Origin of the sequence: Micromonospora sp. NPDC049101 (assembly GCF_040648675.1) — a bacterium.
Taxonomy (GTDB): Bacteria; Actinomycetota; Actinomycetes; order Mycobacteriales; family Micromonosporaceae; genus Micromonospora.
Map to the genome: position 1 here is coordinate 1 of NZ_JBEZED010000040.1, position 57,671 is coordinate 57,671.

Annotated in this window: 44 protein-coding genes, 1 pseudogene and 1 riboswitch (1 of these 46 running past the window's edge); of the genes and pseudogenes, 28 read left to right on the forward strand and 17 right to left on the reverse strand. The window is 73.9% G+C overall.

The annotated features are described in order from the left end of the window. Positions 1-308 precede the first annotated feature (308 nt). Positions 309-438, forward strand: a riboswitch (cobalamin riboswitch). A gap of 330 nt (positions 439-768) precedes the next feature. Genes cobN through cobA form a run of 12 tightly spaced genes read left to right on the forward strand, consistent with a single transcriptional unit; the run spans position 769 to position 17,392 of the window. After that, positions 769-4,437, forward strand: a complete 3,669-nt coding sequence (gene cobN, locus AB0B57_RS34255; RefSeq protein WP_357079678.1) for a cobaltochelatase subunit CobN — start codon at positions 769-771, stop codon at positions 4,435-4,437. Next, positions 4,434-6,896, forward strand: coding sequence for a VWA domain-containing protein (locus AB0B57_RS34260; RefSeq protein WP_357079681.1), 2,463 nt, complete (start codon positions 4,434-4,436; stop codon positions 6,894-6,896). The genes cobN and AB0B57_RS34260 overlap by 4 nt, the downstream gene beginning before the upstream one ends. After that, a complete protein-coding gene (gene cobO / locus AB0B57_RS34265) occupies positions 6,896-7,507 on the forward strand; it encodes a cob(I)yrinic acid a,c-diamide adenosyltransferase (RefSeq protein ID WP_357079684.1) in 612 nt (203 codons plus the stop codon). The genes AB0B57_RS34260 and cobO overlap by 1 nt, the downstream gene beginning before the upstream one ends. Continuing rightward, on the forward strand, positions 7,501-8,856 hold the full coding sequence (locus AB0B57_RS34270) for a cobyrinate a,c-diamide synthase (protein ID WP_357079687.1): 1,356 nt from the start codon (positions 7,501-7,503) through the stop codon (positions 8,854-8,856). The genes cobO and AB0B57_RS34270 overlap by 7 nt, the downstream gene beginning before the upstream one ends. Continuing rightward, entirely contained in the window at positions 8,853-9,659 is an 807-nt protein-coding gene (cobI, locus tag AB0B57_RS34275; protein WP_357079690.1) for a precorrin-2 C(20)-methyltransferase, read from the forward strand. The genes AB0B57_RS34270 and cobI overlap by 4 nt, the downstream gene beginning before the upstream one ends. After that, complete coding sequence (gene cobM, locus AB0B57_RS34280) at positions 9,656-10,501, forward strand: precorrin-4 C(11)-methyltransferase (protein ID WP_357079693.1); 846 nt, start codon at positions 9,656-9,658, stop codon at positions 10,499-10,501. The genes cobI and cobM overlap by 4 nt, the downstream gene beginning before the upstream one ends. Next, complete coding sequence (locus tag AB0B57_RS34285) at positions 10,498-11,649, forward strand: cobalt-precorrin-5B (C(1))-methyltransferase (RefSeq protein WP_357079696.1); 1,152 nt, start codon at positions 10,498-10,500, stop codon at positions 11,647-11,649. The genes cobM and AB0B57_RS34285 overlap by 4 nt, the downstream gene beginning before the upstream one ends. After that, positions 11,646-13,076: a precorrin-6y C5,15-methyltransferase (decarboxylating) subunit CbiE gene (gene cbiE / locus AB0B57_RS34290; protein WP_357079699.1), complete on the forward strand. Its 1,431-nt coding sequence runs from the start codon at positions 11,646-11,648 to the stop codon at positions 13,074-13,076. Before AB0B57_RS34285 ends, cbiE begins: the two co-directional genes overlap by 4 nt. Next, complete coding sequence (cobJ, locus tag AB0B57_RS34295) at positions 13,073-14,920, forward strand: precorrin-3B C(17)-methyltransferase (RefSeq protein WP_357079702.1); 1,848 nt, start codon at positions 13,073-13,075, stop codon at positions 14,918-14,920. Before cbiE ends, cobJ begins: the two co-directional genes overlap by 4 nt. Then, the gene (locus tag AB0B57_RS34300) at positions 14,908-15,105 is read left to right on the forward strand and encodes a 4Fe-4S binding protein (protein WP_357079705.1); all 198 of its coding nucleotides are present in this window, start codon (positions 14,908-14,910) and stop codon (positions 15,103-15,105) included. The genes cobJ and AB0B57_RS34300 overlap by 13 nt, the downstream gene beginning before the upstream one ends. Continuing rightward, complete coding sequence (locus tag AB0B57_RS34305; RefSeq protein WP_357079708.1) at positions 15,102-15,698, forward strand: precorrin-8X methylmutase; 597 nt, start codon at positions 15,102-15,104, stop codon at positions 15,696-15,698. The genes AB0B57_RS34300 and AB0B57_RS34305 overlap by 4 nt, the downstream gene beginning before the upstream one ends. Further along, entirely contained in the window at positions 15,695-17,392 is a 1,698-nt protein-coding gene (gene cobA, locus AB0B57_RS34310; RefSeq protein WP_357079711.1) for a uroporphyrinogen-III C-methyltransferase, read from the forward strand. The genes AB0B57_RS34305 and cobA overlap by 4 nt, the downstream gene beginning before the upstream one ends. A gap of 3 nt (positions 17,393-17,395) precedes the next feature. Here cobA and AB0B57_RS34315 read toward each other — a convergent pair whose 3' ends face one another. The 7 genes from AB0B57_RS34315 to AB0B57_RS34345 form a co-directional block, all read right to left on the reverse strand. Continuing rightward, complete coding sequence (locus AB0B57_RS34315; protein ID WP_357079714.1) at positions 17,396-19,549, reverse strand: FtsX-like permease family protein; 2,154 nt, start codon at positions 19,547-19,549, stop codon at positions 17,396-17,398. Next, positions 19,546-20,226, reverse strand: coding sequence for an ABC transporter ATP-binding protein (locus AB0B57_RS34320; protein WP_357079717.1), 681 nt, complete (start codon positions 20,224-20,226; stop codon positions 19,546-19,548). Before AB0B57_RS34320 ends, AB0B57_RS34315 begins: the two co-directional genes overlap by 4 nt. Further along, positions 20,223-20,747, reverse strand: a complete 525-nt coding sequence (locus tag AB0B57_RS34325) for a PadR family transcriptional regulator (RefSeq protein ID WP_357079720.1) — start codon at positions 20,745-20,747, stop codon at positions 20,223-20,225. Before AB0B57_RS34325 ends, AB0B57_RS34320 begins: the two co-directional genes overlap by 4 nt. Positions 20,748-20,863: 116 nt before the next feature. Then, positions 20,864-21,226: a fluoride efflux transporter CrcB gene (crcB, locus tag AB0B57_RS34330; RefSeq protein WP_357079723.1), complete on the reverse strand. Its 363-nt coding sequence runs from the start codon at positions 21,224-21,226 to the stop codon at positions 20,864-20,866. Continuing rightward, positions 21,223-21,699 (reverse strand): CrcB family protein, encoded by a 477-nt coding sequence (locus AB0B57_RS34335; protein WP_357079726.1) that lies wholly within the window; start codon positions 21,697-21,699, stop codon positions 21,223-21,225. Before AB0B57_RS34335 ends, crcB begins: the two co-directional genes overlap by 4 nt. A 32-nt stretch (positions 21,700-21,731) precedes the next feature. Continuing rightward, complete coding sequence (locus AB0B57_RS34340; protein ID WP_357079729.1) at positions 21,732-22,490, reverse strand: class I SAM-dependent methyltransferase; 759 nt, start codon at positions 22,488-22,490, stop codon at positions 21,732-21,734. A 142-nt stretch (positions 22,491-22,632) separates the two neighbouring features. After that, positions 22,633-23,853, reverse strand: a complete 1,221-nt coding sequence (locus tag AB0B57_RS34345) for an MFS transporter (protein ID WP_357079732.1) — start codon at positions 23,851-23,853, stop codon at positions 22,633-22,635. 137 nt (positions 23,854-23,990) lie between these two features. Between AB0B57_RS34345 and AB0B57_RS34350 the strand changes: the two genes are divergently transcribed. The 5 genes from AB0B57_RS34350 to AB0B57_RS34370 all read left to right on the forward strand — a co-directional run bounded on the left by AB0B57_RS34350 (position 23,991) and on the right by AB0B57_RS34370 (position 28,924). After that, positions 23,991-24,440 carry a MarR family transcriptional regulator gene (locus AB0B57_RS34350; protein ID WP_357079735.1) on the forward strand — a complete coding sequence of 150 codons (450 nt, stop codon included), beginning with the start codon at positions 23,991-23,993 and terminating at the stop codon, positions 24,438-24,440. A gap of 78 nt (positions 24,441-24,518) precedes the next feature. Then, a complete protein-coding gene (gene paaK, locus AB0B57_RS34355; RefSeq protein ID WP_357079739.1) occupies positions 24,519-25,838 on the forward strand; it encodes a phenylacetate--CoA ligase PaaK in 1,320 nt (439 codons plus the stop codon). Positions 25,839-25,896: 58 nt separating this feature from the next. Next, positions 25,897-27,147, forward strand: coding sequence for an FAD-dependent monooxygenase (locus AB0B57_RS34360; protein ID WP_357079742.1), 1,251 nt, complete (start codon positions 25,897-25,899; stop codon positions 27,145-27,147). A 48-nt stretch (positions 27,148-27,195) separates the two neighbouring features. Further along, complete coding sequence (locus tag AB0B57_RS34365) at positions 27,196-28,302, forward strand: nucleotide disphospho-sugar-binding domain-containing protein (RefSeq protein ID WP_357079745.1); 1,107 nt, start codon at positions 27,196-27,198, stop codon at positions 28,300-28,302. Between the two features lie 55 nt (positions 28,303-28,357). Next, positions 28,358-28,924, forward strand: a complete 567-nt coding sequence (locus AB0B57_RS34370) for a dienelactone hydrolase family protein (RefSeq protein WP_357079748.1) — start codon at positions 28,358-28,360, stop codon at positions 28,922-28,924. Positions 28,925-28,963: 39 nt separating this feature from the next. On the opposite strand, the gene AB0B57_RS34375 is transcribed toward AB0B57_RS34370, so the two are convergent. Both AB0B57_RS34375 and AB0B57_RS34380 read right to left on the reverse strand, forming a co-directional pair. Continuing rightward, positions 28,964-29,656 (reverse strand): hemerythrin domain-containing protein, encoded by a 693-nt coding sequence (locus AB0B57_RS34375; protein ID WP_357079752.1) that lies wholly within the window; start codon positions 29,654-29,656, stop codon positions 28,964-28,966. Between the two features lie 88 nt (positions 29,657-29,744). Further along, the gene (locus tag AB0B57_RS34380) at positions 29,745-33,035 is read right to left on the reverse strand and encodes a BTAD domain-containing putative transcriptional regulator (RefSeq protein WP_357079755.1); all 3,291 of its coding nucleotides are present in this window, start codon (positions 33,033-33,035) and stop codon (positions 29,745-29,747) included. A gap of 147 nt (positions 33,036-33,182) precedes the next feature. Between AB0B57_RS34380 and AB0B57_RS34385 the strand changes: the two genes are divergently transcribed. From AB0B57_RS34385 to AB0B57_RS34400, 4 genes are all read left to right on the forward strand, one after another. Then, positions 33,183-33,764 carry a TetR/AcrR family transcriptional regulator gene (locus tag AB0B57_RS34385; protein WP_357079758.1) on the forward strand — a complete coding sequence of 194 codons (582 nt, stop codon included), beginning with the start codon at positions 33,183-33,185 and terminating at the stop codon, positions 33,762-33,764. A gap of 158 nt (positions 33,765-33,922) precedes the next feature. Next, the gene (locus AB0B57_RS34390; protein WP_357079761.1) at positions 33,923-36,268 is read left to right on the forward strand and encodes a glucose 1-dehydrogenase; all 2,346 of its coding nucleotides are present in this window, start codon (positions 33,923-33,925) and stop codon (positions 36,266-36,268) included. Positions 36,269-36,426: 158 nt separating this feature from the next. Next, positions 36,427-37,245, forward strand: coding sequence for a class I SAM-dependent methyltransferase (locus AB0B57_RS34395; protein WP_357079764.1), 819 nt, complete (start codon positions 36,427-36,429; stop codon positions 37,243-37,245). A 97-nt stretch (positions 37,246-37,342) separates the two neighbouring features. Beyond that, positions 37,343-37,861 (forward strand): YciI family protein, encoded by a 519-nt coding sequence (locus AB0B57_RS34400; RefSeq protein ID WP_357079767.1) that lies wholly within the window; start codon positions 37,343-37,345, stop codon positions 37,859-37,861. Between the two features lie 96 nt (positions 37,862-37,957). Here the strand turns inward: AB0B57_RS34400 and AB0B57_RS34405 are convergent, their stop codons facing one another. Further along, positions 37,958-40,192, reverse strand: coding sequence for an adenylate/guanylate cyclase domain-containing protein (locus AB0B57_RS34405; protein ID WP_357079770.1), 2,235 nt, complete (start codon positions 40,190-40,192; stop codon positions 37,958-37,960). Positions 40,193-40,385: 193 nt separating this feature from the next. On the opposite strand from AB0B57_RS34405, the gene AB0B57_RS34410 reads away from it, so the two are divergent. The 5 genes from AB0B57_RS34410 to AB0B57_RS34430 all read left to right on the forward strand — a co-directional run bounded on the left by AB0B57_RS34410 (position 40,386) and on the right by AB0B57_RS34430 (position 48,832). Continuing rightward, positions 40,386-43,283 carry an AAA family ATPase gene (locus AB0B57_RS34410; RefSeq protein WP_357079773.1) on the forward strand — a complete coding sequence of 966 codons (2,898 nt, stop codon included), beginning with the start codon at positions 40,386-40,388 and terminating at the stop codon, positions 43,281-43,283. Between the two features lie 135 nt (positions 43,284-43,418). Further along, a complete protein-coding gene (locus AB0B57_RS34415; RefSeq protein ID WP_357079776.1) occupies positions 43,419-44,189 on the forward strand; it encodes a DUF5995 family protein in 771 nt (256 codons plus the stop codon). Positions 44,190-44,561: 372 nt separating this feature from the next. Further along, complete coding sequence (locus AB0B57_RS34420; protein WP_357079780.1) at positions 44,562-44,963, forward strand: hypothetical protein; 402 nt, start codon at positions 44,562-44,564, stop codon at positions 44,961-44,963. 87 nt (positions 44,964-45,050) lie between these two features. Beyond that, positions 45,051-47,147, forward strand: a complete 2,097-nt coding sequence (locus AB0B57_RS34425) for an amino acid transporter (RefSeq protein WP_357079783.1) — start codon at positions 45,051-45,053, stop codon at positions 47,145-47,147. Between the two features lie 173 nt (positions 47,148-47,320). Further along, positions 47,321-48,832 (forward strand): hypothetical protein, encoded by a 1,512-nt coding sequence (locus AB0B57_RS34430; protein ID WP_357079787.1) that lies wholly within the window; start codon positions 47,321-47,323, stop codon positions 48,830-48,832. Between the two features lie 84 nt (positions 48,833-48,916). Here AB0B57_RS34430 and AB0B57_RS34435 read toward each other — a convergent pair whose 3' ends face one another. Then, a complete protein-coding gene (locus AB0B57_RS34435; protein ID WP_357079790.1) occupies positions 48,917-49,876 on the reverse strand; it encodes a TIGR03557 family F420-dependent LLM class oxidoreductase in 960 nt (319 codons plus the stop codon). A gap of 184 nt (positions 49,877-50,060) precedes the next feature. After that, complete coding sequence (locus AB0B57_RS34440) at positions 50,061-50,267, reverse strand: hypothetical protein (RefSeq protein WP_030327576.1); 207 nt, start codon at positions 50,265-50,267, stop codon at positions 50,061-50,063. 250 nt (positions 50,268-50,517) lie between these two features. On the opposite strand from AB0B57_RS34440, the gene AB0B57_RS34445 reads away from it, so the two are divergent. Next, the gene (locus AB0B57_RS34445; RefSeq protein WP_357079794.1) at positions 50,518-51,345 is read left to right on the forward strand and encodes a hypothetical protein; all 828 of its coding nucleotides are present in this window, start codon (positions 50,518-50,520) and stop codon (positions 51,343-51,345) included. Continuing rightward, a complete protein-coding gene (locus AB0B57_RS34450; protein ID WP_357079797.1) occupies positions 51,342-52,100 on the forward strand; it encodes an Asp/Glu racemase in 759 nt (252 codons plus the stop codon). The genes AB0B57_RS34445 and AB0B57_RS34450 overlap by 4 nt, the downstream gene beginning before the upstream one ends. Before the next feature lie 15 nt (positions 52,101-52,115). On the opposite strand, the gene AB0B57_RS34455 is transcribed toward AB0B57_RS34450, so the two are convergent. The 5 genes and pseudogenes from AB0B57_RS34455 to AB0B57_RS34475 form a co-directional block, all read right to left on the reverse strand. Beyond that, positions 52,116-53,324 (reverse strand): low temperature requirement protein A, encoded by a 1,209-nt coding sequence (locus AB0B57_RS34455; protein WP_357079800.1) that lies wholly within the window; start codon positions 53,322-53,324, stop codon positions 52,116-52,118. Positions 53,325-53,611: 287 nt separating this feature from the next. Then, positions 53,612-54,745, reverse strand: coding sequence for a hypothetical protein (locus tag AB0B57_RS34460; RefSeq protein WP_357079803.1), 1,134 nt, complete (start codon positions 54,743-54,745; stop codon positions 53,612-53,614). A 347-nt stretch (positions 54,746-55,092) separates the two neighbouring features. Next, positions 55,093-56,442 (reverse strand): NAD(P)/FAD-dependent oxidoreductase, encoded by a 1,350-nt coding sequence (locus AB0B57_RS34465; RefSeq protein WP_357079806.1) that lies wholly within the window; start codon positions 56,440-56,442, stop codon positions 55,093-55,095. Positions 56,443-56,548: 106 nt separating this feature from the next. Beyond that, positions 56,549-56,866: pseudogene (locus AB0B57_RS34470) on the reverse strand (TcmI family type II polyketide cyclase); the annotation flags it as partial. A 90-nt stretch (positions 56,867-56,956) separates the two neighbouring features. Then, on the reverse strand, positions 56,957-57,671 hold the 3' portion of the coding sequence (locus AB0B57_RS34475; protein ID WP_357079809.1) for a BTAD domain-containing putative transcriptional regulator. The gene runs 83 nt beyond the window's last position; 715 of the gene's 798 nt are visible here — the last part of the coding sequence; the start codon falls outside the window, past its right edge; its stop codon occupies positions 56,957-56,959.

Consider the following 57,671-nt stretch of genomic DNA (forward strand, 5'->3'; position numbering starts at 1 on the left):
CTCAAAACCGGCACCTCCTACAACGAGACCACCGCCTGGTCCCACCACCTCAACGAAGCTGCCGCTTGACAACCAAGCACCTGGGATGTCTTTGCTCTGCATACCTATCTGCACCAGAAACGGAGCGGCACCGGTGCAGATAGGTATGCAGAGCAAAGGACGTCGGCATTGATCTGGGGCACTGCGCCGTGCGGAATCGCGCTCGCGCCAATCGCCGAAGCTCGATGAGTGCCGCCCGCCTGGCGGGGCCGGACCGGCGTTGACCGGCGGCGCGGCGGTGTGGCAGCATTCGCGGCCTGACGGCAGTGAAGGAAGTCGGTGCGATTCCGACGCGGTCCCGCCACTGTCACCGGGGAGCGATCCCCCCTCGTGAGTCACGGCCGTGTGTCTGCGGTTGGAAGGCCGGGGGAGAGCGTCGATCCGGAAGCCAGGATACTTCGGCCGTCGGGACGTACCCCAGGGCGTGGACACCCGAGGAGGACCCGATGACGCACGGCGTCTCATTCATCGACGAGCATCGTCATGACCCGCATCGCGGGCGACACCCCGCATCCGGAACCGGCCGCGCCGGCACGTCTGGCGCCGGTTGCCTCGACGCGCGCCAGGCCGCTGGCTTCCGGTACCGCTGAGCCGAGCGCCCGCCGCTGACCGGCTCCGACGCCCGCGTCGACGAGTCCGGCAGCGCCGTCGTACCGGCTGACGCCGCACCCACCCGCTTCGTCCAGGTCGCCTCCGCAGCGGCCAGGGCGTCACTCTCCGGAGCCCGCCGTGCGCATCCTGCTGCTCTCCACCGCCGACACCGACCTGCTGGCCGCCCGCGCCAGCGGCGCCGACTACCGGCTCGCCAACCCCGCGCGGGTCGCCGCCGACGAGGTGCCCGCCCTGCTCGACGGGGTCGCCCTCGTCGTCGTACGCCTGCTCGGCGGTCGACAGGCGTGGCCGGACGGCCTCGCCGAGGTGCTCGGCACCGGGGTGCCGACGGTCGTGCTCGGTGGCGAGGCGCTGCCCGACGCGGAGCTGATGGCCATCTCCACAGTGCCGTCCGGGGTCGTCACCCAGGCGTTGGCGTACCTGGTGGAGGGCGGCCCGGACAACCTGGGGCAACTGGCCCGGTTCCTCTCCGACACGGTGCTGCTCACCGGCGAGGGGTTCGCCCCGCCCACCCCCACCCCGGCGTACGGCGTGCACGGCGACCACCCGACCGACCCGGACCGGCCCACCGTGGGGATCGTCTTCTATCGGGCGCACGCTCTCGCCGGCAACACCGGGTTCGTCGACGTGCTCGCGGACGCGGTCCAACAGGCCGGCGGCAACCCGCTGCCGATCTTCTGCGGCTCGCTGCGCGGGCTGACCACCGGCGCCGGCCCGCTCGGGCTGTTCGCCCGCTGCGACGCGCTGCTGGTCACCGTGCTCGCCGCCGGCGGTGCGGTCGCCGCGGACGCCTCCGGAGGTGGCGACGAGGACGCCTGGGACGTCGGCGCCCTGGCCGCCCTGGACGTGCCGGTCATCCAGGCGCTCTGCCTGACCAGCACCCGGGCGCAGTGGGAGGCCAGCGACGCCGGGCTGTCCCCGTTGGACGCGGCGATGCAGGTGGCCATCCCCGAGTTCGACGGTCGGATCGTCAGCGTGCCGTTCTCGTTCAAGCAGATCGACGCCGACGGCCTGTCCGTCTACGCCGCCGACCCCGAGCGGGCCGCCCGGGTCGCCGGGATCGCGGTACGCCACGCCCGGCTGCGCTACGTGGCCAACGCCGACAAGCGGGTCGCCGTGGTGCTCAGCTCGTACCCCACCAAGCACTCCCGGGTCGGCAACGCCGTCGGGCTGGACACCCCGGTCTCGGCGGTCCGGCTGCTCGCCGCGCTCGCCGACGCCGGCTACCACCTGGGCGACGCCCCGGTGCCCGACGACGGAGACGCGCTGATCCACGCGCTGATCGCCGCCGGAGGCCACGACGTGGAGTGGCTCACCCCGGAACAACTGGCCGCCGCCGAGGCCCGGATACCGGGGCAGACGTACCGGCGGTGGTTCGACCAGATCCCGGCCGAGCTGCGCGAACGGATGCGGGAGCACTGGGGTGAGCCGCCCGGCGAGCTGTACACCGAGAGCGGGGACATCGTCCTCGCCGGGCTGCGCTTCGGCAACGTGGTGCTGCTGATCCAACCGCCGCGCGGCTTCGGCGAGAACCCGATCGCCATCTACCACGACCCGGACCTCCCGCCGAGCCACCACTACCTGGCCGCGTACCGCTGGTTGGCCGCGCCGAGCGCGGACGGCGGCTTCGGCGCGGACGCCGTGGTGCACCTGGGCAAGCACGGCACCCTGGAGTGGCTGCCCGGCAAGGGCCTCGGCCTGGCCGCCGACTGCGCGCCCGACGCGGTCCTCACCGACCTGCCGCTGGTCTACCCGTTCATCGTCAACGACCCCGGCGAGGGCACCCAGGCCAAGCGGCGGGCGCACGCCGTGGTCATCGACCACCTGGTGCCGCCGATGGCCCGCGCCGAGACCTACGGCGACCTGGCCAAACTGGAGCAACTGCTCGACGAGTACGCCACCGTGCAGGCCCTCGACCCGGCGAAGGTGCCCACCGTGCGGGCGCAGATCTGGGACCTCGTCCGCGCCGCCGAACTGCACCACGACCTGCACGCCGAGGCGATGCCCGACGCGGACGACTTCGACGAGTTCGTGCTGCACCTCGACGGGTACCTGTGCGAGGTCAAGGACGTGCAGATCCGCGACGGGCTGCACATCCTCGCCGACGCGCCCACCGGTGAGCCCCGGGTCAACCTGGTCCTCGCGGTGCTGCGCGCACCGCAGATCTGGGGCGGCGCCCACGCCCTGCCCGGTCTGCGGCAGGCGCTCGCCGTCGCGTACTCCCTCGACGAGCAGGCGCTGCTCGCGGCACCTGGCGAACGCCTGGCGCTGCCCACCGCGCTGACCGACGTGGTGGACGGGCCAGCCGGCACCGCCGCCGACGCCATCGACCTGATCGAGGCCCTGGCCCGACGGTTGGTCCTCGGCATGGAGACCCTGGGCTGGGCCGTGGACGCGGTCGACGCGGTGGTGACCGAGGTGACCGGGCAGCCGATCCCGGACGTCGCCGCCGTGCTGCACTTCGCCGCCACCGAGCTGGTGCCCCGGCTCGGCCGGACCACCGACGAGCTGACCAACACCCTCGGCGCGCTCGACGGCCGGTTCGTGCCGCCCGGCCCGTCCGGCTCACCCACCCGGGGCCTGGTCAACGTGCTGCCGACCGGGCGCAACTTCTACTCCGTCGACCCGAAGGCCATTCCCAGCCGCAACGCCTGGGACGTCGGGGTGGCCCTCGCCGACTCGCTGCTGGCCCGGCACCTCGCCGACACCGGGGCGTACCCCCGCTCGGTGGGTTTGACCGTGTGGGGCACCAGCGCGATGCGCACCCAGGGCGACGACATCGCCGAGGTGCTCGCGCTGCTCGGCTGCCGGCCGGTGTGGGACGAACGGTCCCGGCGGGTCACCGGCATCGAGGTGGTGCCGACCGCCGAGCTGGGCCGACCCCGCGTGGACGTGACAGTGCGCATCTCCGGGTTCTTCCGCGACGCGTTCCCGCACGTGGTGGCGCTGCTCGACGACGCCGTGCGGCAGGTCGCCGCCCTGGACGAGCCGGAGGCGGACAACTACCTGCGGGCGCACGTCGCCGCCGACCTCGCCGAGCACGGCGACGAGCGGCGGGCCACCGCCCGGATCTTCGGCTCCAAGCCCGGGGCGTACGGCGCCGGTCTGCTGCCGCTGATCGACGCCCGGACCTGGCGCAGCGACGCCGACCTGGCCGAGGTGTACGCGGTGTGGGGCGGCTACGCCTACGGCCGGGGCCTGGACGGGCGGGAGGCGCGCGCCGACATGGAACGCTCGTTCGCCCGGATCGCGGTGGCGGTGAAGAACCAGGACACCCGCGAGCACGACATCGTCGACTCCGACGACTACTTCCAGTACCACGGCGGGATGGTGGCGATGGTCCGCCACCTCACCGGCACGTCACCGCAGGCGTACGTGGGTGACTCGGCGATGCCGCACGACGTGCGCACCCGCACGCTGGGCGAGGAGACCCGGCGGGTGTTCCGGGCCCGGGTGGTCAACCCGAAGTGGATCGCCGCGATGCGCCGGCACGGCTACAAGGGCGCGTTCGAGCTGGCCGCCACCGTGGACTACCTGTTCGGTTACGACGCCACCGCCGGTGTGGTCGACGACTGGATGTACGAGCACCTGGCCGCCGCGTACCTCTTCGACGACACCACCCGCGAGTTCCTGGAGAAGTCCAACCCGTGGGCGCTGCGCGGCATCACCGAGCGCCTGTTGGAGGCCGCCGACCGGGGGCTGTGGGCCAAACCCGAGCCGGCCACCCTGGACCGGCTGCGCGACACGTACCTGGCCAGCGAGGGCGACCTGGAGGACCGGGTGTGAGCGCGAGGAGTGAGCCGGTTTTGCGAGCCCCGCAGTCGCGAACGAAAGAAGGCCCCGTGAGCACCACCTATCCCTTCAGTGCGGTGCTCGGCATGGCCGACATGCGGTTGGCGCTGTTGCTCAACGCGGTGTCCCCGGCGATCGGCGGTGTGCTGGTCCGGGGTGAGAAGGGCACCGCCAAGTCCACCGCCGTGCGGGCACTCGCCGCACTCCTGCCACCGGTGCGCCGCGTCGCCGGCTGCCGCTTCGGCTGTGACCCGGCCGAGCCCGACCCGGCCTGCCCGGACGGCCCACACCCCGCCGACGCCGCCGCCGAGACCCGTCCCGCCCGGCTCGTCGAGCTGCCGGTCGGTGCCGCCGAGGACCGGGTGGTCGGCTCGCTGGATTTGGAGAAGGCCCTCGGCGAGGGGGTACGCGCCTTCGAGCCGGGCCTGCTCGCCGCCGCCCACCGGGGCGTCCTCTACGTCGACGAGGTCAACCTGCTGCACGACCACCTCGTGGACCTGCTGCTGGACGCGGCGGCGATGGGCCGCAGCCACGTCGAGCGCGAAGGCGTGTCGGTCAGCCACGCCGCCCGGTTCCTGCTGGTCGGCACCATGAACCCCGAGGAGGGGGAGCTGCGCCCGCAGCTGCTCGACCGGTTCGGGCTCACCGTGGAGGTGGGTGCCAGCCGGGACCCGCAGGTCCGGGTCGAGGTGGTCCGCCGCCGGCTGGCCGCCGACGCCGACCCGGCCGGGTTCGCCGCCCGCTGGGCCGACGCCGACGCGGAGATCGCCGCCCAGGTGGCCGCCGCCCGCCGCCGGCTTCCCGGGGTACGCCTGCCGGACGCCGCGCTGCGGCAGATCGCCGAGGTGTGCGCGGCGTTCGACGTGGACGGGATGCGCGCCGACATCGTCACGGCCCGTACCGCCCTGGCCCACGCCGCCTGGCACGGCCGGGACCGGGTCACCATCGACGACGTCCGGGTGGCCGCCCGGCTGGCTCTGCCGCACCGCCGCCGCCGCGACCCGTTCGACACCCCCGGGCTGGACGAGAAGCGCCTCGACGAGGCGTTGCAACGGGCCCAGGACGCCCACCCCGACGACCCGGACGACAACGGCCCCGAGGACCGTGGCCCGAACGGCCCGAACGGTGGCGGCCCGGCCGGTGGCGGCGGCCCGAACGGTGGCGGCGGCCCGAACGGGGGCGGTCCGCAGGGCGGTGGCGGCAGTGGCCCGGCCGGGCGCACCGATGGCCCGGACGGGGGCGGCTCGAACGGGGGCGGCCCGAGTGGTGGCGGCGCGCAGGGCGGTGACGGCGGCGACCAGGGTGGACCCGGGTCGGCCGGGCACTTGGCGGCGCGGGACGGCAGTGGCCCGGACGGGCGCACCGACGGCCCGGACGGTGCCGACGGTTGGCCACAGCACCAGACGGGCGACCGGGGCGACGACGGGTGGCCGCAGCGTCAGCGGGGCGACGACGACGGGTGGCCGCAGCGCCAGGCGGGCGACCGGGGCGACGACGGCCAGAACTCGCGCCCGCGCGGTGGCCGGGAATCGGCGGTCGGTGACGACGATCCGACCCGGAGCGGCGGGAGGTCTCAGTCGGTGGCCGTACCCCGGGGTGGGTTGCGGGCGCGGGTGCTCACCGCGCCCGGCGTGGGTGACGGGGTGCCGGGCCGGCGCTCGCGGGCCCGCACCGGGCGGGGGCGTACCACCGGGGCGCGGGTGCCGACGGGCCGGGTCGGGGCGTTGCACCTGCCGGCGACGGTCCGTGCCGCCGCGCCGCACCAGGCCGCTCGGGGGCGGTTGACCGGCCCGCTGCGGTTGCGCCCGGACGACGTGCGCGAGGCGGTCCGGGAGGGTCGTGAGGGCAACCTGGTGTTGTTCGTGGTGGACGCCAGCGGCTCGATGGGCGCCCGGCAGCGGATGACCGCCGTGAAGGACGCGGTGCTCGCCCTGCTCACCGACGCGTACCAGCGACGGGACAAGGTCGCGGTGATCGCGTTCCGGGGTGCCGGCGCCCGGACTCTGCTGCCGGCGACGTCGTCGGTGCTGGCCGCCTCGACCCGGTTGGCCGAGTTGCCCACCGGTGGGCGTACGCCGTTGGCCGAGGGCCTGCTCGCCGCCGCCGATCTGCTGCGGGTGGAGCGCCTGCGCGACCCGAAGCGCCGCCCCCTGGTCCTCATCGTCACCGACGGCAGAGCCACCGCGGGGCAACGTCCGCTCGACCGCGCGGCAGCAGCGGCAGCGGCCCTGGCGGCAACCGGTGCCCCCTGCGTGGTCGTCGACTGCGAGTCCGGCCCGGTCCGCCTCAACCTGGCCAATCGCCTGGCAACCCAGCTGCAAGCCCCCCGCCACGAACTGAACGACGTGGCCCAGACCCGAGGAGATCTTGGAAGGAAATGGCCCCTGGAAGGGCGGATTCCTTCCAAGATCTCGACCGGCACCACCAGCACGCCAGCCAGGGGAGATTGCTGATGCCGCAGGGACAGCCGAGTTCCGTGCCTCTTGACGGGTTGACCACCCGGCAGCGCCGGCACCGGCCACTGGTGATCGTGCACACCGGACAGATGAAGGGCAAGTCGACGGCGGCCTTCGGGTTGGCGTTGCGGGCGTGGACGGCCGGCCTGCCGGTGGGCGTGTTCCAGTTCGTCAAGAGCGCCAAGTGGCGGGTGGGGGAGGAGAACGCCTTCCGGGCGCTCGGCGAGGTGCACGAGCGCACCGGCCAGGGCGCACCGGTGGCCTGGCACAAGATGGGCGAGGGCTGGTCGTGGATCCAGCGCGGCGGCGAGGCCGACCACGCCGCCGACGCCCTGGAAGGCTGGCGGCAGATCCAGCGCGACCTGGCCGCCGAGCGGTACGGGCTGTACGTGCTGGACGAGTTCACCTACCCGATGAAGTGGGGCTGGGTGGACGTCGACGAGGTGGTGGCCACCCTGGCTGACCGGCCCGGTTTCCAACACGTGGTGATCACCGGCCGGGACGCCGACCCGCGCCTGGTCGCCGCCGCCGACCTGGTGGCCGAGCTGACCAAGGTCAAGCACCCGATGGACGCCGGCCAGAAGGGCCAGAAGGGCATCGAGTGGTGAGCGGTCACACGGCGCTGCCCCGGCTGGTGGTCGCCGCGCCCGCCAGCGGGCACGGCAAGACCACGGTGGCCACCGGGCTGCTCGCCGCCCTGCGTCGGCGCGGCCTGACGGTCAGCCCGCACAAGGTCGGGCCGGACTACATCGACCCCGGCTACCACGCCCTCGCCGCCGGCCGGCCCGGCCGCAACCTCGACCCGTTCCTGGTCGGGGCCGACCGGATCGCCGCGCTGCTGCGGCACGGCGCGAGCGTCCCGACGCCCGCCGACATTGCCGTGGTGGAGGGCGTCATGGGCCTGCACGACGGGGCGGTGGGCCGCCGCGACTACGCCTCCACCGCACACGTCGCCCGGCTGATCGAGGCACCCGTGCTGCTGGTGCTGGACACCACCGCACAGGGCCGATCCGCCGCCGCGCTCACGCTCGGCATGGCCGCGTTCGACCCGGCGGTACGCATCGGCGGGGTGATCCTCAACCGGGTCGGTTCACCCCGGCACGAGACGCTGCTGCGCGACGCCCTCGCCGAGGTGGGCGTACCGGTGCTCGGTGCCGTCACCCGCGCCGCCGAGGTGGCCGCGCCGGCCCGGCACCTCGGGTTGGTGCCGGTCGCCGAACGGGCACCCGAGTCCCTGGCGATCGTCACCGCCCTCGCCGAGCTGGTCGAGGCCACCGTGGACCTCGACGCCGTGGTGGACCTGGCCCGCACCGCCCCGCCGCTGACCGCACCGGCGTGGGACCCGGTCGCCGCCGTCGGCGGGCCGGCCGGCGTCGAGCGGCCACGGGTCGCCCTCGCCGGTGGTCCGGCCTTCACCTTCTCGTACGCGGAGACCGCCGAACTGCTCACCGCCGCCGGCGCGGACGTGGTCACGGTCGACCCGCTGCGCGATCCGGCGCTGCCCGCCGGCACCCGCGCGGTGGTCATCGGCGGCGGGTTCCCCGAGGCGTACGCCCAGGCGCTGGCCGACAACTCCACGCTGCGCGCCGAGCTGGCCGACTTCGACGGGCCGATCGTGGCCGAGTGCGCCGGGTTGCTCTACCTCGGGCGGTCCCTGGACGGCGTGCCGATGTGCGGCCGGCTGGACCTGACCGCCCGGATGACCGGCCGGCTCACCCTCGGCTACCGCGAGGCGGTGGCCGCCGCCGACTCCCCGGTGGCCCGGGTCGGCGAGGGCGTACGCGGCCACGAGTTCCACCGCACCACCACCGACCCGGGGCACGGTGACCGGCCGGCGTGGCGCTGGGACGACACCGCGCACGGCTTCGTCGCCGGCCGGGTGCACGCCTCCTACCTGCACACCCACTGGGCCGGTCACCCCGACGCGGCCCGCCGCCTGGTCGAGGCGTGCCGGTGAGCGCCGACGACAGTCGGGCCGGCGGATCGGCCGACGCCACGCTGACCGGGGTCGGGGTCGGCCCCGGTGACCCGGAACTGCTCACCGTCAAGGCGGTGCGGGTGCTGCGCGAGGCCGACCTGGTCTTCGTACCCGTGATGGCGGACCGGGCCGAGCCCACCGCGACCGCCGCGCCGACGCCGGCGGGTGCGGACGCCGGGCGGGCCGAGGCGACGGTACGGTCCCACGTCGCGGCGGACCGGCTGCGCCGGCTGCCGTTCGCCCTGGACGACCGGGGTGGGGTGACCGCCCGCCGGGCGGCGGCCTGGGACGACGCGGCCCGGGTGGTGGTCGACGCGATCGACGCGGGCGCACGGTCGCTGGCGTTCGCCACCATCGGTGACCCGAACGTCTACTCCACCTTCGGCTACCTGGCGCAGAGCGTGCGCGCGTTGTACCCGGCGGTGCGGGTGGCGACAGTGCCCGGCATCACCGCCATGCAGGAACTGGCCGCGCGCAGCGGCACCCCGCTCTGCGAGGGACGCGAACCGCTGACCCTGCTGCCGGCCACCGCCGGCCTGGCGTTGTTCGCCGACGCCCTCGCCGGGCCGGGCACCGTGGTCGCCTACAAGGGCTGGCGGCGGCACCCGGAGTTGCTCGCCGAGCTGCGCCGGCAGGGCCGCCTCGCCGACGCCGTGCTCGGGCGCAACCTGGGCCTGCCCGGCGAACGGATCGGGCCGGTCGACGACACCGCGCACGACCTGCCGTACCTGTCGACGCTGCTGGTCCCGGCCCGCCGCGAGCACCGAGGAGGAAAACTGTGACAAGCGACGGCAAGGTGTGGTTCGTCGGCGCCGGCCCCGGTGCGGCGGACCTGCTGACCCTGCGGGCCGCCCGGGCCATCGCCGAGGCGGACATCGTGATCTGGGCGGCCAGCCTGGTGCACGCCGACGTGCTCGGCCACGCCCGTGCGGGCGCGGAGATCGTCGACTCGTCGCAGCTGCCCATCGAGGGTGTGCTGCCGCTCTATCAGCGCGCCGCCGAGCAGGGGCTGACCGTGGCGCGGATCCACTCCGGCGACCCGGCGCTGTGGGGCGCCGTGCAGGAGCAACTGGACCTGTGCCGGGCGCTCGGCCTGGCCGTCGAGATCGTGCCCGGGGTCTCCTCGTTCACCGCCGTCGCGGCGATCGTCGGGCGGGAGCTGACCGTGCCCGAGGTGGCCCAGTCGGTGATCCTCACCCGCCTCGAAGGCGGCAAGACCCCGATGCCGCCCGGTGAGCGGGTCCGCGACTTCGCCCGGCACGGCACCACGATGGCGCTGTTCCTCTCCGCCGCCCGCTCCGGGCAGGTGCAGGCCGAGTTGCTGGCCGGCGGCTACCCGCAGGACACCCCGGCCGTGGTGGCGTACCAGGCGACCTGGCCGGACGAGCTGGTGGTGCGCTGCACGGTCGGCACCCTGGAGGCGACGGTCAAACAGCACAAGCTGTGGAAGCACACCCTCTTCCTGGTCGGGCCGGCACTGGCCGCCGAGGGCACCCGCTCACACCTGTACCACCCGGGGCACTTCCACACCTTCCGCCGTGCCGAGCCGGCCGCCCGCGCCGAGCTGCGCCGCCAGTCCGGCGCCCGCACCGGGGGGACAGCCACACCGGGGCACACACCGTGACGTACGCCGAGCCGCCGCTGCGCGAGCCGGACCTGCCGCGTACCGCGAAGGTCCGGCCCACCGCGCTGCGCACCGGCTGGACCACCGGCGCCTGCGCGACGGCGGCGGCCAAGGCGGCGCTCACCGCCCTGGTCACCGGGGAGATCCAGCCGGACGTGGAGATCGGTCTGCCCGCCGGTCGGCGGGTGCGCTTCCCGGTCGAACGCTGCGAGCTGACCGGCACCCCGCCGGTGCGGGCCGAGGCGGTCGTCGTCAAGGACGCCGGCGACGACCCGGACGTCACCCACGGAGCCGAGCTGACCGCGACAGTGGACTGGACCGACGTCCCCGGCCTGCGGCTCGCCGGCGGCGCGGGCGTCGGCACGGTCACCAAACCCGGCCTCGGGCTCGCGGTCGGCGGCCCGGCGATCAACGACACCCCCCGCCGGATGATCGGCGAGGCGGTGGCCGAGGTGGTCGACCTCACCGAGGTCGGCGTACGGGTGGTGATCAGCGTGCCCCGGGGCGAGATGATGGCCCGCAAGACCACCAACCGCCGACTGGGCATCCTCGGCGGCATCTCGATTCTCGGCACCACCGGGATCGTCCGCCCGTTCTCCACCGCCTCCTGGCGGGCCAGCGTCGTGCAGGCCGTGCACGTGATGGCCGCCCAGGGTGAGCCGACCGTGGTGCTGTGCACCGGCGGGCGTACCGAGCGGGCCGCCCGCGCGCTCCTGCCCGACCTGCCCGAGGTGTGCTTCGTCGAGGTCGGCGACTTCACCGGGGCCGCCGTCACCGCCGCCGTCGGTGACGAGATGACCGGGGTGGTCTTCGTCGGCATGGCCGGCAAGCTCGCCAAACTCGCGGCGGGCATCCTGATGACCCACTACACCCGCTCCAAGGTGGACCTGTCCCTGCTCGGCGCGGTGACCGCCGAGGCCGGTGGCGACCCGGCGCTTGTCGCCGCGGTGACCGAGGCGAACACCGGCCGGCACGCGTACGAGCTGTGGGAGGCCGCCGGGCTGCTCGGCCCGGCCGGTGACCTGCTCTGCCAACGGGTCCGCCAGGTGCTGCGACGCTTCGCCGGGCCGACGGTCACCGTGGACGTGGCGATGGTCGACTTCGCCGGAGCGCACGTGGTCGCCTCGTCGGGGCGGTGGCCCCGATGAGCCGCACGTCCCCGGATCCGCTGGCGAACCTGGCGGCACCGGACGCGCTGGCGAACCTGGCGGCACCGGACGCGCTGCCGACCGCGGCCGGCCCGGAGGCGCTGGTGACCGTGGTCGGGCTGGACGCGGCCGGGGCGCCACCGCACCCCGCCCTCGCGCCGGTGCTGGCCGCCGCCGGGCTGGTCGTCGGGGCCGCCCGACACCTGGCCGCGGTGCCCGTGCCGGCCGGCGTCGACACCGTCGCCCTCGGGCCGCTCGCCCCGGCCGTCGGGCGGCTGACCGAGGCCGTCGCCGCCGGGGTGCCGGCCGTGGTGCTGGCCAGCGGGGACCCCGGCCTGTTCGGCATCGTCCGACGGCTGCGCGCGGCCGGGCTGCCGCTGCGGGTGGTGCCGGCGGTGTCCAGTGTGGCCGCCGCGTTCGCCCGCGCCGGGCTGCCCTGGGACGGCGCCGTCGTGGTCACCGCGCACGGGCGCGACCCGCGACCGGCCCTGAACGCCTGCCGGGCGCTGCCGCTTGTCGCGGTGCTCACCGCACCCGGCGCCGGTGCCGCCGAGCTGGGTGCGGGCCTGATCGGCTGGTCCCGCCGCCTGCTCGTCGCCGAGCACCTGGGCACCACCGCGGAACGGATCCGCACGGTGACCCCCGAGCAGGCCGCCACCGAGACCTGGTCCGACCCCCACGTTCTGCTCAGCCTCGCCACACCCGACCCCGCGCCAGCCCTCGCCCCCGCCGGCCCGGCCGCCGACCCCGACGAGGCTGCCCCGGGCGGCCCGGCCGCCGATCCCGGCGGCTCGGCGCCCGGCCCGGCCGGCTCGGCGCGCGAGCTGTTCGCGCCCGGTGGGATGCGTGCCGACAACCAGCCGGCCGCCGCGCCGGCCGGCGGGTGGGCGCTGCCGGAGAGCCGGTACGCCCACCGCGACTCCATGATCACCAAGTCGGAGGTGCGCGCCCTGGTCGTCGCCCGACTGCGCCCCCGACTGGGTCGGCTGGTGTGGGACGTCGGAGCGGGCAGCGGTTCGGTCGGCATCGAGTGCGCCCTGCTCGGCGCTGCCGTACTCGCCGTCGAACAGGACCCTGGAGCCGGCGCGACCATCCGGGCCAACGCGACAGCGCACGCGGTGGACGTCCGGCTCGTCACCGGGCGGGCACCGCAGGCGCTGGCCGGCCTGCCCGATCCGGACGCGGTCTTCGTTGGCGGTGGCGGTGTCGACGTGCTCGCCGCCGTGGTGGCCCGCCAGCCCGAGCGGGTGGTGCTCACCCTGGCCGCCCTGGACCGGGTCGCACCGGCCGTTGGCCTGCTGCGCGCCGCCGGCTACACGGTGCAGGGCTGTCAGCTCTCCGCCGCCCGCCTCGCCGACCTGCCCGGCGGGTCGATCCGCCTCGCGGCCACCAACCCGGTGGTCGTCCTCACCGGGGAGCGCCCGTGACCGACCAGAACCCGCCCGCTCGCATCGGTCTGGTGGCGGCCACGGCCGCCGGCCGACGGCACGCGCACACCGTCGCCGCCGCCTGGCCGCACGCCCGCCTGGTCGAGGGGGAGAGCGTCGCCGACGCGCTGCGGACCGCCTGGGTGGACAGTGACGCGGTGGTCGCGTTCCTGGCCACCGGTGCGGTGGTGCGGATCCTCGCGCCGCTGCTCGCCGACAAGCACGGCGACCCGGCCGTGGTGGTCGTCGACGAGGCCGCCCGGCACGCCGTGGCGCTGCTCGGCGGGCACGCCGGCGGCGGCAACGACCTCGCCGAGCGGGTCGCCGCGCTGCTGGACGCCCGACCGGTGATCACCACCGCCACCGACGCGGTCGGGTTACCGGGTCTGGACACCCTCGGCTGGCCGGTCCAGGGCGCGGTCGCCGCGGTGTCCCGGGCCATCCTGGACGGCGAGCCGGTCCAGCTGGTCGCCGACGCCCACTGGCCGTTGCCCGCCCTGCCCCCGAACGTCCGGCCCCAACCCGCCGCCGCACCCTGCCGGACCGCCGCCGACAACGAGGCCGCCGACAACGCCGCCGGCGGCGACAACGGGATCGCCGCCGTCGACGGGGCCGCGGCCGTCGACGGGGCCGCCGTCGACGACGCCGGCGGTGTCGACGCAGGCTACCGACTGTTGGTCACCGACCGGGTGGTGCCGCTCGACGGGCGGACCGCCGTGCTCCGGCCGCCGTCACTGGTCGCCGGCGTGGGCGCGAGCCGGGGCGTACCCGCCGCCGAGGTGGCGGAGCTGCTGCACCGGGTGCTGGCCGAGGCCGGCCTGAGCGCCGCGAGCCTGCGCTGCCTGGCCAGCGCCGACGTGAAAGCCGACGAGGCGGGCATCCGGAGCACCGCCGACGCGCTCGGCGTACCCCTGGTGACCTGGCCGGCGACGCGGCTGGCGGCGGTCGACGTGCCGCACCCCAGCGAGGTGGTCCGTGCCGCGGTCGGCACGCCGAGCGTGGCGGAGGCCGCGGCCCTGCTCGGCCCGGCCGGCCGTCCGGACGACGCCACGCTGTTGGTGGGCAAGACCGCGACGGCGATGGCCACCGTCGCGGTGGCCCGGCACGCGCCACGCGGCCGGCTGGCCGTCGTCGGGCTCGGACCGGGCGCCGCCGACCTGCGCACCCCCCGCGCGGTGGCCGAGCTGCGGCGCGCCGCCGTGGTGGTCGGCCTGGACCAGTACCTCGACCAGGTCCGCGACGTGCTCCGCCCGGGCACGCGGGTGCTGTCCAGCGGGCTCGGCGCGGAGGAGGCACGGGCCCGCGCCGCCGTCGCCGAGGCCGTCGCCGGCCGCGCGGTCGCGCTGATCGGCTCCGGCGACGCCGGGGTGTACGCGATGGCCAGCCCCGCCCTGGAGTACGCCGACGAACGCATCGACGTCATCGGCGTGCCCGGGGTGACCGCCGCACTGGCCGCCGGGGCGCTGCTCGGTGCCCCCCTCGGCCACGACCACGCCTATGTCAGCCTGTCCGACCTGCACACCCCGTGGGAGGTCATCGAGCGACGGGTGACCGCGGCGGCCGAGGGTGACTTCGTGACGCTGTTCTACAACCCGCGCAGCCGGGCCCGGGACTGGCAGCTCGGCAAGGCGCTCGGCATCCTCGCCGGCCACCGCCCACCGGACACCCCGGTCGGTGTGGTGCGCAACGCCAGCCGCCCCGGCGAGCGGCTGCACCTGGCGACCCTGGCCACCCTCGACCCGGCCGTGGTCGACATGTACAGCGTCGTGGTGGTCGGCAACAGCGACACGAGGGTGGTCGCCGGTCGGATGGTCACGCCCCGGGGGTACCGATGGCGATCGTGACGATCGACGCCTGCCAGGGCTGTGGCGCCTGCCTGCTCACCTGCCCCACGCACGCGATCCGACCGGTCGCCGGCGGCCTGACGGTCCGCGCCGACAGGTGCACCGGCTGCCTGGAGTGCCTGGAGATCTGCCCGGTCGACGCGATCCGCGTGCTCGACCCCGACCCTCGCGAAGGAGCCCGATGAGCCGGATGGTGCACCCGATCGAGGTCGAGTCGTACCGCATCCTGCGGGAGCGGGTCGACCTGTCGCACCTGCCGCCGCTGAGCCGCGCGGTGACCGAGCGGGTGGTGCACGCCAGCGCCGACCTCGCGTACGTCGACGAGTTGGTCTGCGACGAGGCGGCGCTGGAGTCGGGGCTGGCGGCGCTGCGCGCCGGGGCACCGGTGGTGACCGACGTGGCGATGGTCGCCGCCGGCATCACCCGGGCGGGCCTGGAGTTGGTCTGCCCGGTCGCCGAGCCGGCCGCCGCCGAGCTGGGCCGCGCGGCCGGGATCACCCGCTCGGCGGCGGCCGTGCGGATCGCCCTCGACCGGGTCGGGCCGGGCGCGGTCTGGGTGGTCGGCTGCGCACCCACCGCACTCGTCGAACTGCTCACCCTGGATGCCGCTCCGGCGCTCGTCGTCGGCCTGCCGGTCGGCTTCGTCGGAGCCGCCGAGTCGAAGGCGGCGCTGCGGGCCAGCGGTCTGCCCGCCGTGTCCAACGTGGGGGAGAAGGGCGGGTCGGCGGTCGCCGCCGCCGCCCTCAACGCCCTGCTCTACATCGAGGAGAAGTCATGACCGGGTTGGTCATCGTCGGGCACGGTACGCGCAGCGCGGCCGGGGTCGACCAGTTCGCCGCACTGGTCGAGCGGGTCCGTCGTCGCGGTGACATCGGCGACGTCGAGGGCGGCTTCATCGAGTTGTCTCGCCCGCCGCTGACCGACGCGGTCGGCGCGCTCGTCGCGCGGGGGCACCGGGCGCTGGTGGCGTTGCCGCTGGTGCTGACCGGCGCCGGGCACGGCAAGGGCGACATCCCCGCCGCGATGGGTCGCGAACAGCAGCGGCACCCCGGGCTGACCTACCGCTACGGTCGCCCGCTCGGCCCACACCCGCTGCTGCACGACGCCCTCGAACAGCGCATCGACGCGGTGTTGGCGGGTGCCGATCGGGCCGGCACGGCGCTGGCGGGTGCCGATCGGGCCGGCACGGCGCTGGCGGGTGCCGATCGGGCCGGCACGTGGGTCGCGTTGATCGGCCGGGGGTCCACCGACCCGGACGCCAACGCCGAGGTGGCCAAGGTGGCCCGGCTGCTCTGGGAGGGGCGCGGCTACGCGGGCGTGGAGCCGGGGTTCGTCTCCCTGGCGCAACCGTCGGTGCCGGCGGTGCTGGAGCGGTTGCGCCGCCTCGGCGCGCGGCGGATCGTCGTGGCACCGTACTTCCTGTTCGCCGGCGTGTTGCCCGACCGCATCGTCGCCCAGTCGGCGGAGTTCGCCGCCGCCCACCCCGACCTCGACGTCCGCGTCGCCGAGGTGATCGGCGACTGCGACGCCCTCGCCGACCTGGTGCGGGAGCGCTACGCCGAGGCGCTGGCCGGGGACATCCGGATGAACTGCGACACCTGCGCGTACCGGGTGTTGATGCCCGGCTTCGCCGACAAGGTGGGCCGCCCGCAACGCCCGCACGACCACCCCGACGACCCGGTCGGCCACCACCACGGGCACCACCAGCACGGGCACGGCCACCACGGGCACGACCACGGCTCGGTCGCGGTGGTCGGCGGCGGGCCGGGGCCCGACGACCTGATCACGGTACGCGGAAGGGCGCTGCTCGACGCGGCGGACGTCGTGGTGGCCGACCGGCTGGCCCCTACGGGGTTGCTCGCCGGGCTGCGCCCCGACGTGCTGGTCATCGACGCCGCGAAGGTGCCCCGTGGCCCATCGATGGCCCAGGAGGCGATCAACGAGGCCCTGGTGTCGCACGCCCGCGCCGGTCGCCGGGTGGTCCGGCTCAAGGGCGGCGACCCGTACGTCTTCGGACGTGGCCACGAGGAGGTGCAGGCCTGCGTGGCGGCCGGTGTGCCGGTGACGGTGGTCCCCGGGGTGAGCAGCGCGATCGCCGCGCCGGCCCTCGCCGGCGTGCCGGTGACGCACCGGGGCGTGGCGCACGACGTCACAGTCGTGTCCGGACACCTGCCGCCCGGGCACCCCGACTCGCTTGTCGACTGGGCGGCGCTGGCCCGCGCCCGGGGCACCGTCGTGCTGCTGATGGCCGTCGACACCATCGCCAAGATCGCGTCAGTGTTGATCGAGCACGGCCGGGCCCCGGAGACCCCGGTGCTCGCCGTGCAGGACGCCGGGCAGCCCGGCCAGCGGTCGCTGCCCGCCCGGCTGGACGAGATCGGCGCGGTCGCCGCCCGGGAGAGCGTGGGCCCGCCCGCTGTCTTCGTCCTCGGCCCGGTGGTCGCTCTCACCACCACCGGGCCGAGGGCCTGACGACTACTCGCTGCGGGCGGTCTCCGGACCGGTGATGCGTTCCAACAGCGGCAGGGTGGAGGCGATGACGCCGAGGCAGGTGGCCAACCCGACGACGACGATCACGTAGAAGCGTGGCTCCGGCGCGATCAGCCTGTAGTCCATCTGCGCCCGCAGGAACAGGTGGGCGGCGAGCAGGCCCATGCCGATGGCGACGGCGGCGACGGCGAGCATGGGCACCGCGCTCTCCAGCGCCACCACCCGGCGCAGGACCCGTACCGGCGCGCCGCTGAGGCGCAGCAGGCTGAACGGGCGTCGGCGTTCGGTGAGACCGCCGATGACGCTGACCGCGAGGCTGCACCCGCCGAGCGCGAGACTGGCGATGATGACGACGTTTGCCAGTTGTTCCCAGCCGCGCAGCGTGTTCGCGAAGTCCGACTCGAAGTCGCCGGGCACATTCGGCCCCGTCCAGAAGGTCGGGAAGGCGATCTCCAGCACCGTGCGGGTGCGCTCGATGGCGGCCGCGGAACCGTCCGTGTCGACGACGATCGACATCACCGGGAGCTGGTGTAGATCGCCGAGTGGGACCGACGCGGCGGGCCAGACTCTGGCGGACGACGCCGACTCCCGGAAGGGGATGAGGCCCGTCGCGACCTCGGCGACGGTGGCACCCTCGGCGCACCGGCCGTACGCGCTCGGGATGTCGGTGCACGCGATCAGGCCGGGTTCGCTGGCGTTCATCCTGTCCGGGTTCTCGCGCACCGCGGTCGCGGACCGCACGCCGTTGATCGAGCGAAGCCCGGTGAAGAGCGTGTCAGGTGCCGCCGGCGCATCATCGGGAAGGTAGAGAGACACCTGTCCCGCCTCGATCGAGCCGATCGGCGCCGGACCCCGGTTGGCGACGATCGTGGTGATCACGCCGACGGCCACGCTCGTCACGAAGAGCGCGAGCATGATGCCGCTGATCGCCCGGAAGCCGGCCTTCGGGTTGTCGGCGAGGCGCCGCGCGGCGATGAGCGTGGCCGGGCGGTTGGCGTAGCGGGCCAGGATCCGGGCCCCGACCATCGTCAACCACGGGCCGGCGAAGACCAGGCCGGCCATGATGAGCAGCAGGGCGGGCAGGAAGATCGCGGTCTGGCCGTCGGACGTTTCCGGTTTGAAGCCGATGGCGAAGAACAGCACGGCGACACCGAGCAGGGCCGGGATCAGCCGGTACGCGCGCGGCGCGCGGGGGGTGACCCGCCGGGTGACGCCCAGCGGCGAGATTCGTACGCGGCGCAGCGAGACCTGGGCCGCCACCGCCGCGCCGGCCGGGACGCCGAGCGCCACGAGCAGGACGTTCAGTACGCCCAGGGACATGTCGTTGGGGTAGAACGGCATGCCGGTGAACGGGATGCTCGCGAGCGGGTCGCGGAAGGCGTAGAACAGCCCGAAGCCGACGGCGGTGCCGGCGATGGCGGCGGCGGTCGCCTCCACCGCGGCGACCATCGCGATCTGCCGGGGTGTCGCGCCGACCAGGCGCATCGCGGCGAAACGCTGCTCCCGGCGGGCGGCACTGAGGCGGGTGGCGGTGCCGATGAAGATCAGCACCGGGAACAGCAACCCGCCGGCGATGACGCCCAGGATGAGGTTCACCGTGGTCTCGGGGAGAGCGGGGGTGTCGCCGACGCTGGTGACCTGCTTCGCAGTGGGTAGCTTGGCGACCTGGTCGGGGGTGCCCCCCGCGATGACGAGCAGGGTGTCCGGCGAGGTCAGCGCGGCCGGACCAACGGTGCCGAGGTCGCGCCCCGGGTAGCGGTCGCCCAGTTGGTCGGCCGGCTGGGCGGCCAGCAGGTCGCGAAACGCGGGTGAGGCGTAGTACTCGCCGGGACCCGGGGTGATCGGGACGCCGACCGGGGTGGGCGCGCTCGGACCGGTCGCGGCGACGTCGATCCGGATGATCTGCTTGCCGTGGAAGTAGTCGTGCCGGGTCGACCACCACAGCGGGTCGGCGTCGCCGGTCGAGGCGTTGGGATACATCGACGCGTACCGGGTGAGCTGAGCGTTGACCGCGTTGACCCCGGCGAGGGTGGTCAGCAGCAGCCCGCTGCCGATCGCGACGGCGGCGGCGATGACGAGCAGGCGGGTCAGCGCCTCCCGGCCGCCGGCCACGGCGAGGCGGAGCCCGAAGCGGATCATGAGGCGATCCGGTCCGGCGCGTTCACGCGCCCGTCGCGGACCATGACCTCACGGTCGGCGTACGCCGCGATCCTCGGCTCGTGGGTGACCAGGATGACAGTGGTGCCCTGCTCGCGGGCGGCGCCGACCAGCAGGTCCATCACCTGCTCACCGGTGAGTGAGTCGAGTGCGCCGGTCGGCTCGTCGGCGAAGAGCACCTGCGGCTCGGCGACCAGGCCCCGGGCGAGGGCGACACGTTGCGCCTGCCCGCCGGAGAGCTCGCCCGAGCGCCGCTGCTCCAGGCCGTCCAGGCCGAGGCGCGCGAACCAGGCTCGCGCTCTGGGCAGCGCCTGCTTGCGGTGTACGCCGCTGAGCAGCAGCGGCAGGGCGACGTTCTCCACAGCGGTCAGCTCGGGGACGAGTTGACCGAACTGGAACACGAAGCCGAAGCGGTCGCGGCGCAGGCTGCTGCGCTGGGTCTCGGCCATGGTGTCGACCCGCGCCCCGGCGAAGAGGATCTCACCGGAGCCGGGCACCAGGATGCCGGCCAGGCAGTGCAGCAGGGTGGACTTGCCCGAGCCGCTGGGGCCCATGACGGCGAGGATCTCGCCCGCCTGCACGGCGACGCTGGCACCGCGCAGGGCGGTTGTCTGGCCGAAGGAGAACGTCACGTCACGTGCTTCGATCACGACGGTCATCGCCGCACCTCCTTGCGCAGGGCGTCCAGTCGGGCGCCGGTCATCTCGATCCACCGGAGATCCGCCTCCAGGTGGTAGAGGCCGTGGTCGGCGAGCAGCGCGTCGACCAGACTGCCGGCGCGCTTGATCTCGGTCAGCTCGCGCATCCGATGCAGGTGTGCGCTGCGCTGGGTGTCGAGGTAGTCGGCGGCCGGTCGGTCGAGCATCAGCGCGAGCACGACCTTGGCGAAGAGCACCGTCTGCAGGTGTGGCTCGGGGTCGACCGGCTGGGTCAGCCACTGCTCGACCTCGGTCGCGCCGAAATCGGTGATGATGTAGCGCTTGCGGTCGGGGCCGGAGCCGGGGGCGACGTCGCTGATCACCACCTTGCCGTCGCGGGCCAGGCGGCTGAGGGTGGAGTAGACCTGGCCGAACGGCAGTGGCTTGCCCCGGCCGAAGAAGGCGTCGTAGTCGCGCTTCAGGTCGTATCCGTGGCTGGGCTCCCGTTCGAGGAGGCCGAGGAGTGTCAGTGGCACGCTCATGCCAGCAGACTACACCGCGGGTATACCTCGCGTATATACCCCCGGTGTGTTGTGGGTTTGCCCTGGTCCAGGCGTTGGTGCGGAGGGAGGCGGGGCGCGCCGCGGCTGGCGTGCGGTCAGCCGGCCAGGGCGCGGGCCACGGCGTAGCCGGCGGTGGCCGCGGCGAGCCCGGCGGCCACGCTGCCCAGCACATTGGCCAGCGCGAGGAATCGACGACCGCCCCGCGCCAGCCGCAGCGTCTCGTAGCTGAAGGTGGAGTAGGTGGTCAGCGCCCCACAGAACCCGGTGCCGAGCAGCGCGCTGACCGCCGGGCCGGTCGGCCACCCGACGAGCACGCCGAGCAGCAGCGAGCCGACCACGTTGACGGTGAGCGTGCCCCACGGAAACGCCGAGTCGTGCCGGGACTGCACGGCCCGGTCGGTGAAATAGCGCAACGGTGCGCCGACGGCCGCCCCCAGGGCGATGAGCAGGACTGTCATCGGGCCACCCGCCGCCGCAGCAGTGCGGCGGTCACGGCGTCGCCCAGCCCGACCGCGACAAGCGCACCGAGCACCGTGCCGGCCAGGTACGCCAGCGCGGTGCCCGGTGCGCCCGCGACAAGTGCCTGCTGGACGTCCACCGCGTAGGTGGAGAACGTGGTGAACCCGCCGAGCACCCCGACGCCGAGGAACGGGCGGGCCAGCGGATGCCCACCGCCGAGGTGGGTAAGGATCGCCATCAGCACACCGATCAGCAGGCAGCCGGACAGGTTGATGGCGAACGTGGCCCACGGGAAGCCCGTCGCCGCGTGGGGGGCGGCGTGTTGCAGGGCGGCTCGGGCCAGCGCGCCGACCACCCCGCCGGCCGCGATGCTGGCGAGGATCGTCGCGGGGCGAGTGGTCAGCTCGCCCCGATCGGCGTCGACACGGAGGTCGACGTCGGGGTCGGTGCGCTGGTCCGGGGGCTCTGCCACGGGTCCTCAGCGTAGTGCCGCGACGGCGGCGGTCAGCGTACGGCCGCGACGGCGGCGTCCGGGCCGCCGCGCCACACCGCGCCGACCTCGGTGAAGCCGGCCGCGGTGAGTGCGGCCAGGTGCCACGAGACGGGCGGGTTCCACTCCGGGCTGTGCCCGGTCGGGTAGATGGCCTGCCGCTGGGCGACGAGCGGGGCAAGCGCCGGATCGGCGGCGGCCCGCTCCCACCAGTCCGGCCAGGACAGCACCGAGCCGGCGGCGTACCGGGCGTCGCGCCGGTCCCGGGCCCGGTCCATCAGCCGCTTGGTCAGCTCCGGCAGGCTGTCGTCGGGCATGTGGTCGGCGTTGACGAAGACACCGCCCGGTCGCAGCACGTCACGCAACTCGGCGTAGAGCTGCCCGAGCCGGTCGGCCGGCAGCCAGTGCAGGGCGGTGGCGGTCAGCACGGCGTCGTACTCCTGGTGGGGGAGCGCGGAGCGCCACTCGGGGGTGCCGAGGTCGGCCGTGACGATGGTGGCCCGGCCGGCCAGCGAGGCGCCGGCGATGGCGAGCAGCGCCGGGTCGAGGTCCACCAGGGTCACCTCCGCGTCGGGGAAGCGCGCCAGCGTCCGCAGCGAGATGGTGCCGGTGCCGCCGGCCAGGTCGAGCACGCGCGGCGGCCGACCGTCGAGCACCGCGTCCACGGTGTCCAGCATGGTGGCGAACCGGTGTTCCCGGTCCGGCAGGTAGGCCTCCTGCTGACGGTCCCAGCTCTCCTGCCAGGCCGAGGGCTCCGAAATGTAAGGACTCATAGCGAGCAGGCTAGTTACGAGACGAGCGTGTTGTCCAGACGTTGTTGCACATCTTTTGCAATTGCATGATGATGGCAGGGCGATGATCAGAGCGACGCCGGGTCGGGCATCCGCCCGGCCCGGCGTCCTCCTCCCGGCGAGGTCAGAGCGTGGCGTCCACCAGGCTCGCGTCGACCCGGGCCGGCTCGTCGCGACGGGCCAGCCGCAGCGCGCCGAGGAGTACGCCCAGGCCGATGAGGGTGAGTGCGGCGCCGGCCCAGATCGGCGAGGTGTAGCCGAGGCCGGCGGCGATGGTCACCCCGCCGATCCACGCGCCCAGCGCGTTGCCGAGGTTGAACGCGGCGATGTTCGCCCCGGACGCCAGCGTCGGCGCCTGCTGGGCGTACCGCATGATCCGCATCTGCAGCGGCGGCACGGTGGCGAACCCGAACCCGCCCATCAGCACCAGTGCGACGATGGTCAGCGCCGGGTTGGTGGCGGTCAGCGCGAAGCCGACGAGCACCACGGTGAGCACCGCCAGGACGGTGACCAGGGTGCGCGACAGCGACCTGTCCGCCGCCCGGCCGCCGAGCAGGTTGCCGGCGAAGAGCCCCACGCCGAAGAGGACGAGCAGCCACGGCACGGTGCCGGTGGCGAAGCCGCTGACCTCGGTCAGCGTGTAGGCGATGTAGGTGAACGCGCCGAACATCCCGCCGAAGCCCAGAACGGTGATCACCAGGGAGAGCCAGACCTGCGGGTGGGTGAAGGCCCGCAACTCGCCGCGCAGCCCACCGGCCGGGCGGTCGGCGTTTGCGGTGTCGCCCGCCGGGATGAGCAGGGCCAGCCCGATCAGGGCGACCACCCCGATGGCGGTGATCGCCCAGAACGTCGACCGCCAGCCGAAGTGCTGCCCGAGGAAGGTGCCGAACGGCACGCCGAGCACGTTGGCGATGGTCAGGCCGGCGAACATCATGGCGATGGCGCCCGCCCGGCGGGCCGGTGCGACCAGGCCGGCGGCCACCACGGCGCCGATGCCGAAGAACGCGCCGTGGCAGAGCGCGGCGACGATCCGGCCGGCCATCAGCACGGCGTAGTCGCCGGCGACGGCGGAGAGCAGGTTGCCGATGATGAACAGCACCATCAGGCCGAGCAGCACCGGTTTGCGCGGCAGGCGGGTGACCGCCGCGGTGAGGGCGACCCCGCCGACGGCCACGCTGAGCGCGTAGCCGGAGATCAACCAGCCGGCCACCGGCTCGGTGACCGCGAAGTCGGCGGCCACCTCGGGCAACAGTCCCATGATCACGAATTCGGTGAGCCCGATGCCGAACGCGCCGATGGCCAGCGCGATCAGGCCGGGCGGCAGGGACTTCTGGCGTACGGACATGGTCTTCCCATCGGGGAGGGGGCAGATATGCGGCGCGTGCAACTACACGCGCCAGCAACGAGATACTTGCACGCGCTGGATACCTGCGCAAGCGTGCTAGCCTGGGGCCGTCGAGGTCACACCCGAGGAGGGCCGGCATGGGCATCGCCGACGACGCGGTCGAGATCCGCGCGCAGGGTTGGCGCACCCTCGCCGCCCTGCACGGACTGATCGAGACGTCCCTGGAGCGGGCCCTGCAGGCAGGCCACGACCTCTCCGTCGTCGAATACACGGTGCTCGACGCGCTCTCCCGGCAGGACGGCTGGCACATGCGGATGAGTCAGCTCGCCCGCGCCGCCGCGCTCTCCGGCAGTGCCACCACCCGGCTGGTTACCCGCCTCGAACAGCGGGGGCTGCTCACCCGCATCCTCTGCGCCGACGACCGGCGCGGCATCTACACCGAGCTGACCCCGGCCGGCTCCGAGCTGCTCGCCCAGACTCGACCGACCCACGACCGGGTGCTCACCGACGCGCTCGCCGAGGCCGAGGCCACCCCCGAGCTGGCCCCGCTGGTCGACGCCCTGCATCGGCTGCCGGCCAGCCGCTGACCGCCCCGCCGGTCCGGGCGACGGCGGGCGTACGGTACCCGCAGCCCCACCGGGACCGCCGCGCCAAGGAGGCACGCGATGCAGGACCGCACCCCTCGTGCGGAGGAGCTGGAGCCGGTCGAGCGCGCCGGCATCGACGAGCTGCGCGCCCTGCAACGCGAACGGCTGCGCTGGTCGTTGCGGCACGCGTACGACAACGTGCCGCACTACCGCCGGGCGTTCGACGCGGCCGGGGTGCACCCCGACGACTGCCGGGACCTCGACGACCTGGCCCGCTTCCCGTTCACCGGCAAGGCGGAGCTGCGGGACAACTACCCGTTCGGCATGTTCGCCGTCCCCCGGGAGCGGGTCGCCCGGCTGCACGCCTCCTCCGGCACCACCGGCCGGCCGACAGTCGTCGGCTACACCCGCGACGACCTGCGCACCTGGGCGCGGCTGATGGCCCGCTCGATCCGCGCCTCCGGCGGTCGCCCCGGCGACCGGGTGCACGTCGCGTACGGCTACGGGCTCTTCACCGGTGGCCTCGGCGCGCACTACGGGGCCGAGGAACTGGGCTGCACCGTCATCCCGGTCTCCGGGGGCATGACCGAGCGTCAGGTGCTGCTGATCCGCGACTTCGAACCCGAGGTCATCATGGTCACGCCCAGCTACCTGCTGGCCATCGTCGACGAGATGCGCCGCCAGGGCATCGACCCGCGGGCCACCTCACTGCAGGTGGGCATCTTCGGAGCCGAGCCGTGGACCGAGGACATGCGCCGCGAGATCGAGCAGCAGTTGGACATCCACGCCGTCGACATCTACGGGCTGTCCGAGGTGATGGGCCCCGGCGTGGCCACCGAGTGCGTCGAGACCAAGGACGGCCTGCACCTCTGGGAGGACCACTTCTACCCGGAGATCATCGACCCGGTGACCGGGGCGGTGCTGCCCGACGGCGAGCGGGGCGAGCTGGTGTTGACCTCGCTGACCAAGGAGGCGATGCCGGTAGTGCGTTACCGCACCCGCGACCTGACCCGGCTGCTGCCCGGCACCGCCCGCCCGATGCGCCGGATCGAGAAGATCACCGGCCGGACGGACGACATGATGATCGTGCGCGGGGTGAACATCTTCCCCACCCAGATCGAGGAGCTGATCCTGCGTACCCCGCAGTTGTCGCCGCACTTCCAGTGTGTCCTCGATCGGCAGGGCCGGTTGGACACCCTGACGGTCCGGGTGGAGCGACGGGCCGGGGTCGCGGCGGACGCCGCCGAGCGGGCCGGCGCGACATTGGTCGAGCTGGTCAAGAACACCGTCGGCGTGAGCGTGGCGGTCGACGTCCTCGCGCCGGACGCGGTGGAACGGTCGGTGGGCAAGATGCGCCGCATCGTCGACGGGCGACAGTCACCGCGGACGGCGGCGTGAACGGACGTTCGACAGTGGCGGCTCAACGGGTTGCCCGCCGGTACGACGGGGTTGGGCGTTGAGCGACAGCCTGCGAGTGGCGGTGGCCGGCGCCGGTCTGGGCGGGCTGTGCCTCGCTCAGGGCCTGCTGCGCGCCGGTGTCGACGTCGACGTCTACGAGCGGGATGCCGCGCTGGACAGCCGCCGGCAGGGTTACCGCCTGCACGTCGACGCTCGCGCGGCTCTCGCGCTGGAGAAATGCCTGCCGCCACCGCTGTTTCGGTTGTTCCTGGCCACGACGGGCCGCCCGGGGAGCAGGGTGACGGTGCTGTCCGGGCGGCTGCGTGTCCTGCACGAGACGCCCGCCGGCCCGTCGCGCGACCCAGACGACCCGGCAACTCTGTCCACGTCGGTTGATCGACGGACGCTGCGCGAGATCCTCGCCGCCGGACTGGGGGACCGGATTCACTACTGTCACGAGCTCACCGGCTACGACCAGGACCCGGACGGGGTGACGCTGCGCTTCGCGGACGGCTCCACGACGCGCGCCGACGTCCTGGTCGGCGCGGACGGGGTGGGTTCGGCGGTCCGGCGCGTACTGCTGCCACACGCGCGGCAGGTCGACACCGGCACGCGGATCATCTACGGCAAGACACCACTCGACGACGCGGCCCGGCAGCTCGTCCCGTCGGCCCTGTACGACGGGTTCACCGCGATCGTGGGCGGCCACGTCGGTCTGGCTGCCGGGCTCGTCGAGTTCCGGCGTCGACCCGTGGACGCGGCCGCCGCGATCGCTCCAGACGTACGCCTGAGCCCGGCCGGTGACTACCTGATGTGGGCGCTTTCCGCGCGACGTGACCGGCTGCCGGTGTCCGACGGGAATCTTGCCGAGGCCGACGCCGCGACCCTGCACTCCGTCGCCTGCCGGGCGATCCGGTCGTGGCACCCCGACCTGCGTGCCCTGCTGGGCGCGGCGGCTGTGCGGGAAACGTTCCTCGTCCGGGTCCGCAGCAGCCAGCGTGTGCCGGCGTGGATCCCGAGCCGGGTGACTCTGCTCGGTGACGCCATCCACACGATGAGCCCGGCCGGCGGCTCCGGCGCGAACACCGCGCTGATGGACGCGGCACAGCTGTGCGACGCGCTCACCGGCGGCAGCGACCTCGTGGCGGCGATCGGCGAGTACGAGGAACGGATGCGTGCCTACGGCTTCGCCGCGGTTGACGCGTCGCGGCAGGCGGAGGCGGAAACCGCACGTCGGCGTAGCCCGCTGTGGCTGTGGCTCGTGGACCACCTGCCGCAGGTGGGCGGCACGGGCAGGCGGACGCGCTGAACCCACAGCCGGGGCGCTCCGGTTGCGTCGCCGCCTATGATCCTGCCCATGCGTGTGCTGGTGGTCTCCGCCCCGCTGGTCGGGCACGTCTTCCCGCTGGTGCCGCTCGCGGTCGCGTTGCGCGACGCCGGCCACGAGGTGCTGCTGGCCACCGGCGGGGGTGGCCTGGCCGCCGCCGACGCGGGTCTGTCGGTGCACGACGTCGCGCCGGGCTTCGACTTCGGCCGGATCGCGCTGCGGGTCTTTCCCCGGCACCCGCTGATCGCCCGCGCCGAGTTGGCCGGCACCGCCGACACCCGGGGCGCCGGCCTGCTCTTCGGCGCGCTCAACGATCGGCTCACCGACCCGGTGGTTACCCTGGCCACCGAGTGGCGGCCGGACCTGGTGCTGCACGAGCCGTTCGCGGTGGCCGGCGCGGTGGCCGCCGCCCGGCTGGGCGTGCCGGCCGTACGCCAGGAGAACTCCCTCTTCGACGGCCGGGACCTGGTCCGCGCCACCACCGCCCGGCTCGGTTCCGCGCTGCGGCGGCACGGCCTGACCGAGCTGCCGCCGCCGGCCGCCGCCCTCGCGGTGGCCCCGCCCAGCGTGGCGAGGCAGGATGGCTGGCCGATGCGCTACGACTCCTACGTCGGCGGCGGCGAGCTACCGGCCTGGCTGCGGGAGCCGGGTGAACGACCGCGCATCCTGGTCACCCGCAGCACGTTGACCGGCCCCGGCGACCGGGGGCCGATGCCCGCCGTGGTCGCCGCAGCCGCCGAGGTGGACGCCGAGATCGTGCTGGTCCGGCCCGACGAGCGGTCGACCCGGTCGCTGCCCGGCAACGTGCGGGTAGTCGACTGGATCCCGCTCGACGCGGCGTTGCCGTCGAGTGCGGCGCTGGTGCACCACGGCGGGGCGGGCAGCATCTTCGGTGCCCTCGCCGCCGGCCTGCCGCAGCTCGCCACCACGGGTCCGGGGGACCGGCGGCACAACGCCGAGCTGGTGGCCCGCCGGGGTGCCGGTCTGGCGCTGCGCCCCCGGTCCATCACCGCGGGGGCGCTGACCCAGCTACTCACCGACGACCGCCTGCGTACCGCCGCCGGGCAGGTCAGCCGGGAGATCGCCGCGATGCCGCCGCCGGCCGACCTGGCCACGCGGCTGGCGGCACTGGCCTGACGGTTACCCCGCGTGGCCGCGCCGGGAGCGCGGTCCGCTGGGGCAGGATGACGTGATGCGACACGTCGTGCTGTTCCACTCCGTGTACGGGCTGCGGCCCGCCGTGCGCGCCGCCGCCGACCGGTTGCGTGCCGCCGGGCACCAGGTCGCCACCCCCGACCTGTACGGCGTACCGGCCACCGACTCCGTCGAGGACGGCTTCGCGCTGCTCGACAAGGTCGGCCACGAGGTGGTGCTCGACCGGGCCCGGGTGGCACTGCGTGACCTGCCACCGGAGACGGTGCTCGCCGGCTTCTCGATGGGCGCCGGTGTGGCCGGGGCGCTGTTGGCCGAGCGCCCCCACTGCGCTGGCCTGCTCCTGTTGCACGGCACCGGCGGCGCACCCGACGCGGTCCGGCCCGGGTTGCCGGTGCAGTTGCACCTCGCCGACCCCGACCCGTTCGACGCGCCGGACGAGGTCGACGAGTGGCAGCAGGCGCTCACCGACGCCGGCGCCGACCTGGCGGTCTTCCGCTACCCAGGCGTGGGCCACCTGTTCACCGACCCGGACCTCGCCGAGCACTCCCCGGACGCCACCGCGGCGACCTGGCCGCGCGTGTTGGCCTTCCTGGCGCCCCGCTGAGCGGCGGCGACTCCCGGCGGCGGCCGTCCCGGCTTTCGCTCAGCGCGTGCCGGCGCCGATGCGCGGGGGAGTCGCGGTGCCGTGCACCCGCCTGGCGTGGGCGGCAAACAGCCGGGGGGCGATGATCGGCATGAGGAGACGGGCCGGCAGCGGCGCGTGCGCCAACACCGCCTTGATCACCTCGGGGTCACCCTCGTACATGGCCAGGCCGAAGGCCAGCGGCAGCCGCTTCTTCGGGGTCTGAGCCATCCCGTGCTCGCCGAGCTGCATCCACTCCGCGGCGGTGACGTACCGTGCGGCCAACGGCAGGATCTCGGCCTCCTCCATGGCCATGTGCTCGATCAGCGCGACCCGCAGCTGCTCCAGCGCCTCCGCGAGCCGCGCACCGCCGTGCCCGGTACGACGCCACTGCGGTAGCAGCGCGACCACCGCCGCGTGGCCGTCCTCGATGGCGTGGTGCTGCGCCTCCATGGTGGGGACGATGGCCGCCGCCGCCGCGCCGCCGCGTTCCACCAGCCGGGGCCACAGCAGCAGGTCCTCGCCCTCGTGGTGCAGGTGCAGGGTGTGGCAGAGCATCTCGGCGTGGGCGCCGACGACCTCCGCGCGGCTGACGTCGCCCGGCCTGACGTCGCGGACGAGCTGCGGGAGGAGGCTGAACTCGCGACGGAACACGGCGTGGGCCATGTACATGTCGCGGACGTCGGCCATGGCTTCGGAGTGGTTCTTGTTCACGGTGCCCTTTCCGAGGGATCAACTGACACAGATATGTTGATCATGCGCGGTGGCACTTGGAAACGGCTTGGAATCCACCAACCGGGGATCAGGCGGCCAGTGCGGCCGTCGCCTCGGCCAGCCAGTGCGGCGACTCCCACCGGCGGGCCACCTCGGCCGCCAGCGTGAAGTGCCGGGTGGCCTCGTCGGTGCGGCCCAGCAACCGGAACAGCTCGCCAAGCGTCAGTGCGACCGGCCGCACCACGGCCGCCGTGGTGGAGAAACCGGCCAGCTGGTCGCGGACCGGGAGCAGGGCGTCGATCACGGGCTGGGCCAGGTCCCGGCGGCCCAGCGCCACGATGACCATCGCCCGCACGCTGAGCAGCGCCGACTCGAAGTAGTCCGGGCGGTAGATGTGCCGTGCGATCGGCAGGGCCCGCGCCTCGTCCACCCGTTCGCTGTCGATCAGTGCCAGCGCCAGCAGGTCGTCCACGATCGGACCCAGCGACCCGCGTATCCGCCGGGTCGCCTCCAGATGCTCCCCGAAGCGCCCCTGGCTGATCAGCAGGGTCCCCACCGAGAAGAAATGGAAGGCCTCGGCGTGCAGGGAGCCCTGCCGCCGCATCTGCTCGGCGACCTCGTCGTAGTGCCGTCGCGCCGCGACGAAGTCGCCGGTGACGTGCGCGAGGGCGGCCAGTGCGCACCTGTGGATCGTCTGCGCCTCGTTGAGCTGGTACGTCTCGGCCAGCCACCCGTGCCGGGCGACGCTGCGGCGCAGCTCGTCCGGCTCGTTGAGCGCGGCAGCACAGTGACCGAGCACCTGCTCGGCGACCGAGCGGTAGGTCACCAGCGCGTGCTCGGCGGCGAGGTCGCCCAGCTCCAAGGCCAACCCCCGGCGTTCCGGCGCCTCCCGCTCGTAGCTCATGGTGCGCACCCGCGCGGCCAGCCCGAGGGCCCGCACCTCGGGGTCGTCCAGCCGCCGGCCGAGGGCCAGCGCCTCCCGCCCGGCCGCCACGCCCCGGGGATCTGCCTCGCCGTCCAGCTCCGTGGCCAGCGCCTCCAGCAGCCGGCAGCGGGCGACCGGGTCCAGGTCGTCGGCACGCAGCAGCCGGGTGAGCAACTCGACGACGCGGTGGTCCACCACGCCGTACTCGTGGGTCAGCCACGGGGTGGGGACGGTCCACGCGGTGAAGGCCGCGACCAGCAGCTCCTCCCGGTCGGACGCGGTGGCGACGTCGACGGCTCGGGCGCGGGTCCGCCGGGCGGCGGCCACCGCGCCGGCCCGCGCCTGGGCGCGCAGCAGCCGGCCGAGCAGGTCGACCCGCAGCGCGTCGTGATCCCCGCTGACCGACCCGGCGACGTCCACGGCGTTGGTGAGCACCTCGATCGCCGCGTCGTACGCGTACCGCCGCTCGGCCAGTTCGGCGGCGCGGATGGCGTACTCGACGGCGAGCGGCGCGGTGTCGGCCGACGCCGCCCGGGCGTAGTGGTGGGCCAGGGCCGGATAGTCGTCGGGTGTCAGCCGGCGGGTGGCCGCGGCGATCCGGGCGTGCAGGCGGGTGCGGCGCAGCTGGGGCAGGTCGGTGTAGATGGTGTCGCGGACCAGCCCGTGCACGAAGCGCACCCGCCCCGGCGCCGGTTCGGTGAGCAGCCCGGCGGCCAGCCCGACCTCCAGCGCTTCGAGGACGGAGGTCTCGTCGGTGCCGGCGGCGTCGACAAGTGTGCGCACCTCAGCCTCCCGCCCGGCGGCCGCGGTGAGGCGCAGCGCCGAGACGGCAGCCGAGGGCAGGCGGGAGAGCCGTCGGCGCAGCACGTCGCGTACGCCCTCCGGCACGTCGCTGGTGGCCACGAGCGTGCCCTCGGTGGCCAACAGTCGGGCCGACTCCCGCACGTAGAACGGGTTGCCGCCGGTCCGCTCGGCCAGCGCGGCGACGGTGTCCGGGTCGACGGTGGTCCGGGCCAGCGCGCTGAGCAGCCGTTGCACCTCGGGCGGCGTCAGCCCGGCCAACGGGATCCGCAGGGGTGCTCGGCGGGCCAGGACGGCCATCGTGTCGGCGAGCCGCTCGCGGTGCTCGGCCGGGCGCAACGCCGCGACGAACAGGACGGCCCCGGTGGTCACCTCGATGACGCTGTTCAGCAGGAGCAGCGTCTCGGCGTCGGCGGCGTGCAGGTCGTCGAGGACGACGGCGACCGGTCGGCGGACCGCGGCGGCGTCCAACCAGGCCCCGACGGCACGGTGCAGCCGGAACCGGCCGGCGGTGACGTCGCCCCCTCCGTCGCCGTCGCCGTCGCCGAGCAGTGGTGCGAGGGCCGGTGCGAGATCACCCGGCGGCGCCTGCCCGGCGAGCTGACGCAACGCCTCGACCCAGGCCCAGGCCGGCGGGGCGCCCTCGACCTCGGGGCAGCGGCCCACCGTGACCAGCCAGCCGTCGGCGGCGAGCCCGTCGCGGAACCGGGTGAGCAGGCTCGTCTTGCCGGCCCCGGCCTCCCCGCTGAGCAGCGCGACGCGTGGCCCGTCGGCCACCGCCTCGGCCGCGGCCTGCCGGAGAGCCGCCAGCTCGGCCTCCCGCCCGACGAACACCTCCTCCGGCACCTGTCGCTCGGTGCCGACGCGTACCGCCGTGGCGGCCACCGGGGGCAGCAGGTCGAGGCGCTGGCCCAGGATCGCGGACTCCACCTCGACCAACGCCGGCCCCGGATCGAGGCCGAGCTGGTCCGCGAGGGTCGCTCGCGCCCGGCGCAGCGCGGCGAGCGCGTCGCCCTGCCGACCGGCACGCCACAACGCCAACGCCAGCAGGCGCCAACACTCCTCCCGCAGCGGCGCCTGCCGGGTCAGCACCTCCGCCTCGGACACCGCCTCGGCCGGGTCGCCGAAGCGCACCGTCAGATCGAGCAGCAGCTCCCGGGCGCCGAGACGCAACTCCTCCAGCCGCAGCACCTCGGCCTGCGCCCACGGCTCCCCGGCGAATTCGGCGTACGCCCGACCACGCCACAGGTCGAGCCCCGTGCCCAGCAGGTGACGTGCCCGGCCCGGGTCGGTGGGGCTGACCGCTCGCGCCTGCACGAGCAGCCGCTCGAACCGGCCGGCGTCGACCGCGTCGGCGGGCACCCGGATCGCGTAGCCGGGCGGCGCGCTGACCAGGACCCGGGCCGGCGCGCGGCGCTCGCGGGACGGCTCCACCAGGCGGCGCAGGTGCGAGACGTACGCCTGGAGGGAGGCGATCGCCCGTGGCGGCGGGTCACCCCGCCACAGATCCTCGATCATCTGACCGGTGGAGACGACCTCGCCCCGGGCCGCCAGCAGCAGCGCGAGCACGGCGCGTTGGCGGGGGCCGCCGAGGTCGACAGGTCCGCCTGAGTCGACCTCGACCTCAAGCGGCCCGAGCACCCGTAGCAGCATGACCGGGCCAATCCTAGTCACGCGCCGGGTGGCCTTCCCGGTCTACCGCGCAACGGCCGGCCCGGTCACCGAGGGTACCTGCGGTGTCCAGGCGGTGCGGCTCCACCTTTCTTGACCGAACGATCTGGATACGGTTAGAGTCGAGTCGTGGCACGGACCAAGGAGTTCGATCCGGATGCGGCACTGCGGGCGGCCCTCGACCTGTTCTGGGAGCGGGGCTACGAGGCCACCTCGATGGCCGACCTGGTCGAGCATCTGGGTGTCGCGCGAGCGAGCATCTACGCGACGTTCGGCAACAAACACGATCTCTATCTCAAGGCGCTCGACCGGTACGGCGACCTGGTCGACCCCATCCTGCTGCGTGACCTGTCGCAGCCGGGTCCGGCGCTGCCGGCCGTCCGAGCCCTCGTCGAGCGATACGCGTGCGAGGCCGGCGACGACGGCGGGCGGCGTGGCTGCTTCATCGTCAACACGGCCGTGGAGGTCGCGCCGCATGATCGACAGGCGGCACGACGCGTGACGGCGAGCTGGGACTACCTGGAAACCGCGCTGACCTCTGCGTTGATTCGGGCGCAGTCCCAGGGTGAGCTCGCGCCGGGCAAGGACCCCCGAGCGCTGGCCCGGCTTCTGCTCGTGCTGTTGCAGGGCATCCGGGTGGTCGGCAAGGTGTCGGCCGAGCCGCGGCGGCTGCGGGACGCCGCCGCCCAGGCGTTGTCCCTGCTCGACTGACGGCGGGCCGCCGCAGCGCACCGCTGATCGCGCACCGGCTCGCCACGGCGCGGAGCTGAGCCGATGGCGCGGTGTCGACGTTCCTTTCTCGACCGTGCGGCGTTGCCCCTGCGCCGAATCTGGAACGAATGGTCCCGAATGCTGGAGGGTGGGCGACGATGGCGACAGCGGTCCCCGACCTACCGCCGGGCAGGCCCGGTGCGGTGGCGCACAGTCGTAGCCCGTGGCCGCGACCCGAAGGCCAGCACGGCGAGCCGGGAGAACCATCCGTCGGCCCTGCCTTCGCGCTGCTCGGCACCGTACAGACGACGCTGATCTTCACTGTCACCGTCATCTCCGTACCGCTGCCGGTGATCGGCCGAGAGTGGGGACTGGGCCAGTCCAGCCTGGTCCTCCTCAGCGCCGCCTACGGGTTGTCCTTCAGCGGTCTGTTGCTCTTCGGCGGTCGGCTCACCGACCGGTACGGCGGACGCCGGATGTTCACCACCGGTCTCGTTGTCTTTGCCGCCGCCTCGACGGCGGCGACACTCGCTCCCGGAAGTGCGACCCTCACCGCCGCGCGCTTCGCCCAGGGGGTGGGCGCCGCCCTCGTCGCGCCGGCAGCCGTGGCGGTGTTGCGACGGGTGTTCCCGGATCCCGTCAGCTATGGCCGAGCGATGGCGACCTGGGGCGGCCTGTCGGTACTCGGTGCGACGTTGGGAAGTCTCCTCTCCGGGATCGTCGCCACCTGGTTGTCGTGGCGGTGGATGGTGGCGGTTCCGCTGGTGGTCGCCGCGGTGGCGGCGGTGGTGACGCCGCGGACGCTGCCCGCGGACACCCGGCACGGGCGGGCCACGCTCGACCTGCCGGGCGCGTTGCTCGCCACCACGGGAATCACGCTGCTCAGCTGTGGCCTGGTGGTCACCGGCGAACACGGGTGGACCTCGGCGATGGTGCTGGCCCCGCTGGCCTCGGGCCTGGCACTGCTCGGCGCCTTCGTCGCGGTCGAACTGTCCAGCGCCGAACCGCTCCTGCCGATGTCCTTCCTGGCTGATCTCCGGCGGGCGACCGCGCTGCTCGTGATCGCCGTGTCCGCGGCCGGAACCGCACTCGTCTTCCTCCTCCTGGCCCTGTATCTCCAACAGGTCCGCAACTGGACGCCGCTGCGTACCTCCATGGCGTTCCTCCCGTACGCGGTGGTCCTCGTCGTCGCCGGGCGGCTGTCCGGGCGACTCATCGCCCGCTGGGGAGCCCAACGCGTCACCTCCGCGGGGCTCGCGCTGGCGGCCGGTGGCCTGCTCCTGCTGGCCGGCGTGCACCCGCACACCGGATACGGCCTCGGTCTGCTGCCTGGCCTCGCTCTCCTGCCGGCCGGAGTCGCGTTGTCCTTCTCCGCCGGGTCCGTGCTCGCGCTGTCTGACGTGCGACCACGTGAAGCGGGGCTCGCCGGAGGTGTGCTGAACACGGCGATGGAGGTGGGACCAACGGCAGGCCTCGCCCTGCTGACCGCGCTCGCCACGGCGCGCTCCACGCACCTCGAGGCCGGCGGTGCCGGCCTACCCGACGCCACCACCAGCGGGTACGCCTGGGCGTTCGGCGCCGCCGGGTCCGCGTTCGCCGCACTCGCCGCTGTCACCGCACTGACCGGACGCACCCGCCCCCACCCGTCCGGCCGACGGGCCACAACAACCTCGGCCGATGGCGCCCCCCGGAAAGCGAACCCACCACCACAACCGATCCGACACCCAGGAGGAGTCACCACCGTGACCGCACGATTCACCAGCAAGGTCGCCCTCGTCACCGGCGGCGGCACCGGTATCGGCCAGGCCGTCGCACGAGCGTTCGCCCGCGAGGGGGCGGCCGTCGTCGTGGCGGGTCGCACGCCCGGCTCGCTCGACGCCACCGTCAAGCTCATCGAGGACGAGGGCGGCCGGGCTTCGGCCGTCACCGCCGACGTCACCCACTCGGCCGACCTGGCCCGGATGGTGGCCGAGACCACCAGCCGGTACGGCGGGCTCGACATCGCGGTCAACAGCGCCGGCACCCTGACCGCGGTCGGCCCGCTCGGCGATGTCGACGAGCAGCAGTGGCAACACCTCGTCGCGGTGAACCTCACCGGCACGCTGCTGTCCATGAAGCACGAAATCGCCCACATGCGGGCCCACGGTGGCGGCGTCATCGTCAACATCGCCTCGAACCTCGGTGCTCACGCGCGGCTCGAAGGGCTCGGCGCGTACGTGGCGACAAAGGCCGCGGTGAGCGCGCTGACCCGCAACGCCGCCCTGGACCACATCCGAGATGGGATCCGGATCAACAGCATCAGCCCCGGGCCGATGGACACCGCGATGTCTCTCCGGCCCGGGGAAAGCCCCGCCGACCGCGCCGACCGGATGGCGGCACAGCTGCCGATCGGCCGCGTCGGCACCCTCGACGAGATCGCCGCGGCGGTGCTGTACCTGGCCTCACCCGACGCCGGCTTCGCCGTCGGCACCGATCTGGTGTTCGACGGGGGAGCCGCCGCCTAGATCCACCCACCACCGCCCGCGCGGGCCACTCCAAGGGCCTCGCGGGCGGTGTGCTCGGCCGACCTCCCACCTGACGCTCGGCCCGGTGCCAAGAGGCTGACAACAGATCTCGTTCGATATCGTGGCGGCCACCACCGAGATCCGTGAGCGGGGGAGCAGTGCCAAGGACGGCTTTCGACGAGCACGAGCGGTCGCGCTGGGCCGGGCGCGCGAAGGCGTTCGACAGCAGCTTCGCCGCCCTCTGTGCCCATCCCGCACCTGCGTTGCTGGACGCCGCTGGCATCGCGGCGGGCATGCGGGTGCTGGACGTGGGCACCGGTTCCGGGACCGTGGCCGGGTCGGCGAGCGCTCGTGGCGCGACGGTCGTCGCCGTCGACGCCGAGCCCAGCATGGTCGAGCTGGCGCGCGGCCGGGTGCCAGCCGCCGAAGAGGTCCGCCTCGCGGCCCTGCCGCACCTGCCGTTCGCCTCGCGGTCGTTCGACGCGGCCGTGGCGAACTTCGTGATCAATCACGTCGGTGATCCGCTGGCCGCGATCAGCGAACTGCGACGGGTCGTCCGGCCGGCCGGACGGATCGCGGTGACGATCTGGCCCGACCCGCCGCCGGAGGCGCAGCGGTTGTGGGGCGTGGTGTTCGACGCCGCCGGGGTCGACCGTCCGACCTCGGTGCCGACCGTGGACGCGGAGCGGGACTTTCCGCGTACCCCCGAGGGTTTCGCGGGTTTGCTCGACGCCGCCGGCCTCACCGACGTGCGCTGCGACACGATCACCTGGGTGCATCGTACCGACCCCGAGGCCTGGTGGAGCGGCCCGGCCAACGGCATCAGCAGGGCCGGCCTGGTACTGGCGGCCCAGCCGCCGGACGTGCGCACCCGGATCCGTGCCGCGTACGACGAGCTGACCGCCGCCTACCGGGACCGCGACGGCCTGCTCGCGCTGCCGACCGCGGCGCTGCTGGCCGCGGCTTCCGTGCCGTAGGCGGCGGAGCGACACCCGGCCGTCCGCGGGTGCGGCGCCACGTCGAGAATGCGGGGCATGGAGTTCCTGTGCTACCACCGCGACCGGCCCGGCGACGTTGCGCGACGAGTTGTTGGCCGAGCACTGGTCCTACATGGATCGGTACGGGCAGGAGTTGATCGCCCGCGGCCCGACCTTGTCCGGCGACACGGCCACCGGCAGCGTGCACATCGTCGACATGCCCGATCCGGCCGCCGCACGGGCGTTCGCCTTCGACGAACCCAACTACCAGGCCGGCGTGTACCGCGACGTGCTGCTGCGCCGATGGCGCAACACGCTGGGCCGCACCATGTGGGACTTCCCCGGTGGTCGGACCGGCGGCAACCGCTACCTGGTGCTGGGCCTCGGCGCGGGGCAGCCCGTCGACCTGCCCCTGCCACCCGACCCGGACGAGCTGATCGCGTACGGGCCGCTGCTGTCCGACGACGGCGCCACGTGGCTGGGCACCGCCGCGCTGGTCCGGGCACCGACCCCGGACGCGGCGCGCGCCATCCTGACCGTGGACCGGTACGCCGACGTCGAGGTGCACAACTGGCAGTTCGGCGGCCGGCCGTCGGGGGACAGTGGTTCGTCGTGACGCACCCGCCTCGGCCGGGGTCCTCGGGCCTCGAGCTGGACCACTCCGAGTCGGATAGTGGTCTCACCCCGACTCGATCCGCCGCGCGGCGGACCCTCAGGCCGAGTCGGCCAGGCCGTCCGGCTGGCGGATCAACGGCGGGCGGGGTACGGCGCGCCTCGCGCTGGGCGTAGCGCCGACACCGGGTCCGGCCGACCTCGCCACGACGGGCACCACGCGGATCGCCACCGGGACGCGGTCGACGTCCGAGGGCCAGTGACCGCCCGCGTTGGCCCGCGCCGCCGACACCGTCGCGGCCGAGGCCGGCGGCAGGTCACCGGCCGGTGCGACGGCTCGGAGCCGGTTGACGCCCGCCGCACGGTTGGCTCCCCGGGGCAGCGCGGCCGGCGGAGTCGCCATCGTCGGCGCGGGAGGGCGCGGCGGGCCGGATCCTGGCGCGGGGGCCAGCGCCACGAGGGCGGTGTCCCGGCCGACCCGGGAGCGCACCGCGTCCAGCCGTACGACCTCGGCCGGCCGGGTGGCCGAGCCCTCGCCGACCGTACGCGCGGCGGGGTTCACGGCAGCGCCGGGTGGCCGGCTGGCGGTGTCCTGGCGGGGTACGCCGGCGGCCCGGCGGGTGAAGACGGCCCGCAGCGCGCGGGGCAGCCGCTCGGCGGCGACCTGGCGCAGCGCGGGCGCGGCGAAGACGTACCCGTCGGCGTGGTGGGGGAGCAGCAGCCCGGCGGCGACCAGCCGGCGCAGTGTCGGTGCGGACCGGCCGGGCGCCCAGCCGAGCGCCCGGTCGACCGCCGCGCCGGAGATCACGCCGCCGAGGACGCCGGCGGCCATCAGGACCGCCCGCCGCTCACCGTCGAGGTGGTCCAGCTCGGCGCCGACGGCTCGGCGTACCGCCTCGGGCAGCGGGAGCGCCACCGGGTCGGCCCCGTCCATGATCGACGCGACGTACGCCGCCGCGTGCCCGGGCCGGCCGCCGACCAGCGGCAGCAGTCGGTCCACCAGGGCCACCGGCTGGCCGACCCGGGTCAGGAGAAGGCGCAGCAGCCGTCCGGACTGCACCGTGGCCAGCGGTCGGATCGTCACCCGGCGGGCTGGCCCGGGCCGGGTGTCGGCCCACTGTGGTTGGTGCAGGGTGATGACCGCCAGCGGTAGCCCACGTGCCGTCGCCGCGCTGAACAGCCCGTGCAGGAATCTGCTCACCGCGGGCGCCGCGCGGTCCACGTCGTCCACGGCGACGATCAGTGGCCCCTGGTCGGCCAGGCGCAACAGGATGTCCTGGCAGGCCGCCGCGCCGGCCAACGCCGCCGACGAACCGTCCGGGGTGGTCAGCATCCGGTGCAGCGCCGGGACCGCCGCCGCGACGCGAGCCGGCGGGAACAGCGCGGTCAGAGCGGCGACGAGCCGGTCGTGGACCGCCGCGGGGCCGTCGCCGCGACGCACCCCGACGAGACCGCGGAGCAACTCCGCGACCGGTGCCAGGACCTGATCGGGGTACGGCTGGCAGGTCGCCACACACCAGCGCACCGGCACCCCGTCCACCGTGGTCAGCCCACGGGTCAACTCGTGCAGCAGTCGACTGCGGCCACTGCCGGTGGGCCCGACCAGGGAGACCCAGCGCGGGTTCTGCTCCCGGATCGCCACGGTCAACTGGTCACGGATGGTGGCCAGCTCGCGGCGGCGGCCGATCAGCGGGCCGTCGTGCCGGTCCGCGCCGGGACGCACCGGACCGACGGCGTGCCACACCGGCACCGGCGGCACCCGGCCGGCGACCTGCACCGGCGTCAACTGACGCTGGGTGATCAGCCCGGCGGTGGCTCGTGCGGTGGCCGCGCAGAGTGCGACGGCGCCCGGTGAGGCGTACTCCTGCAGGCGGGCCGCGGTGGTGATCACCGCGCCGCTGGCCACGCCGTGCCCGCCGCTGACCGCACCGCCCAGGTCGACCACGACCTCGCCGGTGGCGACACCGACGCGAACCCGGAGTCGGATGTTCCCCACCATCGACCGGCGGTCCAGCGCGGCCTGGATCTCCAGTCCGGCGCGCACCGCCCGGTACGCGTCGAAGCCGTCGGAGTGCCGGGCACCGAACAGCGCCATCACCGCGTCGCCGACGTACTTCTCGACCACTCCCTGCCAGCGGTGCAGCACGCCCGCGACGGTGTCGAAGTAGACCCGTTGCAACGCGCGGACGTCCTCCGGGTCGAGTCGGTCCACCAGTGCCGTGGAGCCGACGATGTCGGCGAAGAGCACGGTGACGGTGCGTCTCTCCTCCGCTACCGGCCAGCGCGATGTCACGCTGCGTCGCGCGTCGCCGACGATGATCCTGGTGGTGGTCATGGTGGCGCACCAACCCTTCTGCCTGCTGAGGCCTGATGACCTCCGGAGATTGGCATTCCTGGGCTGACGGGGGATCTGCAGAACGACGTATGTCGGCCACCCGCAACCTTTAGTCGCAAAGTCGACGCGAGGAGTACCACAAGCGGCAGTTGGCCGTAGAACGGTTCGGGGACCTGTGATTAGGCTGCGTGCCATGGCCAGCGATGTGGACACCGCACCGCTCGTGGGCCGGGCCGAGCTGGTGCAGACGGTTCGGTCCGCGTTGCTCGGTGACGCCGCTCACGGGCAGACCGCCGCCGTCTTCCTGACCGGCGAGAGCGGTGTGGGCAAGACCCGACTGTTGGGTGAGATCGGGGTGCGGCTGCGTGAGCAGGGCGCCGTGGTGCTCACCGGCAGCTGCCTGGACATCGGCGACGCCTCCCCGCTGCACCCCCTGCTGCAGGCGCTGCGCCGCTTCGACGCCGACCTGGCCAGCACGCACGCGCGCACCTCCTCGGCGGTGCGTGGGCTGCTGCAGATGTTCGCCGACGAGACCGCCGGCCCGGACGGCGCGGGCGCGCTGCTGGAGCGGGTCAGCCGCGGGCTGCACCTGATCGCCGAGGGCCGACCCCTGGTGTTGATCCTCGACGACCTGCAGTGGGTCGACCGCAGCACCCGGCAGTTGCTGCTCTACCTGTTGGCCGGCCTCGGTGACCTCCAGCTCTCCGTGCTGGCGGCGGTGCGCGCCGAGTCGTTGCAGGGCGCGCACCCGCTGCGCCGGGTGCTCACCGAGCTGCGGCGGCTGCGGACGGTGCGGGTGCTCGACCTGGCACCGCTGGACCGGGCCGACACCGAGAAGCTCGCCGCCGCGGTGGTGGGTCGGACGCTGCCGGCCGACGCGGCCGAGCAGGTGTGGCAGCGCAGCGGTGGCAACCCGTTCGTGATCGAGGAGTTGGCCCGCGACCTGCGCGACGGCCGTGACGGTCTGTCCGAGACGCTGCGGGAGATCTTCCTCGACCGGGTCGACGCGCTGCCCCAGCACGCGCACGCGGTGGTGCACGCGGTGGCCGCCGGCGTCGAACCGGTGCAGCACTGGCTGTTGGCGCGGGTGCTGCGGATGCCCGAGGACGAGCTGATCGACGCGGCCCGCGCCGCGGTGGCACACCGGCTGTTGGTCGGTGCCGACGACGGCTACCGGCTGCGGCACCGCCTGGTCGCCGAGGTGCTCGCGCACGAGCTGCTGCCGGCCGAGCGGTCCGGGCTGCACCGCCGCTACGCCGAGGCGCTGACCGCCGCGCCGGGCGAGCTGCACCAGGCCCGGCTGGCGCACCACTGGCGGTTGGCCGGTGAACCGGCCCGCGCGTTGCCGGCGGCGGTGGCGGCCGCCCAGGAGGCCGAACGGCTGCACGGTTACGCCGAGGCGCACCGGCACTGGTCGGCGGCGTTGCAACTGGCCGGTGACCCGGGGCCGCTGACGGTGGACCGGGTCGAGCTGCTGGAGAACGCCGCCGAGGCGGCCCACCACAGTGGTGAGCACGCCCGCGCGCTGGCCCTGCTGGAAGAGGTGGCCGGGCTGCGCGGCGGCGAGCCGAGCTGCGCGCTGCACATCCGGCGGGCCCGCTATCTGGCCGCCGCCGGTCGCTCGGCGCTGGCCGAGGAGGAATATCAGCGGGCGTTGACGGCGGCCGACTGCTCCCCACGTGACCGGGCCAACGCCGCGGCCCGCCTGGCCGAGCTGCTGCTGCATCTGGGTCGCTACGCCGACGCCGGCCAGCGGGCCCGGGAGGCGCTGGCGTTGGCCGCCGACGTGGAGGGCTCCGCCACCGAGGTGGTGCTGGCCAGCTCCGCGCTGGGTTTCAGCGACGCCTACCTGGAGGACCCGGACGCCGGCCTCGCGGTGATGCGCGACGCCCTCGACACCGCCGAGCGCGCCGGCCAGCCCGAGGACGTGGCCTGCGCGTACCTGCACCTGGCGGAGCTGCTGACCGGGCCGCTCAACATCCTGGAGGAGGGTGTGGTGGTGGCCCGGCGTGGTGCCGAGCGGGTCGCCGAGCTGGGGCTGGGCCGTACCTGGGAGACCCGGCTGCTGGCCGTCGCCATCAACGGGCTGTTCCGGGTGGGCCAGTGGGCCGAGGCGGAGAAGGTGGTCGCCGCCGCCCTGCGGCACCGGCCGTCCGGTGCGGACGCCGTCGAGCTGCTGTTGGCCCGGTGCCGGCTCTCGGTGGGCTACGGCGACATCGACGCCGCCAGCCGCGACCTCGACGCGGTGGCGACCCTGCTCGCCGGCGGCGGGGCGCGGCACGTCATTCCGCTGCTCACCCTGCGCGCCGGGTTGGCCATGTGGGAGGGCCGGCACGAGGTGGCGCGGTTGGCGGTGCAACGGGGCCTCACCGAGAGCCGTTCCGACGACGTGACGATCCTGTCGGCGCTGATCTGGCACGGCCTGCGCGCCGAGGCCGAGGCGCACGCCAGCCGCACCGTGGCGGTGGACCAGACGGTGGTACGCCGGCTGCGCGACGTGGCGGATCGGGTGGCCCGCAAGAGCGTGGGCGCGGCTCGTCCGGTGCGGTCGGTGGTGGAGGGGTTCCTGGCTCTCTGCGCCGCGGAGGTGAGCCGCCTGGACAGCAGTGACCCGGAGTTGTGGGCCGCGTCGGTCGCCGAGTGGGACCGGCGCCACCACCCCTATCCGGCGGCGTACTCGCGGCTGCGGCAGGCCGAGGCGCTGCTGGCCCGCCGCAGCCGGTTGGCCACCGCCGGCAAGCTGCTGCGGGAGGCGTACCGGGTGGCGCAGGGGTTGGGCGCGGCACCGTTGACCTCGGAGATCCGCGAGCTGGCCGGGCGGGCCCGGGTGTCGCTGGAGGAGCGCGAGGCCATCACCGCCACGCGCGGCGCACCGGCCGAGGCGTCCGACGACGAGTTGGCCGCACTCACCGCACGGGAGCGGGAGGTGCTCGCGCTCGTCGCGGAGGGGCTGACCAACAAGGAGATCGGGCAGCGGCTGTTCATCAGCGAGCGCACCATCGGGGTGCACGTGTCGCACATCTTCGACAAGCTCCAGGTCCGCACCCGCGTGCAGGCCAGCGCGATCCAGTTGCGCAACCTCCGAAGCTGACCCGACGTACCGTCCACTGGCGCGTGTGCGCGCCGGGATACGTCGTTCTACTGATCCGGCGGGTGGGTGTCGGCTGAAAGGCTGGGCCGCGTCGACGACGGCACGGGGGATGCCGCCGACCACCATGGAGGAGAAATGACCGAACCGGTCTGGGGGCCCGTGCACCGGGACATCGTCGACCTGCTCGCCGACCATCCCGCGGACGTGCCGGCCGTGGTCGATCACCTCACGAAGCTGCAGGACCTGCTGGTGCGGCTGCCTCCGTTGGAGGCCAGTTGCCCTCTCGCCGACTTCAACAGGCTCTACCTGACGATCACCAGCAGCGTGTTGGACGGGTTGTACGACGACCGCTTCGTCGACCCGGCCTTCCTCTCCCGGCTCGACGTGGAGTTCGCCGCGCGCTACTTCGACGCGATGCGGCTGTGGACCGACTCGAGTCCGGGCACTCCGAAGGCGTGGTCGTGTCTGTTCGAGCGGATGCGGGGGCCGGACGCCCGGCCCCTGCCGTCGGCGGCGGCGGGCGTCAACGCGCACATCAACTTCGACCTGCCCTTCGCGCTGGTGACGACGTTCGACCACCTGGAGTCGGAGCCGGTCGACGGCACTGACCAGCACCACGACTACCTGGAGATCAACAAGATCTTCGCGGACAAGATCCCCGGCCTGCGCCGGGGCTATCTGGAGCGGTGGCAGCTGCTCATCGACATGCTCAACGGCGACATCGACGACTGGTACCAGGGGGAACTGGTCGAGTACACCCGCGATGTCGCCTGGCGCAACGCGCAGAAGATCTGGCGGTGCCGGCACGATCCGGACGCCCGAGAGTGTGAGCGCACGCGGTTGGACGACAACGCCGCGGCGCTCGGCCGGCTACTGCTCTCGCCCCTCGGGGCGTTCCTGCAGTAGCCGGGACGGGGGGTCCCCGCGCTCCGCCCCGTGGGGGGTGGCGGAGCGCGGGGACGCGTCCCACCAGATCCGCCCACCCGTGGGCCCGCCGACGTCCGGTCGGTCCGCGGGGAACAGCCGGTCGGCCCGGGGGGTGTCGACCGGCTGCCACCGTCGGCCGGCCCGGGGGGTGCCGGCCGGCGGTGGGGGAGGGCTGTGCACTGCTCTGGTCGGTGCCGGATATCCGGGGTGTCGGCGGGCTCGTACCGGGTACGCCCGCGCCATGACCGTCCAGGCCCGGCGCCGCCCCGCCGCCCGTCCCCGGCCCGCGCGGCCCGGCCCGCTGCGGCCGGGTGGCCCGGTGCCGCGACCCACCGCCCGACCCGGTGCGCGATGACCGGTGCCGCCACGCGGTTCGCGTTCCGTTTCGATCCGCTGTTCCGCCCGGTGTTGGCGGTGCTGGGGGTCCGCCCGGCGACCGCCTGGGTCGTCGTCACCGACCGGGACCTGATGATCCGGTACGGCCCGTGGCGGCTGCGGACCGACCGGGACAACGTGACAGCCGTCGAGCTGAGCGGCCCGTACCGCTGGTGGCGGGTGATCGGGCCGCACCTGTCGCTTGCCGACGGGGGTGCGAGCTTCGGCAGCAGCACGGCCGGCGGGATCTGCCTGCGCTTCGGCAGCCCGGTGCCGGCGGTGGTGCCGGGCGGGCGGCCACGACACCCGGCGGCCACGGTGACCATCGCCGATCCGCCCGCACTGGCCCGCCTGCTCGCCGTTTCGGACCCGTCCTGAGCTGGCCAGCCGCGTGCCCGGTTCCGCCGGTCGGGCCCGGATCTTCCGCCTACCGTCGGAGCAGGACCTGTGAGGGTGGGACGGGCGATGGGTGACGAGCACCGGGCGAAACCACGACGCTGGAACGGACGCCGCCACGCGCCGACCGGGCCGGACCCGGCACTGCGGGCGGCCCGTGACCCGGCCCGCCCGCACCGGGGTGGCCGCCCCGGTGTCGTGGTGCCCGAACGCGTGGCGACCGCGGCGCGGACCGCGCCGCCGGCCAGCCCACTGCGCCGGTGGCTCTTCCAGCACCAGGTGCAGCCGCCCGGCCCGGAGTCGGGGGAGGGGCAGAACCGCCGGCACGCCTGGTGGCAGGTGATGTGCCTGACCGGCGTCGACTACTTCTCCACGCTGTCGTACCTGCCGGGCATCGCGGCGGTGGCGGCCGGTGCGCTCTCCCCGCTGGCGACCCTGTTGATCGTCGCGCTCACCCTGTTCGGCATGCTGCCGATGTACCGGCGGGTGGCCCAGGAGAGCCCGCACGGGCAGGGGTCGGTGGCGATGCTGGAGCGCCTGCTGCCGTTCTGGCGGGGCAAGGTCTTCGTACTCGTGCTGCTCGGCTTCGTGGCCACCTCCTGGATCATCACGATCACCCTCTCCTCGGCGGACGCCACCGTGCACCTGCTGGAGAACCCGTACCTGCCCGACGCGCTGCACGGCTCCGCCGTCCCCGTCGTGGTGACCGTGGTGCTGCTGCTCATCCTCGGCGGGGTGTTCCTGCTCGGCTTCCGTGAGGCGGTCGTGGTGGCCATCCCGCTGGTCGCCGTCTTCCTGGCGCTCAACGCGGTGATCGTCGTGGTCGCCGCGGACCGGATCGTGCGGGACCCGGGCGTCGTGTCGGACTGGACGGCCGCGCTGACGACGACCGGCGGTGGGCCGGGCGGCGTGCTGCTCACCGCCGTGCTGGCGTTTCCGCTGCTGGTGCTGGGGCTGTCCGGTTTCGAGACCGGGGTGAGCATGATGCCGCTGGTCCGGGCCGACGGGGCGGACACGCAGGCCCGGCTCGCCGCCCGGATCCGCAACACGCGCCGGCTGCTCACCACCGCCGCGCTGATCATGTCGGTGTACCTGGTCTCGACGACCTTCGTCACCACGGCGCTCATCCCGAAGGAGGAGTTCCGGCCCGGAGGCCCCGCCAACGGGCGGGCTCTGGCGTTCCTGGCGCACGCCCAACTGGGTGAGGTGTTCGGCACCGTCTACGACGTCAGCAGCGTGCTCATCCTCTGGTTCGCCGGCGCCTCGGCGATGGCCGGGCTGATCAACATCGTCCCGCGCTACCTGCCCTCGTACGGGATGGCGCCGGAGTGGGCGCGGGCGGTGCGTCCGGTGGTGATCGTTTATACCGTCGTCAGCGTCGCCATCACCGTCGCCTTCCGGGCCGACGTCAACGCCCAGGCCGGGGCGTACGCGACGGGCATCCTGGCGATGATGGTCTCCGGCGCGGTGGCGGTGACCATCTCCGCGGCCCGCCACCGCCAGCGCGCCAGCGCCGTCGGCTTCACCGTGCTGACCCTGGTGCTGCTGTACGCGTTGCTGGAGAACGTCATCGAGCAGCCGGACGGGATCACCATCTCCGCGTTGTTCATCCTCGGCATCATCGTGGTCTCGTTGGTCTCCCGGGTCACCCGGACCACCGAGCTGCGCGCCGAGCGGATCGAGTTCGACGAGCCGGCCCGTCGGTTCATCACCGAGTCGCTCGCCCACGACGGGCAACTGCACCTGATCGCGAACAAGAGGCAGAGCGGGTCGGTGAAGGAGTACACGGTCAAGGAGCGGGCGCAGCGGGGGATGAATCCGGTGCCCGGGGCGGCGGACGTGCTGTTCCTGGAGATCGACGTGGTCGACCCGTCGGAGTTCAGTCAGGTGCTGCGGGTGCACGGGATCGAGGTGGGCGGCTTCCGGGTGTTGCGGGCCAGCAGCCCGGCCGCGCCGAACGCGATCGCCGCGATCCTGTTGGCCCTGCGCGACGCCACCGGGGTTCGCCCGCACGCGCACTTCGAGTGGTCGGAGGGGAGCCCGATCGCGCACCTGGCGCGCTATCTCATCCTCGGTCGGGGAGACACCCCGCCGGTGGTACGCGAGATCATCCGGCGGACCGAGCGGGACCCGCTGCGTCGCCCCGGGATCCACGTCGGCGGCTGACCGGTTGACCGTTTGGCGGAGTTGAAAGATGAATAGGGGCACTATTCACGTTCACACCTTCCTGTCCGTATTGCGGACCTATCGTGACGTTTGGCGGCCGGCGCTACGTCAGGCCCCCCGCGCCCGGATCGGGGCGCGGCCACGTCTTGCTGGCAGGAAGGCAGGCACCCTTGATGTCCACGTACCGAGGAGGAGACCGCGAGATCCGACCCAGACGGCGGTCCCGATGGGTCTTGGCCAGCGGCTTGCTGGCGGGAAGCCTGGTCGTGGGAGCGGCCGGCGTGGCCGGTGTGGCCGCCGCGGCCGACCGCGACCTCTCCCTCCCGGGTCTGGGCCGGCTGGGCACGGCCTCCGCACGTGACGACGACCGCCGTGCCGGCGATCAGGCGGAGCGCGACCGGGGCGGCGCCGAACGGGGCCGTGCGCCCAGCCCGGGCACCGGCAAGCGGGGTGTGGTGTCGGTGCCGTGCGACGCCGCGAAGCTGGTGGCGGCGTTGGTGACGGCCAACGCCCAGGGCGGCGCGGAGCTGCGGCTCGCCCCCAAGTGCCGCTACCTGCTCACCGAGGCGTTCCACGAGACCGACCAGTACGACGGGGGGATCCGGGACGCCCGGGAGGCGGCCGACGCCGCGGAGACCCCCGGTGACGCCGACGCGCCGCCGCACAACCCGGCCGACGACACCGCCGGCCTGCCGGTGGTGTACCAGCCCATCACGATCGACGGCGCCGGCGCCACCATCGCCCGGGACGCCCAGGCCGCGCCGTTCCGCTTCTTCACCGTCCGCGACGGTGGCGAGTTGACCCTGCGCGACGTGGAACTGCACAACGGCCGCTCGAACATCGAGGGCGGCAGCGTGCACGTGGTGCACGGGGCGACCGCCGTGGTGGAGCGGGTCACCGTCTCGCAGAGCACCTCGCTGTCCCCCGAGGGCGGTGGCGGTGGAATCTTCAACGACGGCAACATGGTGGTCACCGACTCCACCTTCGTCGGCAACAGCGCCTCCGGCGCCGCGGGCAAGGGCGGGGGCCTGCTCAACGGCGGTGTGCTGACGCTGAAGCGCTCCGAATTCCACAGCAACAGCGCCAACGGTTACGGCGGCGGGCTCGGCAACTACCGTGGCGCGGCCGACGTGGAGAGCGTCTCGTTCACCCAGAACAGCGCGGGCCAGGGTGGCGGGCTGGCCAGCTTCTCGGCGCGCACGAAGGTCTCCGACACCGAGTTGCTGAACAACACCGCGCAGATCGGCGGCGGTGCCGCGAACTCCGACGCGGTGCTGGTGATGCGCACGATGACCATCCGGGGCAACACGTCCACCGTCAACGGGGGCGGCATCTCGACGGTGAAGGGTCTGACGCCGCTCGACGACAGCGTCATCGACGGCAACACCACCCACGGTGTCGGCGCCGGCATCTACGCCGAGAAGGCGAACCTGCTGCTCCGAGGCAGCGACGTGACCCGCAACGAGGCGGTCGGTGCCGCGTCCAGCGGCGGTGGCATCTACGCGTCCGCGGGCTCGGTGGCGATCTACACCAGCAAGATCACCCACAACGCGTCGACGGTGAAGCCGGGCGGCATCTTCGCCTCCCACGCCCAGGTCAGGATCGACGACGAGAGCGTGGTCGTCGAGAACGAGCCGACCAACTGCGAGGGCAGCGCGGTACCCGTCGCGCGCTGCTTCCGCTGAGCGCACCCGCGCGCCATCCCGAACGCCCAGCCGGCCGCCCGGACGATCACCGCGATCGTCCGGGCGGTCGACGTACCGGCGCTGTCAGGACATGGCGCGCAGCCGTGCGGCGAGGGTGCCGGCGAAGAAGTCGAGGAAGCCGTCCGGGTCGGGGCCGGCGTTCTGCAGGACGATGTGGTCGAAGCCGGCCTCGACGTACGACCGGACCTTGGCCACGTGCGGCTCGGGGTCGGGACCGACGGCGAAGAGCTGCCGGATGTGCTTCTCCTCCACGTGTGCGCTGGCCGCGTCGAAGTTGACAGGGTTCGGCAGTTCGCTCATCACCTTCCAGCCGGTGACCAGCCACCGGCTGGTCCGCATCACGGCCTGCACCGCCTGCTGCTCGTCGGTGGCCCACGCCAGCGGAACCTCGGCGTAGCGCGGGCCGGCGCCGCGAGCCCGTCGGTAGTGCTCGACGATCGAGGCGTCCGGCTCGGTGGCGAACAACCCGTCGCCCAACTCGGCGGCGAGCTGGGCCGACGCCTCCCCACTGGCGGCCACCGCGATCACCGGCGGGGTGTCCGGCAGGTCGAAGACCCGGGCGTCCTCCAGGTGCAGGTGCCGGCCCTCGTAGGACTGGTAGCCGCCCTGCCAGAGCAGTCGGATGATCTCCAGGGCCTCGCGCAGGCGTTCGTGCCGGCCTCGGACGCTGGGGAAGCCCTGCCCGACCACGTGCTCGTTGAGTCGTTCGCCGGCGCCGACCCCGAGGGTGAACCGACCGTCGGAGACCAACGCCATGGTCGCCGCGGCCTGCGCGATGATCGCCGGGTGGTAGCGGACGGTCGGGCAGGTGACGCCGGTGGCCAGACGCAGGGTGCTGGTCTTGGCGGCGATGGCGCCGAGCACGCTCCAGGTGAACGACGAGTGGCCCTGCGCCTCCAACCAGGGGTGGAAGTGGTCGCTCATCTCGACGAAGTCGAAACCAGCCCGCTCGGCCAGGACGGCCTGCCGGATGATCTCCTGTGGGCCGTACCCCTCCGCGGCCAGCTTGTACCCGATCTGCATGCCACGCTCCCGATTCCGTCCGCCGAGTGACGCCGGGTCGGTTCCCGACCTCGGGGCCGACAAACACCGCCGACGAGCGCAAACCAGCCTCCTAGGACGCCGTGCGGGGTGTGCGGTGACCGGACGCGGACAGCGAACGGCCCGCGCCCCGGGGTGGGGGGACGCGGGCCGGCGGCGTCAGGTCCTACTTGGACGGCTCGGGCAGCTTGCAGTCGACCTTGGGGTTGGCACCGATGTAGTTCAACGGACCGGCCACGATGGTGACCAGGATGGTGCCGGCCTCGGCGCAGTTGGTGTCGTCGCCGCTGTAGTAGCCACGCTGGCCGGCGGCGATCGCGCCGATCACCAGCCAGATCACGACGATGACTCCGAGTATCGAGGTGCCGCGCATCGCTGCCTCCTGAGGATATGTGGTGGAGCTGAGGTGCAGCCGTTGTACCCAATCGGGTCGTGCGGCTAACAGATACCGGCTCCGGACCACTGGATCCTCCGTCCGGCCGATGCCGTTCGCCGTTGCGTACCGCCCGGGATCGGCCGCCCGCACCGGGTAACGCGTGTCGGCTATCGGATCGGCGACCGACCCGGCCGCCACACGCTTCGGCGGACGTAGAACTGCCTCACGGCCCCGCCGAGGAGGACTCATGGACGCCCCGACACCGCCCCTCTACATCGACCGTCCCGAGGACGTCGCGGTCGCGGCCCGCGCGCTGGCTGGCGGCGCGGTCGTCGCGGCGGCGTTCGCCAACTTCTACGTCCTCGTCACCCGTCCCGACGCGGCCACCGTACGCCAGCTCAACCTGGCCAAGGGTCGTCCCGCGCAGCAGGTCGGCAGCATCACCACCGCGGTCGGCCGGATCCCGGGCATGTTCGACTGGACGCGGATCTCACCACGGTTGCCGGTCGGCCGGGTGCGGGCACTGATGGACGCCCTCTACGGGGCTGGGCCGTTCGGCTTCCGGGGGCCGGCGGCGGAGCGGCTCCCCGAGCACCTCACCCAGGTCGACCAGGGGTTGCGGACCACCCAGGTGATCGCACCCGGCCTGACCTGCCCGTCCAACGCCTTCTTCGAGCGGGCGCTCGCCGAGACCGGCTCGGACCATCTCTACATCACCTCGGCGAACCGGTCCCGGCACCTCACCGGGGCGGCCGAGGAACCGGCGCACTGGAAGATCGGTGCCCTCGCCGCCGACTTCGCCCACCTCGACGACCTGGTGGTGCTCGCCCACCGGGACGAGGCGGCGGCCCGCGCCGCCTACCCGGGCTACCTCACCACCTCGGTCACCCTGCTCTCGTTCCACGCCCCGGAGGGTGAGCTGGAGGAGCCGCCCGTGCTGACCGTGGACCGGCACGGCTCGCTGCACCTGGACGACGTCCGCCGCGCCGCCGCGCCGCTCGGCCTCCAGGTGCGCCTGGGCGGCACCGCCGAGCAGCGGTTGCAGGCCCGGGCGTATGCGGGGGCGCTGGTGTGAGCGACTATCGCATCGGTCTGGTGGTGCCCAGTTCGAACACCACCATGGAGACCGAGATCCCGGCGATGCTGCGCCGCCGCGAGAGCGTCGACGCGACTGTCCGCTTCACCACGCACGCCAGCCGGGTACGTCTGCGTCAGGTGACCCCCGACGAGTTGGCCCGGATGAACCGCTCCGCCCTGCGGTGTGCCGCCGAGTTGGCCGACGCCCGCTGCGACGTGCTCGCGTACGCCTGCCTGGTGGCGGTGATGTGCGAGGGCGCGGGCGCGCACGAGCGGGCCGAGCGGCGGTTGGGTCGGGCGTCCGGTCGCGCCGGGCACGACATGCCGGTGGTGACGAGTGCGGGCGCGCTGGTCGCCGGGCTGCGCGCACTGGACGCCCGCCGGGTGGCCCTGATCGCGCCGTACCTGCCGCCGTTGACCGCGACCGTCGCCGCCTACCTCGCCGCGCACGGTGTGCAGGTGACCGAGGCGGTGAGCCTGAGCGAGCCGGACAACGTGGCGGTGGGGCGCATCCCCACGTCCCGCCTGACCGAGTTGGCGCAGCGACTGGACGTGACAGGCGTGGACGCGGTGGTCCTCTCCGCCTGCGTACAGCTGCCGTCGTTGGCGGCGGTGCCGTGGGTGGAGGCCCGACTCGGCCGCCCGGTGCTCACCGCGGCCACCGCCACCGTGCACCAGCTGCTCACCACGCTGGGCGTCGATCCGTACGTGCCGGACGCCGGCCGGCTGCTCGCCGGGTCGACCGTACCCTGAGCGGGCCGGTTGGTGTCAGTGCGGTGGGGACGGGGCCTCCGCCGGTTTGCCGTAGCTGCGCCGGAAGTCCGCGTAGGCCACCCCGACCAGCACCAGGAGCGCGCCGAGCGAGGCGAACACCGGCGGCAGGAACAGCACGGCGGGCGCGATGGTCAGCAGTGCCAGCACACCGCCGGGGCGCGACACCGACACCCGGCTGAACACCTCGTACTCGAAGGAGGCCCGGCCGGCCAGGAAGAGTGCCGGGCCGCCGAGGATCACCGCCGCCCAGGCCGGCGGCGTCCGCCCGGCCGGCTCCTGCAACACGAGGTCGAAGCCGGCCGCCGTGGTCACCACCCCGGCGACCATCAGCAGATGGGTGTACGGCGCGGTGAACAGGAACTTGCTCGGTGACCCCGACCCCTTGATGGCCATCGGTAGCAGCTGACCGGACTTGTGCACGTAGATCCGCCAGAGCAGCAGGGTGGTCAGGAACGCCACCGCGAACACGCCGATGTTCTGCGTCTCGCTGTGCGCGGTGCTGAACATGGTGCCGATGGTCAGGATGGCGTCGCCGAGGGCGATGATGAAGAACTGCTGGTAACGCTCGGAGAGATGCTCCGCGGTGACGTTGCGCTGGGGTTCGGGCACCACCCCGAGCCCCGGCACCGGGTATGCGAGCCGGAAACCGACGTAGTCGATGACGAGCGCGACGGCCCAGCACGCCAGGCGGGCGTCCTCGCTGACGAACGCGCCGATGATCCACGGAATCGCGGACACCGCGAACCAGATGAAGATGCGTGCCGCGCGGCGCTGGGTCTGCGGTTCGCGGCGGACGGCCGGCATCAGGAACAGTCCGCGCCCGAGGTGGATCGCCACGTAGGTGCCGGCGAAGGCGATCCCGCGGTCGCCGAACGCCTCCGGGATCGCCGTGGTCATCAGCAGCGCGCCGAACATCACGGCGCTGATCAGCAGTTTGATCTCGGTGCGTTCCGGGTTGTACAGGTCGGTGACCAGGGTGGTGATCACCCAGGTCCACCAGACGGCGGCCAGCAGGATCAGCGCCTGGCCGGCCCGGTGCCAGTCGAGCTGGTCGACCATGCCCCGGGAGATGAGCGCCAGGGCGACCACGTACACCAGGTCGAAGAAGAGTTCGAGGAGGGTCACCCGGCGCGGGGCCTCCGGGTCGCGCACCGGCGGGCGCCGGGCCCGTGGGGACCCGGGCTCCGGCGCGGCGAGGTGCACGGCTACTCCTGCGGAACCGGTCGACTCGACGGACCCGTCCGGTCCACCTGAACGGACGGTAACGATCGGTCGACCGCCCGGCCGCGAATTCGCCGTGCCTTCCCCCAACCGAGGTGATCGACTCGGCTTCCTGCATGTCGGGGTGTCCGGGCGGGTTGGCTGGCCCGGTTTTCTGAGAGCCGAGTCGATCACCCCTTCGGTGGGGGCCGTGGATGGTGCGGCCTCGACGGCCGAACCCCCGGCCTACCGTCGCGTCAGACGGTGGACCGGGGGTTCGATGTCGTACGTCAGGACGGGTTGCCGCCCGGCAGCACGGCGGCCATCTCGTCGCCGGCACCGGCGAGCACGCGGGCCTGCTGTGGCCAGGTGGCCAGCCCGGGCGCGGCGCGCAGGCCGGCGGCCCGGATCAGGTCACGCAGCGCCGCCTCGTCCAGCGCACCGAGTTGGACGTACGTGCGTACACCGGCGTCCTGCAACGCCGCCGCCATCTTCGGCCCGATCCCCTGGATCCGGCGGAAGTCGTCGGCCGGGCCCGTGAGGTCGGCGTCCGTGCCGTTGGCAGCGGTCGTCACGACCGGAGGGGTCGCGGCCACGGCCGGTACGACCGCAGGCACGGCCACCGCCGACGGCACCGACTCCGGCTCGGCGTCCGCGTCCGTCGGCACTGCTTCCACGCCGTTGGCGTCCGTCGGGTCGGTGTTCCGCGCGTCGGCGTTCACCGGCACCGCGGCCTCGGTCGCCACCTCGCCGGCCAAGCTGGTCGCGGTCGGCTCGTCGGCCAGGTCGGTCGCGGTCGGCTCATCGGCCGGGGTGACCGCGGTCGGCTCGTCGGCCAGGTCGGCCGCGGTCGGCTCGTCCGCCGGGCTGGTCGCGGTCGGCTCGTCGACCGGGGTGACCGACGTCGGCTCGTCGGCCTGGCTGACTGCGGTCGGCTCGTCGGCCGGCGCGGTGTCGAGCGGAAGGTCGTCCGCGGGCTGGCGGGGGGCGATCACGGCCGCCGGAGCGGGCTGCTCCTCGACGGTGACCGGCTCGGGGGTCGACTCCACAATGGGCTCCGACGGCAGGTCAGACGCGTCGGACGGTGCCGACGGTGGGGCCTCGGTCAGCGCCATGTCGGCCGGGTCGACGGTGCTCGGGGCGTCCGCCGGGACCTCCACCGGTGTGGGCCCACTGTCCGGTCCGGTGACGGCGGCGGGCGCGCTGACCGTGTCCACCGGCACCGGTTCGTCGGCGACCGCGACGGGGGCCGGGTCGATGGTGGCCGCGGGCCGGGCCTCGTCGGTGGTGGCCGGCGGCGTCGGCGTGGCGATCACCGCCAGGCCCGCTACCGGATCTCCGTCCACTATCGAATTGCCCTGCACGCCCCGCCGGCCGCGCAGCAGCCACCCGGCGGCCAGGCCCAGCAACAGTGCCAGTACCACTATCAGCGAGTGTCCGATAGACCACGCCACGGCGAACCTCCCTCTCAACTCGTTGGAAAAGGCACGAGAAAAACTCGCCGCAGCTTCGCACACGCGTGTTGCCGGCAAGTGAGAGGATCGGCCGCAGGCGTCCCGGTCGGGGTGACCACCTCAGGCGGTGCCCGCCGAGTAACGCAGCGTCGCACCGAACAAGCGGCGTCGCCACCAGAGCGGCGTCACCACCAGAGCGGCGTCGCCACCAGACAAGCAACGTCGCACCAGGACGACACGAAGACCCGGCACGACGAGACCCGGCACGACGAGACCCGGGCCCGGCGGGGGACGCCGAGCCCGGGCCGATGTCTGACTCAGGCCTGGTCGCCCTCGTAGGTGTGGAAGTCGTCGACGAACCGGCGCCGCAGCCGGGGTACCCGACTCGTCACTCCGAAGTAGCCGCGCGCGCCGAGCAGCGCGAGCCGACCCACCACCGGCCGGTACATCCGGTCGTCGCCGCTGGTGCCGCTGCGGTTGAGCGATTCGGCGACCCGCGCGAAGCCGTACGGCACCATCGCCGCCTCGTAGTCGGCGACCGCCTGCACCAGCGTCTTGTCGCCGGTGGCGGCGCGGCCGAGCTGTTCGCAGAGCAGGCGGGCGTCGCGCAGTGCGGTGTTCGCGCCCACCCCGCGACCCGGGGTCATGGTGTGGATGGCGTCGCCGAGCATGGTGACGGTGCTGCTCTTCCAGGGCGGCACCGGCTCGGACGTGGACACCCGGATCGGTAGGGCACTGGCCGGGTCCGCCCGGGTCAGCAACTCCCGTAGGTTCGAGTGCCAGTTCGAGGTGAGGTCCAGGGCGACGCGTACCAGGTCCTCGCCGCGGCGTTCCATGACGTCGGCGGGGAATCGGCGACCCGTGCTCCAGATGATCAGGTTGATGTTGTCGGTGGTGGTGTCGTGGGCCAGGCCGGGCCAGTTGCGCAGCAGCGCGGCGTCGGCGTCGCTGACGCCGGGTTTGATCGCCCGGCGGGCGTCCCACTTGAACTCCATGACGTGCAGTACGCCCATCATCCCGCCGACGCCGAAGATCAGTGAGATGCCCTGGCGGACCCGCTCCGGGACGAGGCCGCGGGTGTGCGCGGTGAGCGGGATGCGGGTGGCGATGTTGATGGTGCCGGCGTCGCGGGTGACGGCGTGCGGCAGGTACTGCCGGCGTACCGCCGAGTGGGTGCCGTCCGCCGCCACCAGCAGGTTGCCGGTGGCGCTGGTGCCGTCGGCGAAGTACGCGGTGACCGTGCCGTCGTCGCGCTGCTCGTAGCGGGTGAAGGTCTTGTCGAAGTGCACCACGTCGTCCAGGCCGGTCAGCAGCACCTGGCGCAGCACCATCCGGGCCACCGAATGTTCGGTGTGTACCGGGTCGGCGCTCGGTCGCAGGGGGAAGGATGCGGTCTGGCGCAGCCCCTGGGTGACCACGTTGAAGTAGTGCGGCGGCCGCGCGCAGGTGGCCAGGAAGGTGGCGAACAGTTCCGGGGGCAGGCATTCCCGCAGCGCCCGGCTACCGGTGGGGCCGATGCCGACCCGGTAGCCGAGCAGACCGTCGGCGCGGTCGCGGTGCCGCTCGTAGACGGCGACGCTGATCCCGGCGCGGCGCAGGCCGTGCGCCAGGCACAACCCGCCAGTGCCGGCGCCGATGACCAGGACGTGCGGCGCTGCGCCGGACATCTCAACCGGCCGGTCGCGCCGCGGGCGCGTCGGTACCGGCCGGTCGCGCCGCGGGTAGGTCGGTACTGGCCGGTCGCGCCGCCGGCCCGTCGGTACTGGCCGGTCGCGCGTCCCACCGGTAGAAGCAGCCGGCGATGGCGTCCCGGGGGGAGCGCCAGGTCGGCAGGTACGGCGAGGTGTGCGCGGAGAGCCGTTCGTTGACCTGTTGGAAGAGCGGGTGGTTGCGGGCCGCCGCGAGGGCGTCCGGGTCGACGTCGTCCGAGGTCTCCAGCAGGTGTACGCACAGGTCGTGCAGGCAGTACAGGGACCGGTGCGTGACGCCGGTCAGACCGGGCAGGTCGGTGGCGTCGGATTCGGCGAAGATCTGCGCGACCCGCCCCTCCGCGCCCGGGATGATCCGGCTGACGATCAGTAGACGACTCATGGGACCCCTTCCGCCGGTGGCCTCCCGACCCTCGGATCGGCGCCACGTGCTCTGTGCGCCTACCGTGCCGCAGCGTCTGTCACATCTCCGTCACGTACGCCGGCCCGCCGGTGACGGGCGGTCGGTGACGGCGTCGCGGGTGGCCTGCCGGATCGGGGCGAGCGTGTCGTCGAGCAGGGCGCTCATCGCGGGGCTCGGCTCCAGACTCAGCTCCCTGCGCAGCAGGTCCCGGTAGACGTAGAAGGCGTGGACGGCCTCGAAGGCGTTGCCCTCGGCCAGGTGGATGCGGACCACCAGCCGGTGCGGTGTCTCCCGTAACGGCTCGGCGGCCATCGCCTCCAGCGCGGCTTCCAGGGCCTCGCCGTGTCGCCCCGCGGTGAGGTGTTGCCCGGCGACCTGTTCCAGCATGTGCAGGCGGAGTTGGCGCAGTCTCTCCCGGTCCAGCAGCACCCAGTCGTCGTACCAGCCGGGCAGGAGGTCGTGTCGGCCGGCGGCGAGTGCTCCCGCGGCGATGCCGGGGTCGTCGCCGTCGCGGACCCGGGCCGCGGTGCCGACCAGGTCGTCCACGTCGAGCCGGACCGTCGGGTCGAGCCGTACGGTGTCGCTGGCCACGGTCATCGGGCAGCACGGGTCCTGCCGGAGTCGCCACAGCGCGGTGCGCAGTGAGGACAGCGCTCGTTCCTCCGAGGCATCGGGCCAGAGCAGGCCGGCGAGTTGGCTGCGGGTGGCGCCCGGGCGCAGCCCGATCAGCGCGATCACCCGTTGCAGCCCGCGGGGCACCACGACCGGCATCGCCTCGCGCAAC

What these genes read in the sequence shown, in the direction of transcription:
- AB0B57_RS34415 (WP_357079776.1), top strand. Translation starts at nt 43,419, where the DNA reads ATGACCGAACCGGTCTGGGGGCCCGTGCACCGGGACATCGTCGACCTG.
- AB0B57_RS34340 (WP_357079729.1), bottom strand. Translation starts at nt 22,490, where the DNA reads ATGAGTCCTTACATTTCGGAGCCCTCGGCCTGGCAGGAGAGCTGGGAC.
- AB0B57_RS34425 (WP_357079783.1), top strand. Translation starts at nt 45,051, where the DNA reads ATGGGTGACGAGCACCGGGCGAAACCACGACGCTGGAACGGACGCCGC.
- AB0B57_RS34420 (WP_357079780.1), top strand. Translation starts at nt 44,562, where the DNA reads ATGACCGGTGCCGCCACGCGGTTCGCGTTCCGTTTCGATCCGCTGTTC.
- AB0B57_RS34350 (WP_357079735.1), top strand. Translation starts at nt 23,991, where the DNA reads ATGGGCATCGCCGACGACGCGGTCGAGATCCGCGCGCAGGGTTGGCGC.
- AB0B57_RS34390 (WP_357079761.1), top strand. Translation starts at nt 33,923, where the DNA reads ATGGCGACAGCGGTCCCCGACCTACCGCCGGGCAGGCCCGGTGCGGTG.
- AB0B57_RS34435 (WP_357079790.1), bottom strand. Translation starts at nt 49,876, where the DNA reads ATGCAGATCGGGTACAAGCTGGCCGCGGAGGGGTACGGCCCACAGGAG.
- AB0B57_RS34440 (WP_030327576.1), bottom strand. Translation starts at nt 50,267, where the DNA reads ATGCGCGGCACCTCGATACTCGGAGTCATCGTCGTGATCTGGCTGGTG.
- AB0B57_RS34405 (WP_357079770.1), bottom strand. Translation starts at nt 40,192, where the DNA reads ATGACCACCACCAGGATCATCGTCGGCGACGCGCGACGCAGCGTGACA.
- AB0B57_RS34380 (WP_357079755.1), bottom strand. Translation starts at nt 33,035, where the DNA reads ATGCTGCTACGGGTGCTCGGGCCGCTTGAGGTCGAGGTCGACTCAGGC.
- cbiE (WP_357079699.1), top strand. Translation starts at nt 11,646, where the DNA reads ATGAGCCGCACGTCCCCGGATCCGCTGGCGAACCTGGCGGCACCGGAC.
- AB0B57_RS34325 (WP_357079720.1), bottom strand. Translation starts at nt 20,747, where the DNA reads ATGAGCGTGCCACTGACACTCCTCGGCCTCCTCGAACGGGAGCCCAGC.
- cobA (WP_357079711.1), top strand. Translation starts at nt 15,695, where the DNA reads ATGACCGGGTTGGTCATCGTCGGGCACGGTACGCGCAGCGCGGCCGGG.
- AB0B57_RS34345 (WP_357079732.1), bottom strand. Translation starts at nt 23,853, where the DNA reads ATGTCCGTACGCCAGAAGTCCCTGCCGCCCGGCCTGATCGCGCTGGCC.
- AB0B57_RS34320 (WP_357079717.1), bottom strand. Translation starts at nt 20,226, where the DNA reads ATGACCGTCGTGATCGAAGCACGTGACGTGACGTTCTCCTTCGGCCAG.
- crcB (WP_357079723.1), bottom strand. Translation starts at nt 21,226, where the DNA reads ATGACAGTCCTGCTCATCGCCCTGGGGGCGGCCGTCGGCGCACCGTTG.
- AB0B57_RS34365 (WP_357079745.1), top strand. Translation starts at nt 27,196, where the DNA reads ATGCGTGTGCTGGTGGTCTCCGCCCCGCTGGTCGGGCACGTCTTCCCG.
- AB0B57_RS34445 (WP_357079794.1), top strand. Translation starts at nt 50,518, where the DNA reads ATGGACGCCCCGACACCGCCCCTCTACATCGACCGTCCCGAGGACGTC.
- AB0B57_RS34430 (WP_357079787.1), top strand. Translation starts at nt 47,321, where the DNA reads ATGTCCACGTACCGAGGAGGAGACCGCGAGATCCGACCCAGACGGCGG.
- AB0B57_RS34370 (WP_357079748.1), top strand. Translation starts at nt 28,358, where the DNA reads ATGCGACACGTCGTGCTGTTCCACTCCGTGTACGGGCTGCGGCCCGCC.
- cobO (WP_357079684.1), top strand. Translation starts at nt 6,896, where the DNA reads ATGCCGCAGGGACAGCCGAGTTCCGTGCCTCTTGACGGGTTGACCACC.
- AB0B57_RS34410 (WP_357079773.1), top strand. Translation starts at nt 40,386, where the DNA reads ATGGCCAGCGATGTGGACACCGCACCGCTCGTGGGCCGGGCCGAGCTG.
- AB0B57_RS34305 (WP_357079708.1), top strand. Translation starts at nt 15,102, where the DNA reads ATGAGCCGGATGGTGCACCCGATCGAGGTCGAGTCGTACCGCATCCTG.
- paaK (WP_357079739.1), top strand. Translation starts at nt 24,519, where the DNA reads ATGCAGGACCGCACCCCTCGTGCGGAGGAGCTGGAGCCGGTCGAGCGC.
- AB0B57_RS34300 (WP_357079705.1), top strand. Translation starts at nt 14,908, where the DNA reads ATGGCGATCGTGACGATCGACGCCTGCCAGGGCTGTGGCGCCTGCCTG.
- AB0B57_RS34465 (WP_357079806.1), bottom strand. Translation starts at nt 56,442, where the DNA reads ATGTCCGGCGCAGCGCCGCACGTCCTGGTCATCGGCGCCGGCACTGGC.
- AB0B57_RS34315 (WP_357079714.1), bottom strand. Translation starts at nt 19,549, where the DNA reads ATGATCCGCTTCGGGCTCCGCCTCGCCGTGGCCGGCGGCCGGGAGGCG.